The following is a 57,671-nucleotide window of genomic DNA, read 5'->3' as shown; positions in this document are numbered from 1 at the left end:
GCTTCGCCAGTATGCCAACAACACCCAAGTGGTGGATGTGTTAGGCGAGAAGAAAACCAAGCTGACTGCCGAGCAGTTAGTGGGTCTGCTGCGTAAGCTGACACCGCGTTTGTATTCTATCGCATCAAGCCAAGAAGACGTGGGTGAAGAAGTTCACTTGACGGTGGGTTTGGTGGAATTCCAAAACGGCGACAACACGCGCTTTGGCGGTGCATCTAGCTTCCTTGCGCACCGTGCGGAAGATGCAGAGTCGGTGAAGGTGTTCATTGAACACAACAACAACTTCAAGTTGCCAGCCGATGACAATGCGCCGCTTATCATGATTGGCCCAGGTACTGGTATCGCACCTTTCCGTGCCTTCATGCAAGAGCGTGATGCGCGTGGTGCAGAAGGTAAGAACTGGTTGTTCTTTGGTGACCGTACCTTCACGCAAGACTTCCTCTACCAAGTAGAGTGGCAGAAATTCCTAAAAGACGGTTTGTTGACCAACATCGACCTTGCCTTTAGCCGAGATCAAGCTGAGAAAGAGTACGTTCAGCATAAAATCCTTGAGCAATCAGCAGCGGTTTGGCAGTGGCTACAAGACGGTGCATACCTCTACATCTGTGGCGACGCGACCCACATGGCGAAGGATGTCCATGAAGCATTGATTAATGTTGTTGAGCAGCAAGGCGGAAAAAGCCGAGAAGACGCAGAAAGCTACTTGAATGAACTGCGTAAGGCGAAGCGCTATCAAAAGGATGTGTATTAATGAGTGACAAGCAAGTTAAGTTGGGCACAGAGCTAGGCCCACTCGCGGATAACGAGCGCCTGAAAAGAGAAAGTAATTTCCTGCGCGGAACGATTGAGCAAGATTTGAAAGACCGTGTAACGGGTGGATTCACAGCAGATAACTTCCAGCTGATCCGTTTCCACGGCATGTACCAGCAAGATGACCGTGATATTCGCGCAGAGCGTCAAAAGCAAAAGCTTGAGCCGCTGCAAAACGTCATGCTGCGCGCACGTATGCCCGGTGGCATTATCTCGCCAGAGCAATGGTTGGCGATTGATAAGTTCGCAACAGACCACACTATGTACGGCAGTATTCGCCTGACAACGCGCCAAACATTCCAGTTCCATGGCGTGTTGAAGCCGAACATCAAGCTGATGCACCAAACGCTGAACAAGATTGGTATTGATTCCATCGCAACAGCAGGTGACGTGAACCGTAACGTGCTTTGTACCACCAACCCTGTTGAGTCAGAGCTTCACCAAGAGGCGTATGAGTGGGCGAAGAAAATCAGTGAACACTTGCTACCAAAAACACGCGCTTACGCGGAGATTTGGCTAGACGGTGAGAAGGTAGAAGGTCATCAGGACGAAGAGCCGATTTTGGGTTCGAACTACCTGCCTCGTAAATTTAAAACCACCGTGGTTATCCCGCCGCAAAACGACGTGGATGTTCACGCGAACGATCTGAACTTCGTGGCGATTGCCGACAACGGCAAGCTGGTGGGCTTTAACGTATTGGTCGGCGGTGGCCTTGCCATGACGCACGGCGATACAGCGACCTACCCACGTAAAGCAGACGATCTCGGTTTTGTCGCACTGGATAAAACCTTGGACGTTGCCGCAGCGGTTGTGACGACACAGCGTGATTGGGGTAACCGTTCAAACCGTAAAAATGCAAAGACCAAATACACGCTGGATCGCGTTGGGACTGATGTCTTCAAAGCGGAAGTGGAAAAACGCGCAGGCATTACATTTGAAGCGGTTCGTCCATACGAATTCACTGATCGCGGCGATCGCATCGGTTGGGTTGAAGGCATTGACGGCAAGCACCACTTGGCGTTGTTCATCGAAAACGGCCGTCTGTTGGACTACCCAGGTAAGCCTCTGAAAAGCGGTGTGGCTGAAATTGCGAAGATCCACAAAGGTGATTTCCGCATGACAGCAAACCAGAACCTGATCGTGGCGGGTGTGTCGAAATCCAACAAAGCGAAGATCGAAAAGATCGCCCGTGAGTATGGATTGATCGATGATGGTGTCAGCGAGCAGCGTAAAAACTCCATGGCGTGTGTGGCGTTCCCAACATGTCCTCTGGCCATGGCGGAAGCAGAGCGTTTCTTGCCACAGTTTGTGACTGACGTTGAAGACATTTTGGACAAACACGGCTTGGAAGATGATCACATCATCTTGCGTGTCACAGGGTGTCCGAATGGTTGTGGTCGCGCCATGCTGGCGGAAATTGGTTTGGTGGGTAAAGCCCCTGGACGCTATAACTTACACTTAGGTGGCAACCGTGAAGGAACGCGCGTGCCTAAGATGTATAAAGAGAACATCACCGATGCGCAAATCCTCGAAGAGATCGACACATTAGTCGGTCGTTGGGCGACAGAGCGTAACGACGGTGAGGGCTTCGGTGATTTCGTCATTCGTGTTGGCGTGATTGCAGAAGTTAAAGTCTCCAAGAGGGATTTCTATGCCTAAATTTCAATTGTCCGATTTGCTTGGCCTGAACAAGGCGCAGCAAATCCTAGAGCTAGCACCCATTAACGCTGAGTTGGAAAGCCTGTCAGCACAGGAGCGAGTTCAGTGGGCATTGGAGAATTTGGAGGGCGAATTCGCCCTCTCATCTAGCTTTGGTATTCAGGCGGCAGTGATGCTGCATTTGGTGACTCAAGCGAAACCCGACACACCGATTATTTTGACGGACACGGGTTACTTGTTTCCTGAAACCTATCAATTTATCGATGATTTAACGAAGCAATTGTCATTGGATTTACGTGTTTACCGTGCAGAGCAAAGCTCAGCATGGCAAGAAGCACAATATGGCAAATTGTGGGAACAAGGTGTTGAAGGCATTCAACAATACAATCGCCTAAACAAAGTTGAGCCAATGCGTCGCGCATTGGATGAACTGAACGTCAGCACGTGGTTTTCTGGCCTTCGCCGAGACCAAGCAAGCTCTCGCCAAACCTTACCGATCCTTGGTATTCAAAATGGCGTGTTCAAGTTCTTGCCAGTGATTGATTGGACCAACAAAGACGTGCATTACTACTTGAAAGAGCATGGTTTGCCATACCACCCATTGTGGGATCAAGGTTACGTGTCGGTGGGCGATGTCCACACCACGCGTAAACTTGAAGAAGGCATGACAGAAGAAGAAACGCGTTTCTTTGGCCTTAAGCGTGAATGTGGTTTGCACGAAGATGTGAGTGACGGCGGCGGTATCTAACGCCTCCTGATTTCTATACTGTGCGGCTGCGTGTGATACGCACAACACCTCAGAAAAATGACGCCTAATGGCGTCATTTTTTATGCCTGCTCGTCACGTTTATCAGTAGTTTTCAAACGTGCGTTCAACGTCTTTGTAGCATTGATCTCTGTCGGTATTGTTTCGGATCTTGCTGCAATCGCTTTCCGCCATACCGCGGCCAATGTCGGTGCTGCATCCTGCGAAGGTAAAGAGAATGAGCAATGAAAGGAGCAGTGTGTGATGTGTTCGTTTCATGTGGAAGTCCGAGGGTCATGCCAGTAATGAAATCGTAGTGTTTACCTTATCAATTAATCACCGAGAGATCTGCTCGTTAATCTTAGCGGCCAGTTTTCCCATTCGTTGATTGGAGAGGGGGCGCATTTTGAGGGAGATCGAAATGATCCCCAACGCTGTGGTTTGAAGAAAGGAGAGGAGGCTTGAAAAGGGCGTCGCTGGCAAAACCGATGGGGATCCAACCCAGCAGCAAGGCAATGAGCAACATGACCAGAAAAGGTTTGATGCCACTTATCGTCTTTTTCACGACAAATGGCATCTCATTGGGTTTATTTCTACGCACGTTTAATCATCATCATCGCCACCGAGAGGGGCTGACGAAGCCTCAACGACGGGCACGCCATAATCACTGAGGATCATCGCAATTTCAGGTGCATTGGCGTCCATCGCCATCTCGACGGTTTTCTTCCAAGGCCGCTCGCCGTATCTCACGCCCATTGAAATGGGAAAGTCAAAAACATTGCTGCCTTCTGACGTCATGGAGATCACCGCAAGATCGGGGTGAGATTTTGCAAAATACCCTGCAATGGGCCCCCAGATCACCAACATGTCGAATTCACCGTCCGCAACGCGGTTCACCATTTTCCCTGGGTAATCTTCCGCATCGCCGTTCATGATACGGAAAAATGAGGTGTTGCCTTTAAAGCCGTTATCTCTGAGCCAAGTGACGGCGGGAGAGGGAGCGAAAGCTGCCACATTCAGTGATTGCTTCACGCTATCAGGCAAGGTGGCAACATCGTGTTGTGTTGCCGCCGCGCCCAGTGGGCCGTCTTTTTTAAAGATGATCGAATAGGACGATCGATAATAGGGCTTGGTCGTGGCTGCGATATCGAACTGCGTTGGTACGCCGATCACCAGATCGCAGGCAAAACGCCCCGTATCATCGGAGTAATTCTTCAATGTATTGCGAATAAACCCCATGCGTTGCGGGAACCAAACATATTCCACATCGAGGTGAAAATACTGCGCAAGTTGCTCTGCAATTTTATTCTCAAACCCTTGTCGGTCTTTATTGGAATAAGGCAGATTGTTCGGATCTGCGCAGACCCTCAGTTTATCGGGAAGGGGAGAAGGAAAGGCGGGTTCATCCGCCCATGATACCGAAGACACCAGCAGCAGAATCGCGGAGAAAAGAGACCATAAACGTATCATGCGAGCCTCCTATTGTGTGCGGGTGATTTGCTGAGAAACAAAGCACTGCTCTGTGGCTTCATCACGCAAGGTGGTGAGCACTTTTCTGGCCGAGCGGCTGTCTTTTGATGAGCGGAAATAGCCCCCGCGTTCGCCGCGCATGTTCCTTAGCCTTGCGAATGCATCGGCATGGACGAAATCATCAAAGCGCATTTCAGCGGCGATTTTATCGAGGACGCAACTGCATCCGTACATGTTGACGTAGGTCGGACCGCCGTTGAGTGACATGCACTCTTGCACAAATTTAACGCGCTCAAGCGTGGGGAAATCATTGGCATTGGCTGCGGGAGTGATGCCCATCAATGCAATGAGAAATACGATGCTGGTGGATGGAAGTATACGTGTCATATGTTGCCTCCTCATGGTCTTGGCGTTATATGACTCCCTGCTTTTGGAGATGCTTTTTGAATTTTTTCAGCAATCCTTTTGCAGGCAGTAGAGACTTATCTTTCTGAATTTCAGCAAGGTAGGCGTCGATCGTGCCTTCGATGTCACTCGGATTACCGACAAGCAATACACCGCCCATTCTCGCGCCCCAATGTGGCGTGCACTTGTAGACGTAAATACCGTCTTCGTTAAACACAAAGCTGACATCAACACCCAGTTCGGTTCTGATTTTCTCTGTGCCTTCAGGCACCATGGCGTCAATGGTTTCAATCATGTGTGCGGGCATGTTGACCCAAGAAACACGGTCGCCCGGTTCAACAACGATGAACATGGGATCGAACTTCACACCCACGGCGCGAACTTCATGTTCTGTCGCGTGGCTGAGGGAGGTGGCTCCCCAAAACAAACAGATCACCCAAAAAAGTCGTTTAGCCATTTGGAATCCTTTTGGTTATGTCTTACTCGCGGGTTGTTGATGCTTTTCGCATCTCGCATCTCGCATCTCGCATCTCGCATCACGTAACGAAAAGCGAAAAGGGGAGTCTTCACTCCCCTTCGTTGCTGATTAGCTTTCCGGTAAGGCAAAGACCGTCAACACACCGCCCAATTGGGTGTAATCAGACAGTTTGCGATACGCGCCCACCGCACCGAGCCCGTCAGTGTCGCCTTCAAGCCCAGCCGCCATACCGATACCAGCCCAGCCACCGACACCTGACAACACGGCAATATATTGTTTACCGTTGTGCATGTAGGTATTTACGTTACCGATGATGCCTGACGGGGTTTTGAAGCGGTAAAGCTCTTTCCCTGTCTTCTCATCCACTGCTTTCAAGTAGCCTTCCAGCGTGCCGTAAAACACGATGCCGCCACCGGTCGCCAATGCGCCACTCCACACGGAAAATGGCTCAGGAATAGACCATACGATTTCACCTTTTTCAGCGTCCCATGCGATGAAGTTTCCCAAACCGCCGTGGCTGTCTGGGGCGGGGAACATAGAAAGGGTGGCACCGACATAGGGTTGACCTGCGGTGTAGGAAACTTCGAACGGTTCGTAGTTCATGCAGACATGATTGGTCGGCACATAGAACAAGCCAGTGCGCTCACTGTAGGTGGCAGGTTGTTGGTCTTTTGAGCCCAATGCTGCTGGGCAAACGCCCGTTGTATCGACATCTTCACCGTTTTGGTCGGTTGAATATTTTGCGACCACTTGAGGACGTCCGGTTTCCATGTCCACATGGGTTGCCCAATTCACAGCAGGGTCAAATTTTTCAGCGACAAGCAGTTCACCCGTGACTCTGTCGAGGGTGTAACCAAAGCCATTTCGGTCAAAGTGCACAAGTAGTTTTCTGTCTTTGCCGTTGAATGTCTTATCGACCAATATCATTTCGTTGACGCCGTCATAATCCCATTCGTCATGAGGCGTCATTTGGTATAGCCATTTCGCCATGCCCGTGTCGGCATCACGCGCCATGATGGTCATGGAGTACTTGTTATCGCCTGGACGTTGCGATGGGTTCCATGTGCTTGGATTACCTGTGCCGTAGTAAATCAGGTTCAACTCTGGGTCATAGGTAAACCAACCCCATGTTGTACCGCCACCAATTTTCCATTGGTCGCCTTCCCACGTTTTTAGGCTGGCGTCTTTGCCGATCGGCTTAAGCATCTCGGTGGTTTTTTCAGGGTCGACCAGCATTTCATCGTCTGGCCCTGTGCTGTAGGCGCGCCAGGCAACGCTGCCGTCTTTGACGTTATATGCGGTGAGGTAGCCGCGAACACCGAACTCGCCCCCACTGATCCCTGTGATGATTTTGTCTTTCACGACCAGCGGCGCATTGGTGTTGGTTGCCCCGACTTTCGGGTCACCATTGACCACTTTCCACACGACTTCACCTGTGTTTTCATCCAACGCGACTAAGGTGGTGTCTGCTTGTTGCAGGAAAATTTTTCCGTCGGAATAGGCGAGGCCACGGTTTACGGTGTCACAACACATGACGGCGATAACCGAGGAATCTTGTTTTGGCTCATAAGACCAACGAAGCGCTTGCTTATCCATGTTGATCGCGAACACTTTGTTCGGAAACGGGGTGTGGATATACATGGTGTTGCCAATCACAAGAGGGCCGCCTTCATGTCCGCGGAGAACCCCTGTTGAGAAGGTCCAAGCAACTTGCAGGTCTTTGGCATTCTTTGCGTTGATTTGATCGAGTGAGCTGTAACGTGTACCTGAATAATTCGCGCCCCACATCACCCATTGGTTGGGATCATCTTGAAGCTTGAGTAGCTCATCGTTCGCCTGCGATGTTGCTGAAAACAGCATGGGCAGGGAAAGCGCCGTTATCGCTAACCCGCGACTAAACGACCGTTGTGCACCTTTCATAGTAACTTCCTCCGCGACAGCGTGTGAGTTCAACGCACCCAACTAGGGATGGTTTTTCACTTGTCGGCCTTGTTTTTGAATGTAGGGACATCGCAATCCGCGGGTTGTGGGGCGCTCTTTTTTGGCTTACCGCGTCTTCCGGTTGCTTCAAAGGAAAAGCGTTGAAATAAACGTTAGGCGGTCTACAACGATGCGGGTTCGCGTTTCAGCATTGCACCTTAATGCCATTCGGTTCCGACCAAACGGGCAGGCGAGTTCTAAAACGCCCTGACTCTTTGCGTCGGTGATTAGAGTTTATGGCAGCATTTGAGGGATTGTGAGGGGGAAAGAAGCACAACACTTTTGTTCTCGAGCAACAATGTCCACATGACGAGAAAGGGAATTCAACCATCAGATAAATAGCGGTATTTTTCTTTGTCACTGAGTGTTGCTCATTGAGAGGGTGTGCAACTTTCAAGACCCAAAGACCACCTTTGCGGACGATCTTTGGGTGATGAAAAATACGCGAATAGTGCGGATGCCTGTGACGAGACTAAATATCCCACTCGCTCGAAAATGATCGCCCTGTGGAATCTTTGACGTCGGCTTTCAGTTTGCCACTTTTTCCTTTGTCGACATGGAAGGTAAAGGTAGGGTTTTCGCTAATAGAGATGCCGCCGTTGAAGCGCAATACGGGTTCACCCTCTAACGTAATGTTCACGTCGCTGACATAGTCCGATGGGATCCAGTGCCGCGTAAGTTGATCCATTTGCAGCCCGCTGTAATTCGGGTGACTGATCAGCAATTGCAGTGCGCGTGAGTCACCCTGCCCTAACTCTTTCAGTTTCATTTTTCCCATGCGTTGGCGGGCCAACATGTCGTCGGCACCTGCAGGCGCGGAACAACCTCCTGACGCTTTCACGAAGTTTGCTGCCATGTGCAGCGAGCCATCAGCGGTTCGCGCAATCACCCTGACTGGGCTGTAAGCATTGACGCGAACCCGCGTCGACAAGTTGGCAATGCCGTTGTTGGGGGTCATGTCGAAGGTGCCCACAATCGGCGACGGGTTGTTATCCACGACGAGAAAGATCGTCTCTATCGGGTTGGGATCATCTTGTAGAACATTCACTTTGACACTTAGGGGGACGATGGCGGCATCTTGCGCGCGAGAAGGGGTTTCGAGCGTGATCAGGGTATCTTCAGAAATTGGCGTGTCAGGGAACAAACTGTCGCGAATGGTGAGCCAGTTCGGGCTATCTTCCACACTTTTGGCCGTCGCGTTAACCGTGAATGGCTGCAGTGCCAACAAGCCCACTATCACCGCGTATTTGAACGTAAGGCGTTCTTTCGATGGGTTAGATAGGCGTTTGATGATTGATTTCATGGTATGGCTCTCCTGTTACTCCCATTCCAACTCCTTGTAGGCTTGGATGACGTTCCTTGGATGGAAAGATCCAAATAAAGCCCATTGCTCCGCATGATCTGTCATTAAGGTGTTGCTGGCAGTATTGATATCAATGTGTTGATGAATGGCATCTCGAACCGACACGGTGAGAGATTCAAGGTAGTGACGTTGAAGAGCAAAGGCACTTTGCTCTGACGAGGTCTTTCTTCGTTGCACTGCGCCGTGGCCGGGAACGACGCGTTGATAGGGCAGTTGATCGAGTTCATCGATCACGTTAAGCCACCCGAGCAAACTGCCGTCTAACGTTGGAATGTGTTCGACAAACAAGAGATCGCCGGCGATCAGCGTGTGTGTTTGTTCGTCGAACACGGAGAGATCGTGGCGTGTATGGGCGCGATCGTGTGGCGTGAGTGTGATGCGTCGATTACCAAGATCGAACTGCGTGCTTGTGTCGATCAACAAGGTCGCCGCAACGGGCGTTGTGCCTTCAAACCACGGTGTGTTAAGGCGTTGAAGGTAATACCCTGCTTTTGCTGCGAAATCGCCGGGGTAACGGAAATGAGCGACAAATTCGGGTTTCTCAGCCAGAAAAGCCTGATTACCGAAATTATGATCAGGATGAACATGGGTGTTGATGACATAACGAATAGGCAGCGCTGTCACGGCTCGGATCGCCGTATATATCATCTCCCCTGCGCGCTGGCTTCCGCCTGAATCAATCAGGGCGACGGACGTTTCTCCCACAATAAAGGTGACGTTGGCGACAGGGCCAAATGGCGTCGTGAAAAGATCGTCGATTCTTCCCAGATGCACATGCACGCCCGGTGCGATTTCGTCAAAAACCAGTGTTGTCGGCGCATTGGCCAGTACGCAAAAAGGAAAGCTCAGCAGGGCGAGCAGAGCGGTGATGCGCGTGAGCGTGTTCATTCGTGATGTGTTCATGGACGACGCATTGACGGACGAATGGGTTCAGTGGTTTCTAGCGGGTAGCCTGCATCTTTCCAACCTTTGACGCCTGCGCGATACCAATAGACATGGGCAGCACCTAGCTCTAGTGCACGTTTACTGGCATTCCAGGAATGCCAACAGCTAGGCTCGCAGAAAATCACGATGGGCGTGTCGTCGTTTGGTAAATGGGCTTTCAGCAGTGCCATCAAATCATCCGGCACAATGCCGTGACCGACATTCGCCAGCCAATAGGTGTTAGGCAGGGTATCGCGGGTGGGTTCAATCCACAGGGTATTTTTCACCAATCCTTCGGGCTTATTCGGCGCGGGATACACATCAATCAGGCGCGGCGTTTCTTGTTCAATGAAGGTATGAAGTTCGCTGGGGGAATCAATGACCGATGCGCCGAGCAAGGTGGTCGGCACGGGGGCGCGATAGTGTTCGGTGCGGTAATCATTGGGTTCTATGACGGGCGATGAGTTTGTCTCTGCACTGATGTTCGTGGCACATAAACAAAGCAATATCGCGCAGTTGGAGCAAAATGCTCGACGCTTTCCAAGAGGCTTCATACTACTTTCATCCAATAAGTCTCCTACCTTAGTAGGAACGTGGCAGAGAGCTATCCAATTTGGATTAACATTAGGATAACAATCAGACCGTCACTGGGCGGACTTTATTGTTGCAGCCACAAGTAAACTTTTTTTCAGTGGGGCAAAGATGAACCGTTGGAGCGGTGTTGAAGAATTTGTTGAGGTCGTCAACAGTGGGAGTTTTACAGCCGCAGCGCGCAAGTTGGGTGTGTCTACGTCGCATGTCAGTCGCCGAATTGATGCGCTGGAAAGCCGACTAAGCACGCGGTTGCTCTATCGCACCACCCGTCAAATCACCTTAACCGAGGTAGGCAAAGTCTACTTCGAGCATTGTAATTCCCTGATCGAAGAGTTTTGCGATGCAGAAGCCTTGGTGACGCAAATGCAAACCGAACCTCTGGGTTTGCTTAAAATCACTGCCCCGTCCATTTTCGGCGAGAAATACATTGCGCCGTTGGCCAATGAGTTTATCCAAGCGCACCCCAAGCTCAGTGTTGATCTTCATTTTTCCAATGATGTCGTCGACATGGTGCATGACGGTTATGACCTCGCGATCCGAACGGGCATGCTCAAAGACAGCACCCTAATGGCAAGGCGATTAGCGCCGCGCCAGTTGTATGTGTGCGCGTCACCGGATTACATCAAAGAGTTTGGTGAACCCAAGGTGTTGGCGGATTTGGCCAATCACAATTGCTTGGTTGGATCAGCGGAAGCGTGGAGTTTTCAGGACAAGGGTGAAGCCACTCAAGTAAAGGTGAAAGGGCGCTGGCATGGTAACAGTGGCAGTGCGGTCTTGGATGCGGCTTTACGTGGTATGGGGTTAGCACAATTGCCCGATTATTATGTGCGACCGAAAATCCAACTGGGCGAGTTGGTAGAAGTGCTGGCGGATTACAAAGGCCCTGATTCCGCCGTGTGGGCGGTATATCCGTTTAACCGAAACTTGTCAGCCAAGGTGAGATTGTTCGTGGATTTCTTGTCCGATCATTTTTCTGATCATTTGCCGTGGGACGATGAAATCATGCTGGAAGAGTTGAATCACAGGCAGGCATCGAACGATCTCTAGTGTTCGGGCTACCTAAACGAAAAAAGCCAGCGAGAGCGCTGGCTTTTTGTCTTCTATACATCTGTGAATTACAGGATGTCTAGTAGCTCTACTTCGAATACTAGAGCAGCAAACGGAGGGATAGCAGCACCTGCGCCGCGCTCGCCGTATGCTAGGTCTTGTGGGATAGACAGTTTCCACTTAGAACCAACAGGCATCATTTGAAGTGCTTCAACCCAACCTTGGATTACGCCAGTGACTGGGAACTCAGCAGGTTGACCGCGCTCTACAGAGCTGTCGAACACAGTGCCGTCAGTCAGCATGCCGTGGTAGTGAACACGCACTTGCTTGTCGCTGGTAGGGATTTCGCCAGTACCTTCAACCAGTACTTCGAACTGAAGACCTGATTCAGTCACCGTCACTTCGTCACGCTTTGCGTTTTCCGCTAGGAACGCTTCGCCGTCTGCCGCCGCCGCTTTTGCAGCTTCTTGACGAACAGCTTCTGCTTGAGTGTGCAGTTCACGCAGTGCGTTGTTGATGTCGTCGATTTCGATTTCTGGCATGTCACCCGCTAGAGCGGTTGCGATACCTTTCGCGATTGCGTCAACGTTTAGACCTTCAAGGCCGCTACCTGCTAGTTGTTGACCCATTTGTAGGCCGATGCCGTAGCTTGCTTTTTGCTCTACGGTCTCCAATTTTACATCAGACATGTCATTTCTCTTTCGTTTGTGGGTTTATACCCAAACTACATCTGGATGTAGTTTGGGTATAAAGTGTTTGAAGGATACAGGAGCAGGTTGGATCGGACAAATCTAGCTTTAGGTTGATTCCTCATTAAAGATGCTGGAAAGTACAAATGTTAGCCAATCGACACGGATGATGCGCGAAGCCTTTAGTGGCTGACATTACGCTGACATACCCACGCTAGTTTATGCGACGCGGGTAAGACGCATTCATAATGAATCATTGATAGATAAACAGATTCCTTCATTACCCGATGGGAAGATTGGGAGAGGTTATGACCCTGAAAGGAAAACGCGAAAAGGGACAAGCAGCAACGCCGCCTATGGGTGATGCTGTGAAGGCTGCCATTGAAAAAGCAATGGCAACAATTAAACCTTATTTTGCCCGTGTAACGCCCTATTGGGAGGCGTTGCCAAAACCACACCGCATTGGCGTGTCTGCGCTCGCAGGGCTACTTGTGGTGCTCTTACTGTGGCCATCAAGTGACGATACTGCAGTGCCAGAAACCACCGCGAGTGGCGAACGTGTTTCGTTGCCGCTGACGTTTGAAAACCAAGATCCTGCTGAAGATGACGGCTTTAACCAAAATGGTTCAGAGGTGGTTTCAACCCAAACGGTGTCGCAGCAAAGTGCGAATACACCGCAAAACGTGAATACGGATTGGGTGAATTACGAAGTGGCGCGGGGTGATACCTTGTCGAACATTTTTAGGCAACAAAACCTGCCTTTGCCTGACCTCTACGCAATCTCTTCGATTGAAGGGGATGACAAGCCCTTGAGCCGCATTCAGCCTGGTCAGTTACTGCGTTTTAAGCGTGATACTCAAGGTGAGTTGGACATGATCCAGATTGAGGTATCGAAAGACACCTCGGTGATCTTCTTCCGATTGTCTGATGGTAGCTTTGCACGCCGTAAATAGCGCGCCAGTCACCAAAGACGACATACCATCAGGGCTGAAGATTTTCATGCCCTGATGGTTTGTACTGCTTGTTCGCGTTGCTTGCGTTCAACCGCTGACGCTATGCTGGGGAAGTGATGCCCACTCTGCGCATGTCAATGTGCGGGATACCGTCTTCCAAATACTCTTCCGAAATTTCTTCAAAGCCGTGTTGACGGTAGAACTTGCGTAAATGGTATTGCGCCCCGATGGTGATCGGCGCATCCGGCCACACCTCTTGTGCTTGTCGTAGTGCGTGTTTTACCAGTTCGCTGCCACAGCCATTCCCGCGCTCTGTACGCGCCGTTACGATGCGTCCTATGCTCATTTCAGGGTATGTGAGGCCTGCTGGTAAGATGCGGGCATAGGCGGTCATCTTGTCATCACGATAACCGAGCACATGTCGGGTCTCAGGGTGTAGGTCATGGCCGTCGAGTTCTGGGTATGGGCAGTTCTGCTCAACAACAAACACATCGGTACGTAATCGAAGTAAATCGTACAGTTGCCGCGTAGACAACTGACGGAAGGTCAAGGTTATCCATTGCATGGTTTTATTATCCTAATAAGTATTAAAAAGCTTGGGCGTAAACGCGCTTACTTTTCTTGTCTATGGAGTGTCATGGTTGTCTAGGCACTGCCTTTGGTCGGATAAAAAAGAAAAGTAAACACGCCTTTATCCTTATTAGTCCATTTCACCCAAAACTGCTTGATACGATAATAAAAAACCGCGGCTTAGGCCGCGGTTTTTTTATGCTAAATTTAACTATTTTCACTAATGAAACATTAAGTTAACACTCTGTTCATTATTTCTTTAGATCAATTCGGTATTGCGCAAAACCGACATCATCATTGCCGACTTTTTCCATCGGATAGCGCCCTTTGGCGTTGATGAATTGTGCCGCTTTCTCGCTTGGCGACGTTTCAAAAACCACATCTAGTTTGGTGTCAGTTTCAATGGGTGCGAACGTCCAGTTGTTGTCGGCGGTTGGCGTCACTTCACCTTTCTCTTTGGTCACGCTGCTGATGTAGTTAGCGACCACTGTGCGGTTTTCATCTGGCGAGGCAAAGGCAATGAAATCGTTGCCTGTTCCTGGGAATTTACCCAAGTATGCGCGGTAGTTGTTCGCCGCCACCAAGAAAGGTTGGCTCTGTTGCACCGGCTTGCCGTTAAAGGTCAATGCCTTAATGCGCTCTGCATCTGGGTTCACCAGATTACAATCGCTGTCGTAGCGCGCGGGTTGGGTCACATCGATTTGGTAGTTAACGCCGTCGATAACATCAAAGTTATACGTGCGGAAACCGTCCCAGTTGATCAGCGATTGCTGCGCCGTTGAGCTTGGATCGATTTGGTTAAATTGCCCTGCGCTGCACTCTAGCCATTCTTTCACTTCTTTACCGGTCACTTTGAGTGTGACCAAGGTGTTTGGGTAAAGGTAAAGATCTGCTGCGTTACGGAACGTCAGTTCGCCGGCTTCCACTTCGGTGTAGTTACCCGGATCGTTTTTACGGCCACCGGCTTTAAACGGTGCAGCGGCAGAAAGAACAGGAATGCCTTCAAGATCAGGATCGCCTTGAATGAAGCGCTCAACGTAATCTTTCTGTGCGAGGTTGACGATCTGAACCGTTGGATCGTCTTGAACCAGCGACAAGAAGCTGTACATCACGTCATTGGCTTTACCAATCGGTTGATTGACGAAAGCGCGGGTTGCTTTGTGATCATGCTCTAGCGCTTTGCGCATCGCAGGATCTGCCTTTGCGATCGATTCGCCATCGAAGATTGGGCGAGATTCAGTTTGCACTGGCGTGACGACCCAATCATCGCCTTGCTTATCTAATTGAAGATCCATGATGCCGACATGGCTACCCCAGCGGCCCGGCATGACGGACGCAACACCCTTGATCGTGCCTTTTTGGTTGTCGACGCCTTGGATGTTATCAAAACCTTTGCCCGGGAACACGGCGTGAGAGTGACCGAAGGCAATGGCATCAATGCCGTCAACGTCGGCGAGGTAGTACACCGAGTTTTCTGCCATGGCTTTATATTCGTCTTGCGACAACCCTGAGTGCGGAATGGCGACAATCACGTCTGCGCCTTTGGCTTTCATCTCTGGCACTAACTTGTCTGCGGTGGCTTTGATGTCTTTCGCAATCACTTTGCCATCGAGGTTTTTCTTATCCCACACCATGATTTGCGGTGGCACAAAACCGATATAGCCGACTTTCACCAGATGCGCTTTACCATCCGTGTCTGTCATGGTGTGTTCTTTGATGATGTATGGCGTGAAGTACGATTTGCCCGTGTGGGCGTCAAAGACGTTTGCCGACACGTAAGGGAAATTTGCGCCTTCTAAGGTACGGTCGAGGAAGTCGAGGCCGTAGTTGAACTCGTGGTTACCAATGTTGCCCACGTCATAGTTCAGTTGGTTCATGGCTTTGTATACGGGGTGGATTTCACCTTCTTCAATGCCTTTAGCCGCCATGTAATCGCCCATTGGGCTGCCTTGAATCAGGTCGCCATTGTCCACAAGCACACTGTTCTTCACTTCGTCTTGGGCTTTTTTCACCAAGGTGGCGGTACGGACTAATCCGATTTTCTCGCTCGGCTTGTCTTTGTAGTAATCGTAATCCATCACATTGGTATGAATGTCTGTGGTTTCGATGATACGCAGCTTAATGGTCTCTGCCATCGCTGGGCTTGCCATAACAAGCAGGCCGGATAAAACAGCAATCGAGAGTGGTCGAGGTGAAAGTGTCATGTGTGTCTCCTGAGGATCTACGACAAAGGGGCATTACCTACTTTTTTATGCAAAAAGTGGATGTGGTCATATTGTGCATAGTAGACACAGCTAAAGGTTACATTTCATCGATTAGTGTGATCTCGATAATTAATTAACCTCAATGTTGCTCACGCTTTGCGCGCCATTAATGTTGAAATTTGTGATCTCATCACATGCCGTGTTTTACCCTTGAGAAAGGTGTTAAATAACCAAAATGTTATAAAAAATGAAATTTTAGAATTTCAAGTAATATCAGCAACTCTTTATAGTGACAGTCAAAGGATTGAAAGGACGCTCACTATGGATTACTTGCCGATTTTTGCGAAGCTGGAAGGCCGACCGTGTTTAGTGGTTGGTGGCGGCGAAGTCGCTTGGCGCAAAACACGCATGCTGATGAAAACTGGCGCAGCGGTCACCGTTGTATCGCCGGATGCTGATCATGAAGTGGCCGAAGCAGCAGCGCGCGGTGAGTTGACCTGGGTGCAAGAAGGCTTTTCACCTGAACATTTGAAATCCATGTTTTTGGTGATTGCTGCCACGGATAATCCATTGGTGAATGAGCTGGTGTCGCAAGCGGCGAATGCACGAAATATTCTGGCCAATGTGGTCGATGACACGCCGAAATGCAGCTTCATTGTTCCTTCTATTGTTGATCGCAGCCCGATTGTGATTGCGATTTCTTCTGCGGGTAAATCCCCTGTCTTAGCGCGTTTGCTCCGCGAAAAACTCGAAACCTTGATCCCTTCTCACGTGGGTCGCATGGCAAAGCTGGCTGGCGAGTTTCGTGACACTTTGAAAAAGAAAGTCACCACCCTAAACGGGCGTAGAAAGTTCTGGGAAATGGCGTTTGATGGTCGCTTTAGCTCGCTGGTGGCGGCAGGCGATGAAGACGGCGCGAAAGCGGAGCTGGAAAAACTGACCACGGGTGTGTCACTGCAAGGTGAAGTGGCCTTGATTGGCGCAGGCCCCGGCGATCCGGGGTTGCTGACGCTTCGTGCGTTGCAATTGATGCAGCAAGCAGATGTGGTGCTTTATGACTATCTGGTTTCTGACGAAATCATGGAGCTTTGTCGTCGCGATGCCGAGCTGATTTGTGTCGGCAAGCGCGCGAGCTATCACAGCGTATCTCAGGAAGAAACCAACGCCATGTTGGTGAAGTATGCGCAGAAAGGTCACCGCGTGGTGCGTTTGAAAGGTGGCGACCCGTTTATGTTTGGCCGTGGCGGTGAAGAACTTCAAGTGCTTCAAGAAGCGGGCGTGCCATTCCAAGTTGTCCCAGGTATTACTGCCGCTGCAGGGGCAACAGCCTATGCAGGTATTCCTCTGACCCATCGCGATCATGCGCAAACGGCGATGTTCATTACCGGTCACCTGAAAAAAGAAGACGACAGCTTCCGTTGGTCAACGTTGGCTCGTGGTCGTCAAACCTTGGTGATTTACATGGGCTTAATGAAAAGCGCCCATATTCAAGAGCAATTAATTCAACATGGGCGTGACCCTCAGACGCCCGTTGCAATCATAGAGAACGGCACACGTACTAATCAAAAAATCTATACAGGCACATTGGGCGAGTTGTCGACATTGGCCGAGGGTGTGGGATCTCCTGCACTGATTGTTGTCGGTGAAGTTGTACAGCTCGCTGATCAGTTGAACTGGTTTGGAAAGCAATCCTTCAATACGGCGGGTGATATTCACGCTCCAGCCGTGGTTAATTTAGGCTAAGGAAATATCAAAGAATGGAAGCCAAGACCCTTACCCACCTCAAGCAACTTGAGGCAGAAAGTATCCATATCATTCGTGAAGTGGCGGCGGAATTTGATAATCCCGTGATGATGTATTCCATCGGGAAAGACAGCTCCGTGATGCTTCACCTTGCGCGCAAGGCGTTTTATCCGGGCAAAATTCCGTTTCCATTGCTTCACGTCGACACGGATTGGAAATTCAAAGAGATGATTGAGTTTCGCGATCGTGCGGCTAAGGAACATGGTTTTGAACTGCTGGTTCACCAAAACCCTGAAGGCCTTGCAATGGGTTGTAGCCCATTCGTGCATGGTTCTTCAAAGCACACTGACATCATGAAAACCCAAGGCTTGAAACAAGCACTCGACAAATACGGGTTTGATGCAGCGTTCGGCGGTGCACGTCGTGACGAAGAGAAAAGCCGTGCAAAAGAGCGCGTTTATAGCTTCCGTGACAAGAATCACCGTTGGGACCCGAAAAACCAACGTCCTGAACTTTGGCACACTTACAACGGCCAAGTGAACAAGGGCGAAAGCATTCGTGTTTTCCCTCTGTCGAACTGGACGGAGCTTGATATCTGGCAATACATCTACCTAGAAGGCATCGATATCGTGCCGTTGTACTTGTCAGAAATTCGCCCTGTGGTTGAGCGTGACGGCATGCTGATCATGGTCGATGACGACCGCATGGAATTGCGCGAAGGCGAGAAAGTTGAATACAAGAGTGTGCGTTTTAGAACACTCGGCTGTTATCCACTGACGGGGGCGGTCGAATCCACGGCAGATACCTTGCCGGGCATAATTGAAGAAATGCTGGTGGCGACCTCAAGTGAGCGCCAAGGCCGTGCGATTGACCACGACCAGTCTGGTTCAATGGAATTGAAAAAACGTCAGGGATATTTCTAAGGGATTAAGCATGAACAGCGTAATTGAACAACAAGTTGCCGAGCTAGGCATTGAAGCGTATCTGGATCAGCATCAGCATAAATCCCTGTTGCGTTTCCTAACCTGTGGTTCGGTGGATGACGGCAAGAGTACCCTTATCGGGCGCTTACTCCACGATTCACACCAGATTTATGAAGATCAACTTGCGGCGATCCACTCTGACAGCCAAAAAGTGGGTACGACAGGCGAGAAGCCTGATCTGGCCTTGTTGGTTGATGGCCTGCAAGCAGAGCGTGAGCAAGGGATCACGATCGACGTTGCGTACCGTTACTTCTCAACGCGTCCACGTAAATTCATCATTGCTGATACCCCAGGGCATGAGCAGTACACCCGAAACATGGCCACCGGTGCATCGACCTGTGATCTGGCGGTGATCTTGATTGATGCGCGTAAAGGCGTGTTGGATCAAACCCGTCGTCACTCGTACATCGCAAGCCAGTTGGGCATTCGCCACTTCATCGTGGCCGTGAACAAAATGGACTTGGTGGGCTTTGAAGAATCTCGCTTTGAAGAAATCAAAGCGGAGTACTTGGAGTTTGCTAAGAAGCTTAACCGTAACATCAATATTCAGCTTGTGCCTTTGTCAGCCCTTGAGGGCGACAACGTGGTTGAGCGCAGCGCGCAATCGCCATGGTACGAGGGCGATACGCTGCTGACCATGCTGGAAACCGTGGACGTAAGCAGCGACAAAGACAAAGGCCCGTTCCGCTTGCCTGTGCAGTATGTGAACCGTCCTAACCTCGATTTCCGCGGCTTCTCTGGCACCATTGCCGGTGGTTCAATCCGTCCTGGTGATGAAGTGAAAGTGCTGCCATCAGGCAAAACGTCAACGGTTGATCGCATTGTCACTTTCGATGGTGATCTTGAGTTTGCCCATGCAGGCCAAGCAGTGACGATCACGTTGAAAGATGAGATCGACTGCAGCCGTGGTGACTTGATTGTTCCTGCCACTGAAACGCAAAAGGCCACCAGTAAGCTGGCGGCAAGCATTGTGTGGATGGATGAAGCGCCGCTAGAGATTGGTCGTCAATACGACATCAAAGTGGCGGGCAAGAAAACCGTAGGCTCGGTGAGTAAAATTCGTCACCAAGTCGACATCAACTCGCTGGAGACTTTTGATACTGACAGCCTTGCTCTTAATGGCATTGCAGAGTGTGAAGTGGAACTGACTGAGTCAGTGTCACTCGATCTGTATCAAGACTGTGCCGACACCGGTGGTTTCATTGTGATTGATCGTCTGACCAACGTGACCGTGGGTGCGGGCATGATCAGCGAACTGCTTGAAGACCAAGCATCGGCTGTTCAAGGTACTGATATCTCGGCGTTTGAAGTTGAGTTCAATGCGCTGGTTCGTAAGCATTTCCCACATTGGAATGCGCGCGATATCAGTAAGTTGTTGGGGTAATTCCCATGAGCTGGGATCAGTCTCTGGTATCAGGTCTGTTGCTGGCTATTGTGGCAGGGTTGGTGTTTACCAAAATCAAGCCTGCCATTTTATTCGCTGGTGCAGCGTTCATTGCATTTCAATCTGGACTGGTGAATATCGAGGCATTGGCGGGGAACTTTACCAACAGTTCCTTGCTCACCTTGGTTCTGCTGATTCTTTCTTCCGCGGCGCTTGAAAAAACGCGCCTCGTGAGTTGGGTGAGCGGACAACTTGCTAGTGGTCGACTGGGTACCGTGGTGGCAAAGCTTGGGCTTTCTACCGCCGTACTGAGTTCATTTACCAACAACACGGCAGTTGTCGTGTCTTTGATTGGCGCCGTAAAACGAAATCGTCGCCATGCGCCGTCGCGTCTTCTTATCCCCCTGTCGTATGCGGCGATTCTTGGCGGCACCCTCACGCTGATTGGTACGTCTACCAACCTCATCATCAATAGCTTTGTGGAAAGCACAGGTTTACCCAGCCTTGGCTTCTTTGCACCGTCAGCCATTGGCCTTGCCGTGCTCGCGGGTGGTTTACTCGTGCTCATCCCATTTTGTTATTTGCTGCCTGACTATGACGACCAAAGCGAAGATGACTTGCCGTATGTGTTGGAAGCTGCAATCGAGCTTGGCTCGCCACTTGCAGGCCGCACCGTGTCAGACAATGGTCTTCGTGCACTGCGTCGTTTGTATTTGGCGGAAGTGATTCGCGATGGTGAATTGATTGCCCCAGTTTGCCCAGACATGGTGTTAAAAGAAGGCGATAAGCTGCAATTTTGTGGTGACGTAGAGAGTGTTGCTACTTTACAAGAAATTGAAGGACTGGCGCTTTTTGGTCAGCATCACATCAACGGACAGAATTTGCTGGAAGTGGTGGTCAGCCACAGTGCTTCGATTTTAGGAAAAACCCTGAAAGAAGCGAAATTCCGTGAAAACTTTGATGCTGTGGTGGTCGCAATTCGCCGTGGACATGAGAAGCTTGAAGGCGGGCTAGGCAACATTACATTGCTTGCGGGTGACACCTTGGTGATTGTGCCAGGTAAAGGCTTTGTGAGTCAGAAAAAACAGCTCGAACGTGAATTCGTGTTGGTGAATGGCCTTGATTCAAGCGCGCGCCTAGATGGTGCCATGAGTGCTTGGGTGTTAGCCGGGTTTGCCACAGTGATCGGTTCTGCGCTGTTAGATTGGGTGCCTTTACTCAACGGACTCGCTGCGTACTTGACGGTGTTGTTACTGACGGGTGTGGTCAATTTGGGTGAGTTGCAACGCCGCTTCCCTGTTGAAATTGTCGTGATAGTTGGCAGCGCCTTGAGCTTGGCACAGTTGATGATTGAAACGGGTATGTCTGCTCGTATGGGCGATCTGTTTATTTATTTGTTTAATGGGTGGGGCGTATATGGCGCATTGATTGCGACGTATCTCCTCACCTTGGTGCTGACGGAACTTGTTACCAATAACGCCGCCGCAGCACTGGCATTCCCGATCGGTTATAGCTTGGCATTGGGCTATGGCGTGGATCCGATGCCATTTATCATGGCGGTATTATTTGGTGCGAGCGCGAGCTTTATTTCGCCATATGGTTACCAAACGAACCTTCTGGTCTACAGTGTGGGTAATTATCAACTGACTGATTACCTTCGCATTGGCTTGCCGTTGTCGTTGGTGTATTCCGCGTTGGTGCTGGGATTAATCCCCGTCTTTTTTCCATTTTGATTTACAAGGATTGAGTTATGAGTGCAGCGGATACGCCGCATCCGGATGAGAACGTGGTTTGGCACAAACATGCCGTTGATAAGCAGTTCCGTTCTGAACAAAAAAAGCAAAAGCCAGCGTTGTTGTGGTTCACGGGGTTGTCAGGTTCAGGCAAGTCAACCGTGGCGGGCGCGCTAGAGAACAAACTGGCAGCGCTTGGTCATCACACTTATTTGCTTGATGGTGACAATGTTCGCCACGGCCTTTGTCGCGATCTGGGTTTTTCTGACCAAGACCGCCGCGAAAACATTCGTCGTGTAGGCGAAGTGGCAAAGCTGATGAGCGATGCAGGATTGATTGTTCTGTCGGCTTTCATCTCTCCATTTCGTGAAGAGCGCCAATTGGTGCGTGAGCTTTTGCCTGACGGTGAGTTCTTCGAAGTGTATGTGGATACGCCGCTTGAGGTGTGTGAATCTCGCGATCCGAAAGGGCTGTATAAGAAAGCCCGCGCAGGAGAGATTAAGGCGTTTACTGGGATTAGCTCTGCGTATGAAGCGCCAGAACAACCAGAGATCCACCTACACACCGACCAGCACAGCGTTGATGCGCTGGTTGATCAGTGTGTTGAGCAATTACGCAACGCGGGCGTGATCGGCTGATCACGCCTTGGTGTTAACGGTCGATCCTACGTCGCTGTTAACGTCGAATGCGTGTGAAAGCAGTGCCATTAGGGCATCAAGGTATTCAGGGTGGGTCTTTTGACCCACCAATTTCGCCAACTCATTGCCCGTTGGGCTGAAACGGTAGTAATAAATTCGCGTCCCCTTCCTAAACGGCGTCAACATGAAGGTTTTTCCCTGACCGGATAACGCCAGATCGGCCGATGGATCCATCGCACCAGACTCTAATTCCGTTCTTAAAATCAGCCCCAGATCCATCAACAGCATCAGATCCGTAAACGGCAGTTTGTAATTGCCGAGCGCGAGGCGTTCAGCCAAGTCAGGCTTAAACCAACGTTTCATCCCTTGCTCGGGCTGCCTAAAGCCTGTGATGAGCTTGTTTGCACCATCGCTGCCGAATGTGCAGGCGAGGGTACAAGCGCGTTGTAGTGCCTGTGCTTCGCGTTGTGTCATCGTCTCGAGCAACGACAGTGCTTTTAACGAGGTGCTACCCGGCTTGATGATTTCCTGTTTTAAAATGCGTGCCCACAAGTTCTGCATGGCTTCGCCATAGATGGTTTTGGCCATTTCAAAGAATCGGTATAGCCAATCAGGATCGGGTGAGTTTGACGCTTCGTCGCGGCAAAGATCATGGGTTAACTTGATGATCTTTTCGAGGTTAGCTTGTTGTTGCTGCTTCAGTTGTAACTGCCGATATGCCGCGCGTGTTGTTAGGCTGTCATGTTCAACCTCGTGCAACATTGCATCAATATGGTGAAAACCTGCAATTGCCTCAAGCCGATGTTGACTCGATTTGATGTGGTTTTCTTGGCGGTGATGGCCATTTTCAGCTTCTTTTTTGGTGTCAGAAGCCGCTTTTTCATTGACGTCAATCAGTACGGGTTTGCGCTGTTCAGCCATGCTCTCATCCATTTCACAACGTTAAGGTAATGTTTTCGCGACGATTTAGAAAAGGTTGTCTTTAATCTGCTATGTTAAAATTAAATTAAATTTGTTAACATTTGGCATCGGTTAATTTTGACAGGGAGGCACACAGTGATGAAGAAATTCAAAGTAAACACAGTGAATATCTTGCTTGTCGTCTTCTATGTCGCCACCTTGCTCTACCTTTCTCAGTTTATCGGCTGATCGAGACAAAACATTAAAAAACCCGCCAATTGGCGGGTTTTTGTTTTGAGGAGTGAGAAAGATCACTGAATAAGTTTATTCACCAGATCAATCACTTGCTTGACTTCCATCTCGCTGAGCGCGCCTTCTTTAACAAAGCGAACAACGCCCTCTTGGTCAACGACAACGATGGCTGAGTTTTCCTCTTTCAGGTTCCATGCACCTGCAACCGCACCGCTTTCATCTAGCACAATGGATGACCAGCTAAATTCGCGTTTGCTGTCTTCCGCTGACGATTTAACAAAGCCGCCAGTGCCCCAAATCGCATCATCTTGGTTGATGATGGTGGTGGTTTGGTAAGTGTCGTTAGAGAAATCTGCCGCTTTAATTGCCTCCACAAGCGGTGCATTCATCTCTTTTGAGCTGCTGCGGCCTGCGATGGCTTGAATGATGCGAACTTTACCGGTGAGTTCTGCGCTGCTCCACGTTTTGAAGCCGACATCATCGCCGCTAAGGGTGAGTTCACCGTATTTTTCAACCGACACTGATGGCAGTGCTTGGCCGTTATTGATGTTGTGTGCCTGAGCAAAAGGAGAGATGAGAGCGGTTGCTAAGGCAAGCATTTTAAGTTGACGCATAGAGGTTTATTCCCCATTTATTAGTGTGTTGTAAGAATATAGCCGAAACCGAAAGCCTGACCGTATCAATAACAGACCCAACCACTCAAAAACGACATTCGATTTACCGCTTGTTGAATCTTATTTGAGACTTCGTGTCGTATATTTACCACGTGTTATTTTTTGACTACGCTTTGAGGGCTGTTATAGAAAAATGTGGGAACGATATTTCGGCACGGTGTCCAAATACTCAGTACCAACACAATATGAAGTGAGCCCCAGTAGTTGGCATTTAGATTGCATCAAACAAATGTCTGCCATAAATGAAACCTATGGCGTGTGATGCAGGTCTTTTATCTTAAGACATGGAGGAGTTCATCAATGTTACGAATTTTTCATCAATACCGTCCCCGTCAGGTTGCGCGTTACGTGAAAGGCTTCTTCCGCGGTCGCGTGTATATCGAAGGCGTCGGCGCTTTTGAGTTTGATTGCGGAAAGTTGTTGCCGCCGTCGAACCGCGATAAACGGGCGTTAGCTGTCATGAATGAAGTGAACAGCGAAATTCGCGCCATGGCGATAGCCGCGTAGTGTAACGCGCATATCGATAACCCTATTTAAAAGAAAACGCCCAGCATTGCTGGGCGTTTTTGATCCATGCGCAAAACATTAATGCATCATAGGCTTGGGTTTTTCATCGGGTTTGACGTTCTATTTGTCCCGTTCCCAAGGAGGAAGACAAACCCCTGTGCCACCTATGCCGCAGTAACCGCGAGGGTTCTTCTCTAGGTATTGCTGATGGTAGGTCTCTGCGAAGTAGTAAGGGCCTGCTTCGGCGATTTCAGTGGTGATCTCTGACGATTTACCCGCTTCAACCAGCGCGGCTTGGTAAGCCGCTTTGCTTGCTAATGCTGCGTCTTTTTGCGCGTCATTATAGTAATAAATCGCAGAACGATACTGCGTACCTACGTCATTTCCTTGGCGCATCCCTTGCGTGGGATCATGGCTCTGCCAAAAAGTAGTCAGTATGGTTTCTAGCTGAATTTTCGCCGGATCGTATACCACTTGCACGACTTCTGTATGACCTGTCTGCGCTGTACACACATCGCGGTAACTTGGATTTACAGTGAAGCCGCCACTGTAGCCGACCGACGTTGAGGTCACGCCATCGAGTTGCCAAAATAGGCGTTCAGCGCCCCAGAAACAGCCCATTCCCACAAGAATTTGTTCCTGATTCTCTGGAGCGTCGGCGCGCAGCACCGATCCATTGACGGCATGAGGCTCAGTCGGAATGATTTGTTCCATTCTATCTGGAAGCGCCTCTTGAGCGGTTATAGTATGTTGTTTACTTGTTATCATACTTCGACTCCTTGTCGTCTGGTTTCTCTCGACCCTGTATACTCTCAGCCATTCTAAGAGGCGAACTCTTAGCGCTAAACGGATTTTAGGTAGGGTTGAGCTTTTTTATCGTGCTTTGATGCACTTTTGCAACAGAACAGCCCCACCGTTAAGCGGTCATACTGTTGAGTATTTGGTTTTCATTGTGACTCTCAAGGTGAGAGAAAGACGTACGGTTAATGATTGATAAACGATTAATACCTTGGCTTGTTAGTGGAATGATGTTGATGCCTGGGTTGGCCTTTGCGGACATTGACTTCGATATCGACGGGCTTAAGAAGCCTTTAGAAGAAAATGTCAGGGTTTATCTCGATGCGATTCCTGAGAATGAACGACGTTTAAATTTCCGTTTTCAATCTCGTGTAACAGATGAAGTGAGCAGAGCACTTCAAGCCCTTGGGTACTATGATCCGACAGTGACATTTACTGTTGAGGATAAAGCGTCCAGTGAAGATGCCACTGTGGTGCTCAATATAGACCCGGGTCCACCGATTTTAATTGCAGACATGGATATAAAACTTGAAGGCGAAGCGGAAAATGACCCTGCTTTCAAGGCCTTGATTGACGCTGCCCCTAAAGTAGGTGATGTCTTAAACCAAGGGCAATACGACTCACTCAAATCATCCATCCAAAGTTTGGGTATACGACGCGGTTATTTTGACGGTGAGTACACGCTCTCTCGACTAGAAATCGCGCCTGGTCTTCAAAAAGCGTATTTCCGATTGCACTACAAAAGCGGTATTCGTTATCACTTTGGTCAGATCGTATTTCACGATAGCCAAATCAACGAAGAGCGTCTTGAGAGTATGCTGACCTTTAAAGAAGGCGATCCGTATTTAGTGACCGATCTCGGTGCGTATAACCAAGCCTTGTCGAACACGGGATGGTTTTCTTCGGTGTTGGTGGAAGCGGGGCTTGATGACATGCGCGACGATCGTGTGCCGATTTCCGTGTCCCTCGAGCCAGCACCACGAAATCAATTTGAAACGGGTGTGGGTTACTCAACGGACACCGGGCCGCGCGTAAAAATTGGTTGGAAAAAGCCGTGGTTTAACAGCCGTGGGCACAGCTTGAATACCGACCTTTACGTTTCCTCTCCCAAGCAGACGCTTGAATCAACCTACAAGATCCCACTTGAAGACGTTCAGCGTGAGTACTATCAAGTGCAAGTCGGTGTTGAGAACCTCGACAACAACGACACCAAAAGTTTGGAGCTGACCTCTTCTGTGTCACGCCATTGGAAATTTGATACCGGCTGGCAGCGCTCTGTGTTCTTGCGTTGGCTCTATTCGGATTACACCCAAGGATCGGATTCTGATATCTCAAACCTTATCTTACCGGGGATCAATTTCTCTCGAGTGCGAAGCCGGGGTGGCGCGATGCCTTATTGGGGAGATAAGCAATCCATTACCTTTGAAATGGCTGACCCGCTTTGGGGGGCAGATATCAATCTCTATCGCGTGGTAGGCCAAACAGCGTGGATTCGTAGCTTGAATGAAAACAACCGCGGCATTCTTCGTGTTAACGGCGGCGGCGTGTTCACGGATGAATTTGAGCGTGTGCCACCGTCGCTGCGTTTCTTTGCGGGTGGTGACAACAGCATCCGTGGTTATAGCTATGAATCGATTTCTCCACGAGACGATAAAGGCAACCTCCTCGGTGGTAGCTACATGGCGACGGGCAGTTTGGAGTACAACTACCGAGTTTCTGGTAACTGGTGGGGGGCGTTGTTTGTGGACGCCGGTGATGCATGGACGACAAGCAGCCCGTCATGGAAAACCTCGGCCGGCATTGGCGTGCGTTGGGAATCGCCGGTTGGCCCAGTACGCTTTGATATCGCACACGGCTTTGAAAATGAAAGCGATGAATTTCAGCTCCACTTCAGTTTGGGGCCAGAACTATGATGCGCTGGATTAAGCGACTACTCGTCGCCATTTTCTTTTTGATCGTGTTTGTATTCGTCGCCGTGGGGGCGTTTCTCATTACCCCAGGTGGCGTGAAATTTGCGGTGTGGGGGGCGCAGGAAGCGTTGCCCGAATTGAGCATTGAGGATCAGGAAGGCGCGGTACTGAATGGTTTCACTTTGAAAGGGGTGTCTTACCAATCTCCCGCGTTTTCACTGACCAGCAAATCCTTGTATTTGGACATCAATGCGAAGTGCTTACTGACACCTGTTTTGTGTATTGATGGGTTAACCGCTGATGGCCTAGTCGTGACGGTGGGAGAGACAGAGCCCTCGCCAGAAGATGACACACCTTCTGAGCCCGTCACCAATGTATCGACGCCTGTTCCGCTCTTTTTAAGCGGCGTTGCACTGAGTGATATCACCTTGGACATTCTCGGCACAAAAGTGCATTGGGATTCCTTGACCACGGCTGCGCAAATGCAGCGCAGCACGCTGACATTAAAGCCAACAACGTGGCAGGGCATCTCTGTCACGCTGCCGCCTGCGAGCAATGACGCGTCCGATAACACCGCAACACCTGCGACACAAGCCAAAGGGAAGAAGCAAGCACTTACCTTGCCAGAAGTGAACATTCCGCTGAATGTCGTCATTGAGCGCTTCGAGCTGAAAGATGCCGATTTACGCTTACCTGAAAAACAGACGATTCATCAATTCCTGCTCGAAGGTACTGCAGGTGGAAATGATATAGCGATCAAGCAATTGGTCTTGGATGCCGAACAAGGGAAAGTGTCGCTCAATGGTGATGTCTCACTGAAAGGTGAGTACCCACTGACGCTCGATGCGCTGGCGAAGGTGCGCATGGCACCGCTTGGTGGCCATTCGCTGAAACTGGATGCGAAAGGTGACCTTAAGGCGTTAGAGCTGGATGCGACGTTGAAAGGCGTGCTGGCGGCTACCTTGTCAGGCAAGCTGAATGTGATCGATCCAGACATTCCCTTCTCTTTGCTGCTGACAAGCCGAAACCTGCAATGGCCCATTGATAAGCCAGCGGAATACCGTTTGTCATCAACCGCATTACGCGCCAGCGGCAGCTTGGCAGATTATCGTGCCACATTAAAAACCAGTGCCACGGGGGATGCCATTCCTGATATGACGCTCAGCACGAATCTGGCGGGCAGTTTATCGAAGGTAGCGTTGAACAACTTCAAGCTCGATACCTTGGGCGGCAACATTGCAGGTTCTGCAAGCGCGAATTGGGCGAAGTTGGTGAGTTGGCAGACAGCGCTAAGTTTCAATGACATTCAACCGGGGCTGAAATGGCCTGAAGCGGAAGGGCAACTGTCGGGCACATTCACCAATAAAGGGCGTTTAACGTCGCAAGGCGGCTGGCAAGTTGAAGTCCCTGAGCTTGATATTCAGGGCACTATCCGTGAACAAGCACTCACCTTGGTTGGGCAAGTCGATGCGTCCGATGTGAAAGGCAAAGGCGATATCTTGGTGGAAACGCAAGGGTTGTCATTGCGTCATGGGCCGAACCGCGTTGATGTCTCAGGGAAAATAGACAAAGCACTCAATCTCGATGTCTTGTTGGATTTACCGTCCCTTTCCGCGTCTGTGCCGCAGGCCAAAGGCAGTGTGAAAGGAGACGTCGCGTTATCTGGCACCTTGGATGCGCCAACCGCGTCTGTGAACCTCAATGCCTCTACGTTGGCCTGGGAACAGCTAGTGTCGGTACAGAGCGTCAACATTCGAGGCTCTGTGTCTCCGTTGCCCACGGTGAGTGGTGGTCTTGTGGTTGATGTTGCAGGCGTAAAAGCCGAGGGCGTGGATGTTTCGACGCTGTCGCTCCGTGCTTCTGGCGATGAAAGCGATCAAACGGTGTCGCTTAATGTTGACGGCAAACCCGTGGGCGCAGAATTGGCGCTGCGCGGCCAGCTAGATCGTGAAACTGGCTGGAAAGGTAAGCTATACGCATCCAAATTAACCACACCTGTTGGCCCTTGGACATTGGAAAACGATGTGCCATTGGCGGTGGACTTTAAAACATCGTCAGTCGATGTCGGCGCGTTTTGTTGGACGCAGCACCAAAGCCGCATTTGCTTAGACAAGCCAGCCAAGGTTGCAGATAGCGGTGAGGCAAGTGTGTCTATCGTCGATTTCAACTTGGACATTTTGCAGAGCTATTTGCCAGTGACCACCATGATCCAAGGTGAGCTTGATGCGAAGGCTGATGTGGGTTGGACACCGAATGCCTTGCCGACAGTGAATGCGTCTGTGTCTCTGTCGAAAGGGCAGGTCGTCGAGCAAATGGATCTGCCTCTCACCTTCGGTTGGGACAAGCTGGATCTGAATGCCGTATTGGCGAACGAAAAATTGAATGCCGATTTTGATCTGGATTTAACCGACAACGGCTCGGTGACACTGAATGCTGAAATGACCAAGCTGTCGAGTGAGAATCGCGCCTTGAAAAGTGCGTTTTTGCTTAAGGGCGTGAACCTAGATTTCCTTTCTGCCGCGTTGGGTGAAGATTCTACTTTGAAGGGGGAACTCAACGGTAATGTTGTGCTCAATGGTGCGCTTGATGCGCCCAGCGCCACCGGTAATATTGATCTCACAGGGTTGAAGCTACAAAGCTTGGCGGCACCTGTTGAAATTACGCAGGGCCAAATTGGCATCGACTTAAAAGGCTATAAAGGCCAGCTAGACGGTGGCATTAAAACCCCGGATGGTGATTTGAAACTGTCTGGTACTGCCGATTGGACCAAACTGGATGCGTGGCTTGCCTCATTGAATGTGACGGGTGAACGACTGAAAGTGGTGGTACCGCCGATGGTGGCGCTGGAAGTCAGCCCTGACATGACGTTGAAAGCGAATCCGAAGCAAATTGATGTGACGGGCAAGGTCTCTGTGCCTTGGGGACGCATTATCGTTGAAACCTTGCCGGAATCCGCGGTGCAAGTTTCAAGCGATGTGGTGCTTCTTAATGATGAGCTTCAACCCATTAGCAAGGAAGAAGTATCCCCGATCACGATCAACGCAGCGATCAACGTCAATATTGGTGACGATGTGCGCTTAGAAGCCTTTGGTTTGAAGACCTTGCTGGTGGGCGATTTGAACGTGGCGAGTAATCGCAAAGGGCCGTCGGTATCAGGCGATATCAACTTAGAAGAGGGAACATACCGCTCCTTTGGGCAGGACTTGACCATCAAAAAAGGGCAGATCTTGTTTAATGGTCCGCCTGAACAGCCTTACTTGCAGATTGAAGCGATCCGAAATCCAAACGCGATTGAAGACAATGTCGAGGCGGGTATTCGTGTGACAGGCCCGGCTGATGCGCCAGAGGTAACGGTATTTTCTGATCCAGCAATGCCGCAGGCGAATGCCTTGTCTTATCTGGTACGTGGTCGAAACCTCGATAGCGAATCGGATGGCAATGGCATGACCTCCATGTTGATTGGCCTCGGTTTATCGCAAAGCGGTAAGTTGGTCGGGCAGCTTGGCGAGGCCTTCGGGGTGCAAGATTTGTCGGTGGACACATCAGGCAGCGGCAATGACGAAAAGGTTGAAGTCTCTGGCTACATTTTACCGGGCTTACAGGTGAAATATGGTGTGGGGATCTTCACGAGTTTGCCGGAGTTTACGGTGCGCTATCGTTTGCTGAAAGATCTGTATTTAGAAGCGGTTTCGGGTGCGGATAATGCTGTGGATTTGTTGTATCAGTTCAGCATTAAGTAGCGACTCATTCGCGCGTTATCGCCAGTTTGGTTGATAAGTAAAAGCCCGCGGCTGCGGGCTTTTTTGTGTCTTATTCTTGGTCAGGGTTGTCCCTTAAAAACGCTTCGACTTTGTCTACCATGTGCGTTGAACCGACGAAGTAAGGCACGCGCTGATGGAGTTCGGTCGGTTTGATATCCAGGATGCGCTGTTTGCCGTCAGAGGCTTTGCCTCCGGCTTGCTCCATGATGAAGGACATCGGATTGCACTCATACAGTAAGCGAAGCTTGCCACTCGGATAGGCTGCTGTGCTTGGGTAGAGGTAGATGCCGCCCTTCAACATATTTCGGTGGAAATCCGAGACCAAAGAACCGATGTAGCGCGATGTGTATGGGCGGTTATCTTCTGGTTCGTTCTCTTGGCAGAACTTCAGGTACTTTTTCACACCTTGTGGGAACTTGATGTAGTTACCTTCATTGATCGAGTAGATCGTGCCTTCTTCTGGAATGCGCATGTTTTCATGCGACAAACAGAACACCCCGATAGACGGATCGTAAGTGAAGCCGTGAACGCCATTGCCGGTTGTATAAACCAACATGGTGGAAGAACCATAAATGATATAGCCCGCAGCCACTTGCTTATTGCCAGGTTGAAGGAAGTCATCAAGATTGGCGGGTTGGCCGAGAGGAGATATACGGCGGTAGATGGAGAAAATCGTACCAACAGACACGTTCACATCAATGTTTGATGAACCATCGAGAGGATCCATCAAAATGACGTACTTGGCATTAAGGCCATGGGCTTCGTCAAAGATGACAACATCGTCTTCTTCTTCACTGCCGACGCCACAGACTTGATCTCGAGCTGCCATGGCGGCTTTGAATTTTTCATTGGCATAGACGTCGAGTTTTTGTTGTTGTTCGCCTTGCACATTTTCACCGCCGAACGCACCGGTAATATCAACCAAGCCTGCTTTGTTGATTTCACGGTGAACGATTTTTGCGGCTAAACGGATGGAGGACAGTAACGAGCTCAATTCGCCACTGGCTGTTGGGTATTCATGCTGCTTTTCAACGATGAACTCGCCAAGTGTTCGCATATCGGACATTTCAGATCCTTTTGATGTCTGTAATCGGATTCTTGGGTAAGATGATTGAAAACAAGAAGGTGCGTGTTGCAAGCGATAAACAAAAATCGCACCTGTGTTCTCCCGTTGATTTATTCTTTTCAATGTAGACATAAGACGGGGACGAAATGGAAAAACCCCAAGAATTGCGCAACATCTGAACAATAAATCAACTTGTTACCGAGTTTAAAGTGTAGAACTTTTTAATAGTAACGAAGTAATTTGAACGAGCTTGGAACTGTGATCGCAGCGCGGTGCACACCAAGATAAAGTGACTTTCAAGGCTGACGAAACGTTATGCATATACATATTTTAGGCATCTGTGGCACCTTCATGGGTGGTGCAGCCATCTTAGCCCGACAATTGGGCCATAAAGTCACAGGCTGTGACGCCAATGTTTACCCTCCAATGAGCACATTGCTTGAATCTCAAGGGATCGAGATCATCCAAGGTTACGATCCGTCTCAGCTTGATCCTGCGCCGGATCTGGTTGTTGTCGGCAATGCGATGAGCCGCGGTAATCCATGCGTCGAATATGTCCTCGATAAGAACCTGAATTACACTTCTGGCCCGCAGTGGTTACTCGAATTTTTGCTTAAAGATCGCTGGGTGCTTGCGGTGGCGGGAACGCACGGCAAAACCACCACTGCCAGCATGTTGGCGTGGGTGCTGGAAGATTGCGGTTATCAGCCGGGCTTTTTGATTGGTGGTGTACCGGGTAACTTCGGTGTGTCAGCGCGCTTGGGTGAAAGCATGTTCTTCGTGGTGGAAGCGGATGAATATGACAGTGCCTTCTTTGATAAGCGGTCGAAGTTCGTTCATTACCACCCACGCACCCTAGTTTTGAATAACCTAGAGTTTGATCATGCTGACATCTTTGATGATCTTGCCGCGATAAAACGTCAATTCCACCATTTGGTGCGCACGGTTCCAAGCCTCGGTCGCATCATTGCCCCTGCTGAGGATGTGAATGTCAAAGACACCTTGGACATGGGATGTTGGAGCGAGCTTGAATTTGCAGGTGAAGATGGCCTGTGGAAAGCCGAAAAACGTGTTGCCGATGGCAGTGAATTTGATGTGTGGTTTGACGGCGAGCGGGTTGGTGCGGTCAAGTGGGACTTGATTGGCGATCACAACGTGAGCAACGCACTGATGACCATCGCGGCGGCTCGCCATGTGGGTGTTACGCCTGATTTGGCTTGCGAGTCATTGGGAACCTTCATCAATACAAAACGTCGCCTAGAGCACAAAGGCGATTTCGCTGGTGTGACCGTGTATGACGATTTCGCCCATCACCCCACGGCGATCAAAACCACGCTGGAAGGTTTGCGTGCGAAAGTGGGTGAGCGACGCATTCATGCGATCCTCGAACCAAGATCCAACACCATGAAGCTTGGCGTACATAAAGACGATATCGCACCTTCTTTAGACAGTGCTGACACGGTCACATTGTTCCAGCCGGATCATATCAAATGGTCGGTAAAAGACGTTGCTGACACGTGTAAAGCGCCGTCCGAGTGCTTTGATGACATTGATGCGCTGGTTGCGCACATGGCGGCAAACGTGGATAGCGACGACGTGGTATTGGTGATGAGTAATGGCGGTTTCGGTGGTATTCATGACAAGCTGAAAGCGGCGTTAGAAAACAGAACGTCACACCGTGACACCTTGGAGGCGCATGGTTAATTCGGCGAAAAACGACAAACGTATTACGCTCGCATGGAGTGGTGCTTCTGGTGCGCCTTATGGCATTCGCTTGTTGGAATGCTTATTGGCGGCAGACTATGAAGTCTATCTACTGATTTCCTCTGCAGCGCGTGTGGTGCTAGCAACTGAACACGGCCTAAAGCTGCCCTCAGGCCCAGATGCCGCAAAAGAGATGCTCACAAAGCACCTTACTGTGTCGACAGATAAATTGGTGGTGTGTGGTAAAGAAGATTGGTTCTCTCCGGTCGCTTCTGGCTCTGCTGCACCAAAACAAATGGTGGTGTGCCCGTGTTCGGCAGGGTCGCTCGCGGCGATTGCTCATGGTATGTCAGATAACTTGGCTGAACGCGCTGCGGATGTGGTGCTAAAAGAGCGAGGCCAATTGTTGTTGGTGGTGCGTGAAACGCCATTTTCGACGCTGCATCTAGAGAACATGCTCAAGCTTTCTAACATGGGTGTGACCATCATGCCGGCTGCGCCAGGGTTCTATCACCAACCTCAAACGATCGACGATCTGGTTGATTTCATGGTTGCGCGTATTTTGGATCATCTTGGTGTTGAGCAAGGCTTGGTGCCGCGTTGGGGATATGATCAACGGTCATGAGAGTGATTGATCGCTTTCCAAATAAAAAGGGACGGTATCTACCGTCCCTTTTTTCATGTTAGTGATACCAAAGTCATCAGTTTTGCTGAGGTTTTAAAATCAATACGTTGACTTTAGATTGCTCTAGCACTTTGGTCGCAACAGAGCCGATAAGCAGCTTGTTGGCACGCGATCGCTTGTGGCTTGGCATGACAATCAAATCACAGCCAAGACGCTCTGCAGATTTGACGATGACCTTGTAAGGCTTGCCCTCTGATACAGAGTAATCGTAGGCGATGCCGTCAGGGATCATTCGTTTGGCAAAGGCTTTTAAGCTGTCTTGAACGTCTTGCTTCATTTTGAGCGCAGCATCTTCAGGAAAGTATGACGCGACCATGGAGTTATGAATACCTGGCAGTGCGGTAAGCAAATGCAAGGTTGCCCCAGTTTGTCCTGCTAACCAAACGGCATGCTCAACGGCTTTGTCACCGAAGTGCTCATCATTCAAATCAACCGGGACCAGAATGTGTTTATACATGGATTACACTCTCTTCGTTAAAGTAATCCGGCGGGGCGCGAGGCCCCGACCGTTGTTATGCCGCTTGCTTTAGGCGACGGCGTTGGTTCCATGCCAAGCCCGCCAGTAGCAACAAGGTTGGTACAAATACCCATTCTTTCATTGGTCGTTCAGCCGGGGTGCTGACTTGAACCACTTCCCAATCAAAATCGATGCCTGCTTTTTCTGCTGGGCTACCGAATTGAATCATGTCGATATACTTGCCACCGTCTTCGTCACGCAATTCTAGGCCTGTCGACAAGACACGCGCCAAGCCTTCTGCTTGTGCGGTATCAACGGGAAGGTGAACATGTTTAGTGACGATGTTGCCGTCGATGTTCTCACCCTTCACTTGAATGTTGAGGGTTTGACCATCAGGCAATGTTTCTGCCACTTTGATGATTTCTGTGCCCGCGTAATCGTTGGTTGGCGCGTACAGTTCATCCCAGAAGAAACCAGGACGGAACAATGCGAACGTGATCAACAGCATCAACACCGTTTCGTACCATTTGTTCTTGGTCAGCCACCAACCTTGTGTGGCAGCAGAGAAGACCAACATGGCGACGACAGCAGAGAATATGGTGAGGAACAAGTGCAATGGTCCATCAATGTCCATTAACAACAATTGCGTGTTGAAGATGAACATGAACGGTAAGATCGCGGTTCGAATATCGTAGGTGAAGCCTTGGATACCCGTCTTGATAGGATCAGATTTCGCGATCGCTGCGGCTGCGAATGCGGCCAAACCAACAGGTGGCGTGTCATCCGCGAGGATACCGAAGTAGAACACAAACAAGTGGACAGCAATCAATGGAATGATCAGGCCTTCTTGTGCGCCTAGCGTTACGATAACCGGTGCCATCAAGGTTGATACAACGATGTAGTTTGCTGTGGTTGGCAGACCCATGCCCAGAATCAGACTGATAACGGCAGTGAACAGCAGCATCAGAATGATGTTACCGCCAGAGATGAACTCAACGAAGTCGGTCATGACCAAGCCGATACCCGTTAGCGTTACAACGCCAACAACGATACCTGCAGCAGCGGTGGCTACACCGATACCGATCATGTTGCGAGCACCTGCGACAAACCCTTCCGCTAAGTCGACAAAACCATCTTTTAACGCGGCGGTGAATTCCCCTTCTTTACGGAAGAAAGCCATCAATGGGCGCTGCGTAACAACGATGAACATCATGAACAAGGTTGCCCAGAATGCAGAAAGACCTGGCGAGAAGCGTTCAACCATCAAACACCATACCAGCACGACAATCGGTAGCAGGTAGTAAAGGCCTGAACGAACCGTCGGGCCTGGATCCGGCACTTCTGACAAATCAGCAGCAGCAGGATCTTCAACCGCTTCTTTTTTGTATTGAGAGGAGTAGCGAACCAACGCGACGTAGGCAATGAAAATGGCGATAGCAACGATCGGGCTAGCAGCTGCGCCGAATACGTCTTTCGTCCAACCGATACCGTAATAAACCGCGAAGCTCAATGCGCAGATACCAATAACGATAACCACGATGTTCTGCAGGGTTTGCAAGAAGGTTGAAGTATGGCGACGTGGTAAGCCCGTCATGCCAGCCTTACATGCTTCAAGGTGAACGATATAAATCAGTGCGATGTAAGAAATAATTGCCGGCAAGATGGCGGCCTTGATCACTTCAATGTAAGGAATACCGACGTATTCCACCATCAAGAACGCCGCTGCACCCATGATAGGCGGTGTGAGCTGACCGTTCGTTGACGCTGCAACTTCCACGGCACCTGCTTTGGTGCCAGGGAAGCCCACACGCTTCATCAATGGAATGGTGAAAGTACCTGTCGTTACAACGTTCGCAATGGAAGAGCCTGAGATGAGGCCTGATAGACCCGAAGCAACAACGGCTGCTTTTGCTGGGCCACCGCGCATGTGTCCGAGTAAGGAGAACGCAACTTTGATGAAGTAACCGCCCGCACCAGCACGATCAAGCAATGCACCAAACAATACAAAGAGGAATACAAACGAGGTTGATACACCGAGGGCAACACCAAAGACACCTTCGGTGGTGAGCCACATGTGTGACATGGTCTTGTTGAGGCTTGCACCTTTGTGCGCGATCACATCTGGCATGTGTGGACCAGCGAAGGTGTAAATCAAAAAGACGGCAGCAACCACCATCAATGGTGGACCAAGTGCTCTTCGTGTTGCTTCTAGGAGCAGCACCATACCCGTGACGGCAACAACAATGTCAGTAGACGTTGGTGCGCCTGCGCGGGTAGCGAGATCGGAATAGAAGAGGAAAAGGTATGCGGCTGAAAAACTGCCAGCGAGCGCAAAGACCCAATCTTGCAGTGGGATGCGATCACGTGGTGAGCTTCTTAGTGCGGGGTAAGCGGTAAATGCCAGAAAAATAGCAAACGCAAGGTGGATAGAACGCGCTTCTGTGTCGTTGAGCGCAACAGTAAAGGGTGATGCGTACCAGAGCTGGAATATTGACCAGCACAATGGAACGAACCACAGGATACGTCCTGGGATCCCTGAAGGTGATCGGGCACCAGTGTCCGCTTGCGCGACGATGTCCTGTGCGTCGAGCGGTGTCTCGGTCGTCTTCGTCATGCCATTGTCCCTTATCGGCAAATGAAAGTGTAAAATTTACTGACACAAGGCAAAGGTAAGCGCCTAATCCACGGTACCTACCATCAGCTTGTTTCACACAAATTTGTTGTGGTTTACCCCGTCACACCTGCATGCGACGTTTCCCGCTAAGACTCAGTTTATTTTGTGCTATTTGAGTTTCATTAATGGGAATGATAACAAACCTGTATCCAAAATTTAAAACTGGGGAAATATTTTGTCATGGCCTTTCACATTGAATTGTGGGTTAGGGGGAGATAAATGCATAAAAAGCTCAATAATGAGACAGGAAAGGAGAGGAGAGGAGGATGTTTGGATAAAGAATTAGGCAGAATGTGTGGAAATGCGCTTCTGCCTAATAGCTGTGTTTAAAATGTAGCAGGGGACGTTAACGGGAGTAATCGAACAGATCGCTGACCGCTTCAAACAATGCTGCCGTTGTGGTGGCACGCGTTGGTGTGATGAAGATGGTGTCATCACCCGCAACAACACCCAAAATGCCTTCCGCTTTGCCCAATGAGTCGAGTAAGCGCGCGATCAATTGTGCAGCACCTGGTCCCGTATGAATCACAACAAGTGCATCGTTGTAATCAATGTCCATCACCAATTCTTTGAGTGGGCTGCTGGTGGTTGGTACGCCAAGTTCTACTGGCAGGCAGTAAACCATTTCCATTTTTGCATTGCGCGTACGGACGGCACCAAACTTGGTGAGCATGCGAGACACTTTCGATTGGTTGATGTTCTCAAAGCCTTGCGCTTTTAACGCATCAACAATTTCGCCCTGGGAGCTGAATTTTTCCTCTTTTAGGATCGCTTTAAACGCTTTCACTAACAGGTCTTGTTTATCTGAATTACGCATTTTTCTTCTTTCCCAGTGTCAGAATGGCGCATTTTTGCATAGTGATTCAGTCATGGGCAATAAAATCCGCAGTAAAGTGACGCACTAATCACCTTTCAACAGGCTAAGGTTATCGCTTTTCGCCCTTAAAAAAGAAAATTGAGAAGCGGGGCTTATCCTCACAGTCGCAGGCTTGTCGCTGGAGGCAATAGGCACGTATGATGCTTGTGAATTATTTTTTCGTGTCATTTCCTGTGAGTATCGTGCCGCTGTCGGCATCGCAATGGAATGCCACTAAAGGTCTGAAATATAAAAATCGTAAATAAGGAGAACGAGATGAAAGTTGCTGTGATTGGCGCCGCTGGCGGCATTGGTCAGGCGTTAGCCCTGCTTCTGAAAAACAACCTGCCTGCGGGTTCAGATCTGGCACTGTATGACATTGCCCCTGTAACACCAGGTGTTGCGGTTGACCTCAGCCACATCCCTACACCCGTTTCAATTAAAGGTTTCAGCGGTGAAGATCCAACACCAGCGCTTGAAGGTGCAGACGTTGTTTTGATTTCTGCAGGTGTTGCTCGTAAACCTGGTATGGATCGTTCTGACCTTTTCAACGTGAACGCTGGCATTGTGCGTTCTCTAAGCGAAAAAATTGCTGATGTGTGTCCAAAAGCACTGGTTGGTATCATCACTAACCCTGTAAATACCACGGTTGCGATTGCAGCAGAAGTGCTTAAAGCGAAAGGTGTTTACGATAAGAAGCGCCTATTCGGTATCACTACGCTGGATATCATCCGTTCAGAAACGTTTGTTGCTGAACTGAAAGGTAAAAACCCAACAGAAGTGAGTGTGCCGGTTATCGGTGGTCACTCTGGTGTGACGATCCTTCCTTTGCTTTCACAAGTTGAAGGCGTTGAGTTCACTGAAGAAGAAGTGGCAGCTCTGACACCTCGTATCCAAAACGCGGGTACTGAAGTAGTGGAAGCAAAAGCGGGTGGCGGTTCTGCAACGCTTTCTATGGGCCAAGCAGCTTGCCGTTTCGGTCTAGCATTGGTTCGCGCTGCACAAGGCGAGAAAGACGTGGTTGAGTGTGCATATGTTGAAGGTGACGGCAAGTACGCACGTTTCTTCGCACAACCTGTACGTTTGGGTAAAGATGGCGTTGAAGAAATTCTTGACCACGGCCCACTGAGTGCATTTGAGCAAAACGCGCTTGATAGCATGCTAGAAACGCTACGTGGCGACATCACAATGGGCGAAGAGTTTGTAAAATAAACTTCGCCATGAACAACGAAAAAAGCGGCTGATTCGCCGCTTTTTTTATGCCTGTTATATTCGGAAATGTTTGGCGTCTATCTTGTATTCAAGGTGACAGACAAATGAAAAAGCCCACAAACTAGCGCGTCTGATCAAACTGACCGACCAAGGTTTGACCTAAACGATCCACCCACCAGTTAATGGCATCTTTTGCGTCATCCAGAGAATCGATCATCGTTGATAGATCTTTGTTTCCCGCCTCGCGATCAATGGCTGCAAAGAGAGGCTTGTCAGTGTTTGCATCACTGGCAAGCAATTCGATGGTCGCACTGCCAACATTGGTGTGCTCACCTGTGGTGATCTTAGAGATGGTTGAAATTCCTAAGCCTACGGGCAGTAGGCTGCTTGTTACTGCGAGGATAGGGTTTGGCGTCTCTACATTACTGATGGCGATGCTAAGACGCAGGCTGTTCGTCACTCAGTGCGTTGTCTTCATTTGTGAGTACATAGATTCGATCAATCACCACAGCGTCGTATTGCGCAATCTTCCGCTTTAGTCGTTCAGCATCTCGTAACCCTATTCGTGTCCAGACGAGATCCACGCCTCCTTCAGGCCCCGCTTGAAAATCTTCATAGCTTGTAAAGCTGGTGGCAGCAGGACGGTAACTTGATGTACAGCCAAACAGAAAAAGGCTCAGTGTCAGAAATAAGGTGGTTCTCGCAATGAGGGACGTCAAAACAGGCTCCTTGTTATGAAGATCGATTTAGGTGGGGATATGAATGAATAAGATAAGGCAGAAATAAAAACGCACTTCTATGAAGTGCGTTTTTGGTATTACTTTTTGCGGTTCACTGCAAGGTGGGCAAGTGCTTTGAGTGCTTCCTTATAGGAAGACTCTGGAATCGGCGACAGTGCCTGGATGGCTTTCTCCGCTTCTTCTTCTGCGCGCTGTTGGGTGTATTCCAACGAACCATGTTGTTTCATGCAAGCAAGGATCTGTTCGAGCTTATTAAGGCCATTGGCTTTCTCGATCGCTTCGCGGATCATTGCTACTTGATCGTGATCCCCGTGCGCCATGGCATGAAGCAATGGCAGAGTCGGTTTACCTTCTGCAAGATCATCGCCAGTGTTTTTACCCATCTCGTCGCCTTGAGAGGTGTAGTCCATGACATCGTCGATCAATTGGAATGCAGTACCCAAGTAGCGTCCGTAATCTTGCATCGCTTTTTCAATGTCTTCTGGCGCTTCAGCCAAAATGGCACCAATCTGGGTGGCCGCTTCAAACAAACGTGCTGTTTTCGAGTAGATAACCTGCATGTAGCTTTCTTCGGTGGTGTCAGGATCGTTGCAGTTCATTAACTGCAAGACTTCACCTTCAGCAATCACATTGGTGGCATGGCTCATTAGGTCGAGGATCTTCAAGGATCGAAGTTCCGTCATCATTTGGAAAGAGCGCGTATAAATGTAATCACCAACCAACACGCTAGCGGCATTTCCAAACATGGCGTTGGCTGTGGCTTTGCCTCGGCGAAGGTCTGATTCATCGACAACATCATCGTGAAGCAAAGTGGCGGTGTGAATGAACTCAATGAAAGCGGCTGCCGTGCAGTGACCCTCTCCTTGATAGTCCAGCGCGCGGGCAGAAAGAACAGCCAGCATTGGGCGCAAGCGTTTCCCGCCACCACTGACGATATAAAAACCAAGTTGGTTAATCAGTGCGACATCAGAATTCAGTTGCGCGAGTATTTTTTTATCCACTTTTGCCATGTCATCGGCAGTAAGTGCTTGGATGGTGTTAAAATCCATTGATGCGTCCGGTCCAAGGTAGAATGCAGTACGCTGCTGTCATTTTTGCGATGATATTACACTAAATTTAGCCCCTCGACACAGGGTCTGTTGTGATAAAGAACAAAGGAATAATCACTGAGCAGGTTTTCGCCAATTTTCTTTCATTCCCCCCTTGCCAGTTGGCGAATCTTGCCGTAGAATTCGCGCCCTATTGATGAATTAAATGCACCCCTCGCTGCACAATTTTTAAACGCAGTAGGCTGTGCGGAAATGCGGAGAAAACCATGTACGCAGTTTTCCAAAGTGGTGGTAAACAACACCGTGTAAGTGAAGGTCAAACTCTTCGCTTGGAAAAGCTAGACATCGAGACTGGCTCAACTGTTGAATTTGACACTGTTCTGCTGGTAGCTAATGGCGAAGAAATCGCTGTTGGTGCACCATTCGTAGCAGGCGGTAAAGTAACTGCTGAAGTAGTTACTCACGGTCGTGGCGACAAAGTTAAAATCGTTAAGTTCCGTCGTCGTAAGCATTCTCGTAAGCAAATGGGCCACCGTCAGTGGTTCACTGAAGTCAAAATCACTGGCATCAGCGCTTAATTTAGGAGAAGAGATAAATGGCACATAAGAAAGCTGGCGGTTCTACTCGTAACGGCCGTGACTCAGAAAGTAAACGCCTTGGTGTTAAGCGCTTTGGTGGCGAATCTGTACTAGCAGGTAACATCATCGTTCGTCAACGTGGTACTAAGTTCCACGCTGGCACTAACGTTGGTTGCGGTAAAGACCACACTCTTTTTGCTCTGTCTGATGGCAAAGTAAAATTTGAAGTTAAAGGTCCTAAGAACCGTAAATTCGTTAGCATCGAAGCTGAATAATAGCACTCGATTCTAATTTAGAAGCCCTGCCTTTAGGCGGGGCTTTTTGTTGTGTACCCAAGTGACTTTAACCCGCTGAATTTTCAGCTTAAAGTCACTTGGGTATATAGCCCTTAAGGGCGATACCGCAGCTGTTTTCGTGAAAACGTGAACATATTTACGTGAGGATTAACCGTCACGTATGCGTCAGGAGTGCCACGACTGTTTAAGTCTGTGAACAATGAATGACGTAAAAGATCGCTTAACGGTTTTTGATCCTAAGATCATAAGGATCATTGACCCAAAGTGCTCCATCAGGGTTGCTGCTATATCGCCAACGTGAACCCATGAGGCGTGTTTGACCTGAGCATGTTCGGGTGACGTAGGGTATGGAGAATTTAAGATGAAATTTGTAGATGAAGCGGTGATCCGCGTTGAGGCGGGAGACGGTGGTAACGGTACCATCAGTTTCCGTCGCGAAAAGTACGTGCCTAAAGGCGGTCCTGACGGTGGCGATGGTGGTGATGGCGGCGATGTATACTTGTTGGCTGATGAAAACCTTAACACTCTGATTGACTACCGCTTTGAGCGTTTTCATGCTGCGGTACGTGGCGAAAACGGCCGTGGCGGTAACTGTACGGGCAAACGTGGCGACGACTTGGTACTAAACGTACCTGTTGGTACACGTGCTGTCGACGAAGACACCGGTGAAGTGATTGCTGACCTGACCCAACATGGTATGAAGATCATGGTGGCAAAAGGTGGTTGGCACGGATTGGGTAACACCCGATTCAAATCTTCCGTAAACCGTGCACCTCGTCAGAAGTCTATGGGCACAAAAGGCGAATTGCGCCACCTGCGCCTCGAGCTTTTGCTTCTTGCTGATGTAGGTATGCTTGGTTTGCCGAATGCCGGTAAATCGACCTTCATTCGTGCAGTGTCTGCAGCGAAACCAAAAGTGGCGGATTACCCGTTTACTACCTTGGTGCCAAGCCTAGGTGTGGTGCGTGTTGCTGATAACAAGAGCTTTGTTGTCGCTGACATTCCTGGCCTTATCGAAGGTGCTGCGGAAGGTGCCGGTCTCGGTATTCGCTTCCTGAAACACCTTGAGCGTTGTCGTGTGCTTTTACACATGATCGACCTGATGCCAGTTGACGAATCAGATCCTGTCGACAATGCATTTACCATCATTGAAGAGCTTCAGCGTTACAGCGAAAAGCTGGCAGACAAACCACGTTGGATCGTATTCAACAAAATGGATTTGATGTCAGACGAAGAAGCGGAAGAACGTGTTGAACGTGTTCTGGAAGCGTTAGGTTGGGATGAACCTTACTACACGATTTCAGCGATCAATCGTAACAATACGCAGCAACTTACTTATGATTTGATGGAACTTATCGAATCAATGCCATCACAGCTTGTTGAAGAAACAGCAGAAGAAGGCAAAGTTGAATTCAAGTGGGACGATTACCACGAAGAGCAACTTAAGAAGCAAAATGCTGAGTCAAGCGACGACGATGATGACGATTGGGATGATTGGAACGAAGATGACTACGATGTAGAAATCATCTACCGTCCATAACTATCTCCCAATAAGAAACCGCCTTAATAGGCGGTTTTTTTTCGCCCAAATCAAAGTAAACCGAACAGAATTGACGTAAAACCGAAGTTCATCATATTGCGGTCAAACTATACGAGGGAATGAGCATGGCGCAGGGAGTCAGTGGAATGGATGAAGAGGCGCAGCGGAACCTTTCCCGCTTAGTGAGCCAAGCGGGGCAAATGTTACTTCAACACGGTGCGGAAAGCCGTTTGGTGAGCGATATTTGTTGTCGATTGGGTGAGGCACTTGGCTTAGACAGTGTGGAAATATCGTTGTCAGCCAGTTCGATGGTGATCACCACGATACACAATGATCACTGTATTACGACGGCGCGTCGCTGCCCGGATCGTGGGATCAACATGCGGGTGATCACCGAGATCCAGCGCATCTTGATCATGACGGAGAAACATCTCCTTGATAAAGATGGCGTAAAAACACGCCTGAATCGTATTTCCCCTCAGCGCTATAACCGTTGGCTTGTTGCTATTGTTATCGGTCTTTCATGTGCGAGTTTCAGCCGCCTGTCCGGTGGTGACGAGTCAGTGTTTGCCTTAACATTTGTCGCGTCTTTCATCGGTATGGTTGTGCGTCAGGAAATCGGCCATCGTCAATTCAACCCTTTGCTGAACTTTGGTGTTACGGCGTTTGTGACAACACTCGTGTCGAGCATCGGCGCAATGATGAACATCGGCAACCAGCCTTATCTTGCTATGGCATCGTCAGTACTGATGTTGGTGCCAGGCTTCCCGCTGATCAACGCGGTGTCTGACATGGTGAAAGGTTACGTCAATATGGGCATTGCCCGTTGGGTGATGGCGAGTTTGCTGACCCTTGCTACCAGTCTTGGCATTGTAGGCGCGATGAATGTGACGGGCATTTGGGGGTGGTTATGACTCTGCTACTTGGCCTTCTTCATGACATGTTGTTTGCAGCGGTTCCTGCTGTTGGGTTTGCTTTAGTATTTAATGTCCCCGTGAAAGCACTTAAATACTGTGCCATCGGCGGCGCGATTGGGCATGGAAGTCGATACCTTTTGATGCACTATGGCGTGCCGATTGAGTGGGCCACACTGTGTGCTGCAACCTTGGTCGGCATGGTCGGTGTGTACTGGTCTCAACGTTTTATGGCGCACCCTAAGGTGTTTACCGTTGCTGCGATCATCCCTATGGTGCCGGGCGTATTTGCGTTCAAGGCCATGATTGCATTAGTGGAAATTAACAGTTTGGGATTCAACGACGAACTGTGGGCAACCATGATGAACAATGGCATTAAAGCGCTGTTTATGATCGCTGCATTAGCGATCGGTTTGGCAATGCCAGGACTCTTGTTTTACCGCAGAAAGTCCGTGGTGTAGCATAGCGATCTTTGGATAAAATACGACGCTCAATGACAAAGGAAATCTGTTCACGATGAAAATCAGCATGATCGCAGCGATGGCAAAAAATCGAATCATCGGTAAAGACAACACGATGCCATGGCATTTGCCTGCCGATTTTGGTTGGTTCAAACACAACACAGTGGGAAAGCCTGTGATCATGGGGCGCAAAACCTATGAGTCTATTGGTAGGCCACTACCAGGACGTCGAAATATCATCGTTAGCCGTAACAGTGAATGGATGGCGGAAGGCGTTGAAAGCGTGACCAGCATCGATCAAGCACTGACCTTGGTTGACGGTGTGGAAGAGGCAGTGATCATTGGTGGCGGAACGATTTATGAAGCATCGCTTCCTATGGCTGATCGTCTGTATCTAACCTTTATCGATGCAGATATTGAGGGCGACACCTGTTTCCCTGCTTGGGGAGAAGGGTGGAAAACCAGCCACTCTGAGCACTACGTTGCGGATGAGAAGAACAAGTACAACATGGAGTTTGTTGTACTCGATAGATAAGTTGATCTTCGCTTTAAACGTTAGTCAGCATGTATCGGGCAAGGAAGTGAAAATCTTTGCCCATCTTCCCAACGTACCATGGTCAGCGCACCGCCCCAGACACACCCCGTATCTAGCCCCAAGATATTCTCTTGAAACACGCCATTCAGTGCAGCCCAGTGACCAAATACCATTGTCTCTTTCATGGGTTTATGACGCTGAACATCAAACCAAGGCACGAGTGAGTTGTCATGTATCTTGTTAGGTGGGAGCTTGCAGGCCATGTCTAAACCACCAACGGCGGTGAGAAAGCGCATGCGGGTAAATGCATTAATGATGTAGCGAAGTCGTTCAATACCTTCCAAAGACTTTGACCATACAGACGGTTCGTTCGCATACATGTTTTGCAAAAGCCATAGATAGCGATCGCTGCGTAACACGGCCTCCACGTCTTGGGCGTGTTTTTGTGCTTTAGCGAGATCCCAAACGGGTGGTATGCCAGCGTGTGTCATGACAAAGCCCGGCGATGTACCGTTATCCAATGCTTTATGAATAAGTAGAGGTTGGTGTCGCAGCCAGGTCAGTAACACCTTGCTATCAGGCGCGTCGAGTATAGGGAGGGTTTTGTCTTTTGCCTTAACCTTCATGATCCCTTCCGCAACCGCAAGAAGGTGAAGATCGTGGTTCCCTAGAACGGCATGTCCGTGTTCGCCAAGATCGCGCACAAAGCGAAGTACGGCTAGTGAATCAGGGCCTCGCGCGACAAGATCGCCTGCGATGTAAAGATGATCGATGTTGGGATCAAATTTGGCGATATCAAGCAAGTTGCGAAGATCGGAATAGCAACCTTGAATATCGCCAACAAGATAGGTAGCCAAGAAAACTCCTAGTGAAGGATATTTGGCAGAGCAAGACGGAAAGGAGCAATGTCGATGGTAAACGGCGTTTCGTCGTCATCGTACTGCATGGCGTAATGGCCTTGCATCACACCGACGGGGGTTTCTATCACCGTACCGCTGGTATAAGTGTATTGATCGCCCGCTTGGATCACCGGCTGCTCGCCGACAACACCTTCCCCTTCAATCACTAACTTCTTCTCGTTTGCGTCAGTAACCAGCCATTTACGACGTAAAAGCTGCGCATCACGGTCACCATTGTTTTCAATCGTGACCGTGTATGAGAACACATAACGTTTATTATCCGGTTCAGATTGTTCTTCAACATAATGCGTAAGCACGCGAACCGTAAAATTGTTGTTTACCATCCCTGTAATGTGTCCTTTTATTATTGTTGTTGGTTTGCATCCAACCAGTTAGCCATGGCAACAAACTGTGCCAGAGTGAGGTTCTCAGGGCGTGTTGTTGGATCAATGCCTAGTGCCACTAACGTGTCTGCATCAAGCAAGGCCTTGAAACAGTTACGTACAGTTTTACGACGCTGATTAAAACCTTCGCGGCAAACACGTTCCAACCACTTAAGGCTCGTTGCCGGGTGCGGTAGTTCTTTATGCGGGATCAATCTGACGACCGCTGAATCGACTTTAGGTGCAGGTGTAAACGCTTCTGGTGGCACTTCAAGTACTGGAACAACTTTGCAGTAATATTGTGCCATCACGGTCAAACGACCATATGCTTTACTACCAGGGCCCGCAGCCAGACGGTTAACCACTTCTTTTTGCAACATAAAGTGCATGTCTTTCACAGCGCCTGCGAAAGTGAAAAGGTGGAACATCAATGGCGTTGATACGTTGTACGGCAGGTTACCGAAAATACGTAGCGGGTTTTCTGGTGAAGACAGCGCCGTGAAATCAAACTTCATGGCATCGCCTTCATAAATCGTCAACTTCTTCGACAATACTGGGTGGTGGCGTAGACGCTCAGCCAAATCGCGGTCCAGTTCAACCACGCTCAGTTTATCGACTTCGTTTGCCACAGGCTCAGTCAGTGCACCAAGGCCAGGACCGATTTCTACCAGGTTTTCACCTGGCTGTGGGTTGATGGCCGACACAATGCCGTCAATGATGTACGGATCGTTCAGGAAGTTCTGGCCGAAGCGCTTACGGGCGCGGTGACCTAAGTGGACGTTATCGCTCATGCTTTCTTATCTACTAATTCAAGGGCGTGGGAGAGCGCTGTCCGCAGGCTTCCAGTATCCGCCGTTCCGGTACCAGCTAAATCCAATGCGGTACCATGATCTACAGAAGTTCGGATAAAAGGCAGTCCAAGCGTAATGTTGACTGACTTACCAAATCCTTTAAATTTTAACACAGGCAGGCCCTGATCGTGATACATCGCTAACACGGCATCTGCTTCTTTAAGGTACTTGTCTTGGAAAAGGGTATCTGCGGGCAATGGACCCACCAGATTCATCCCTTGTTCACGCAACTTTTCAAGAGCAGGTTCAATCACTTCGATCTCTTCTCTGCCCAAGCAGCCGTCTTCACCTGCATGCGGATTTAAACCACACACATAGATTTTAGGCTCTGCAATCCCGAACTTAGATTTCAAATCATCATGCAAAATGTGGATGACTTGAAAAAGCCGTTCTTCGGTAATGGCTTTTGACACATAAGCGAGAGGGATATGCGTTGTCACCAGTGCAACGCGCAAGCCTTCAGTGGCAAGCATCATCACGACTTGTTGCACATTGGCTTGGTGTTGGAAAAACTCTGTGTGCCCGCTAAACGAAACGCCAGAGCGATTAATCACGCCTTTGTGGACCGGGCCTGTTACCACGGCGGCAAACTCGCCTTGCATGTTACCTTCAGCCGCGCGGCTCAATGTGTTTAGCACATATTTGCCATTCGCTTCATTGAGCTGGCCTGCAACAACCTCGGCATCCAATGGCTCATCGCACACAACGAGCGTACCCGGTGTGTGCGCTTTCGGTGTAGCGTCTGGGTTATAGTCCACCAAGGTGACGTCGAGACCCAATAGCTTGGCACGCTGAGCCAGCATTTCTTTATTTCCGCAAATGACTAACTCATGCGCCCATTTGTCATGTGCAAGCGCCAACACCAAATCTGGACCTATGCCAGCGGGCTCTCCCGGCGTAATGGCAATGCGTTGCGGATTAGCTGTTGTCATTTTCATCACCCACTTGTTCAACATACGCACCTGCACGAAGCTCCTGCAGCCATGCTTGTGCTTCTTCATTGAACTTACGGTTTAGGAGCATGCGGTATGCGCGGTTTTGCATGGCAGCGTCCGTCCGATCAGCTTGGCGACGATCAAGGACTTCTACAATGTGCCAACCATGAACGGTTTTAAACGGTTCACTGATAACGCCTTCTGATAGCGTATCGACTTTGTCTTTAAACTCAGGGACGTAAATCTCCGTAGTTTGCCAACCTAAGTCACCACCTTTTACGGCTGAGCCAGAATCGGCGCTGTATTGTTCCGCCAGTTCTTCAAAGGTTTTGTCACCGTCATTGATTTGTTGAGTAATCAACTTCAATTGGCGCTGCGCACCTTCATCACTCAAGACAATCGACGGTTTAATGAGAATGTGACGCGCTTTAACTTCGGTAACTGCCACGGACTCAAGGCCCTTAACATCCGTAATTTTAAGGATGTGATAACCCACACCGCTTCGGAAAGGACCGATGATGGCACCTTTACCATTATTACCGATATGATCAGCGAAAATCGTCGGCATCTCTTCGAGTCGCATCCATCCCCAATCACCCCCCTCTAAGGCTTTAGGTCCTTTTGAATTGGCAAGGGCAAGGGCGGCAAAGTCACGGCCTGTTTTTAGCTCTGTCACTATCTCATCAGCGTTGTCAGAGACGCTATCGCGTTCTGCTTTATCTGCATCTTCGTCGAGACGAAGTTGGATATGACTGAGGCGGTACTCGACTTTCTCAAGATTTTTTGCATTAAGCTGCGTTGCTAACGATTCCACTTCTTGCGGCAAGATACTGATGCGTCGGCGAACCTGCGCATTTCGCGCTTCGCTGATGGTCATCTCACGACGAATTTGGTCGCGATACTGAGCCCAAGAAATGCCGTTGGCTTTTAATTCGCTACGCAGCTGTTTTACTGAGGTATTTTTGTCTTTTGCAATGCCATCAATGGCTTGCTCTAAACGCGAATCATCAATTCGAATACCAAGGCGTTTCGCTTCTTGAAGCTGTAATTCTTCAAGTATCAATTGGTCGAGGATCTGCTGTTCGAGCACATCTTCTGGCGGTAAATTTTCCGCCTTAGCGTTCAGTGATACCGTTTTCTTTAGTGCATCAATATCGCTAGAAAGAATTACGCCCTCGTTGACCACGGTAATGACGCGATCAAGTTCTGCCGGAGCGGCCGACACTGATAACGAACTGGCAGAGATAGCAACGGCCAGTAAAGCTTTCGTCCATTTTTTCATTTGCTTTTCCAAAGATGTCGTCATTAATTTTTTAATCCGAATGGGCTGCGATACCCCAATGCATTGCCGCTTGCTGAGTCGTATCCAAATCCAGCGCCATCGCCCAAACCAAGTAAGCTAAATGACAAGGAAACACTGTTGTCATATCGTGCATCGTTGTTGATGTTACTGCGCGACAGTAGATACTCGTTGTAGCTCAGGCCGATAACCCAACAATCGGAGCGGTACGTGAAACCAAATTGGTTTTCCAGCATGATATTTTGCGTCAGGTCTTGGAAGTACTGGCCTCTGAAGCTCACGCCTTTCCCTATTGGGAAACCAGTCACGATACCCGCTTGAGAAATACCGTCTTCTGTAATCAAATCTAAGTTTTCAGAGCCGATGGTGCTGGAAATGTAATCTTTTGAAACGTAACGGTAACTGGTTTGCGCAAAGAAGCCGCCATCGCGGTATTCCACGGTCGCATTACCAAACTGCAAGCTCTCGATATTGCTGTCGTATTCCACCGAGCCACGGACAAACCACTGATCATTCACGTTAAGCTCCGTCTCAACGGCCCAGGCTGAATAGTTGATGGCATTGTCGGTTTGGCTTTTTTGTCTATCGAGATAGTAAATTTGACCAAAGGCGATGTTGAAGCGCTCTTTGTACCCGTCATCAAAGAAGCGAGAGGCGGCACCAATGGTAAATTGGTTCGCTGGGTTGATGTAGTCCACGCTGCTAAACTGGTTCGCACGAAACAGACCGTAGTAGTCCGTTTGCAATCTGGCCGTGTCATAGCCACCGCCTGAGTAATTTACTGGGTTATAGATACCACTTTGGTCAACGTCTTTGATGTAAAGGTATTGAACCTGTGGCTCTAAGGTTTGGGTGTAGTCACTTCCCCAGATTGAGGTATCACGTTCTAGTGTGATCACGCTGTGCAGTCTTGCCATCGGCACCACGCGAGACACCGTAGACTCTAACGTTTCGCCATTTATGCCTTGTACGCCTTCAATGTTGGTTTGATCGTAATAGGTATAAAACACTTTACCTTCGGCGGTCGCAGTCAGCCATGGCAAGGTGTAAGGCAGTGTCAGTGTTGGTTCCACATTGATGCGTGTTGAATCTGGTTTGCTGTTATCGTCGGTAGCAAATTTGCTGATTTGGCTTGGCATAGAAAAGTCTAAACCATAGCCCATCTCAGGACGGTAGTAGTTAAAGGCAAGCTGGGGCAATAGACGATAGACCGACGCATTGTCACTCAATGCTTGAAAGTTTCGGACGTTTAAGGTGCTGTTCCAATTCTCATCACGGTAAGACACGCTGCCAGTTTGTAGCAAGGTGTTGTCTTCACGGTTACCAACGCGAGAGTCGGTGTGACGCGTAAAATAGTTGATGTCGCTGACTTTGCTGTAATCAACGTCATACTTCCAATGATCTTGAATACCCGCATGTTGCCAGTTAAAGCCCCAGCTTTTCGAATAATCGGTATAGAGATCATCTTGGCCCATGTACTCAATGACCATGGAGCCGCTGCCTGCTTTTGTCAGGTAACGAGGTTCAACCGTTAAGAAGGTGCCGCGGTTGGACATGTACTTCGGTGTGATCAGCATGTCCGTTTGCGGGTGGATGTTCCAATAAAATGGCGTCGAAAGTTCGACCCCGTCATTATCATTCCAACTGATCGACGGGTAGAGGAAGCCCGTTAGTCGGCCATCTTCAACCGGTACGCGAAGGTACGGGAGATAAAAAACCGGCGTGTCGAGTACTTCGAAGCGCGCATGGTAGAGGTCGGCAAAGATGTCACCGTCTTCTTTTTCGATTTTACCCGCACTGAAACGCCAACTGTCATCGTTGTCAGGACAAGTCGTGTAGGTGCCGTCTTCGAGTTCGTAGAACGTGGTGCCATTTTTAAAGACGCGTTTCGCTTGCCCGCGCCCCGGCTCACACATCATTTGGTATTCAGCATCGAGCAGCGTGGTGTCTTCGGTATCTAAGTTACTTTGCAGTGACTTGCCAGATACAGCCATTTCGCCATCATGAAAATACACATTGCCTTCAGCCGTCACGATATTTTCAGGCTGGCGCAAGGTTGCTGTGTCAGACTTCATGGTGCGATGACCTTGAGTAACGACGACATCCCCGCTATAAATCGCCTTGTCATTTGCTTTCGCTTCTGCGCGATCTGCAACGATAGTGACAGGTGCGTTGTTAACGTCTTCGACTTGCTCTTTTTTGTTAAGGCAGCGGTATTCTGGCGCGAGGCAGGTATCCGTTGGGATTACCATTGGTGCTTGGCCGTCCTGTGCGGCAGGATTCTCTTCCGCCATGGCTTGTCCATAGAGGGCAAAGCAAATCATGGTGGACAAAAAACTTCTTGCTGTCAGTGACATTAAAAACTCAATCCTGTTGTTGGCGTACAGCACTGGTATACTCTTGCGCTGCGTCCTAGCAATTTTTGCTGAAAAATGTGGGTTATGATAATGCAAATTGCGTCTAACAGCACCTGCTAGGTTCCAGATGTCTGGCGCAAATAAGATAAATCAACCAATAGAGAAAGATTGATGATGGTTTGGGGGAAAGTGCTGGGGGCATTCTTTGGCTTCCTGCTGGGGAACATTCCGGGCTTATTGTTAGGCCTCTTTTTAGGTCATAAGTTCGATAAAGCGAAACAAAATGTCGCCTTTGGTGGTGGATTTCGTGGGGCGAACCAACAGCAGCGCCAGCAAGCGTATTTTCATGGTGCCTTTGCAGTGATGGGGCACGTGGCCAAAGCCAAAGGGCAGGTAACTGAAAATGAAATCCGTTTAGCGTCGGAAATCATGGATCGCATGGGGTTGCAGGGTGAATCTCGTAGACAAGCACAAGATGCCTTTCGTGAAGGGAAAGAAAGCGGCTTCCCGTTGGATGACGTGCTGGATGATGTTCGCCGCAACTGTGGCGGACGTTTTGATCTCCTCCAATTTTTCCTCGAGTTGCAAATTCAGGCAGCTTACGCCGATGGTTCGATGCACCCGAGCGAGCGTCAGATTTTGTTTACTGTTGCATCGGCATTTGGCTTTTCTCGACAGCAGCTTGAACAGCGCCTTGCTATGCAAGAAGCGTCATTTAAGTTCTATCGCCAAGGTGGGGGAAGCCAGCAACATTGGCAACCAGAGCATTCTGCCAACCGTGTGCAAGACGCCTATAAAATTCTGGGTGTGGATGAAAATTCAACCGGACAAGAGATCAAACGTGCTCACCGCAAGCTGATGAATGAACATCACCCTGACAAGCTGGTGGCAAAGGGATTACCCCCTGAAATGATGGAAATGGCGAAACAAAAAGCCCAAGAAATCCAAGCCGCTTACGATCTCATCAAAAAAGAAAAGGGCTTCAAATAAGCCCTTCTTCACCATTCAAAATGACGCTCAGAAGGTAATTGCTCTGAGCGTTTTTTATCGATGTTTCTCATTAAACGCTTCACGTCAAACGAGGTTTTGAGGCGTTCCTGCGACAAACGCATCGAGATTCTCAATCAAAATATTGGCCAGAGTTTGAATACTGGAATCTGAACCCCAAGCCACATGGGGCGTCAATATCAGGTTCGGCATACCGGCATGGGCAAGCAATGGATTGGAAATTGACGCGGGCTCTTGCGTGAATACATCCACCCCAGCACCAGCAATGTCCCCCTTTTTCAGCGCTTCAACAAGGGCAAATTCATCGACCAACCCGCCGCGTCCGGTATTGATTAAAATGGAAGAAGGCTTCATGCGTTCGAGTTCCTCTCGACCAATGAGGTTGGATGTCGATGCATCGAGCGGGCAATGCAAAGTAACGATGTCTGCGCTCTCTAGCATGGTATTAAACGAGACATAGCCTTCACGGACAGTGGTGGCACCTTTACGTTCTGTTTTCAGGACCGTCATGCCAACGGCTTTTGCTAACGCTTCAACCCCTTGCCCTAAACTGCCCGATCCCACAATGCCGATCGTTGATCCTGCAATGTCACCGATAGGGTGCGTGAAAAAGCAAAACTGGTTTTTCTGTTGCCAGACGCCGTCTTCAATGTCGCGATGATAGGCAGTGAGGTTGCGGCGAAGGGCAAAGCTTAACGCCATGACATGCTCAGGTACTGAGCGCGTGGCGTAGCCGCGTATATTGCAAACAGGCAGGTTGTGCGCATGACACCAGGTCAGATCGACATTGTTGTAACCCGTTGCGGAGACAGCAATGAGCTTAAGATGAGGGAGTTGACTCAGTGTATTCGCGTCTAAAACGACTTTGTTGGCGATCACCATGGTGGCATCAGCAAGACGTTCAAGAACCTGATGGGGGGCGGTGTCTTCGTAGCTTACCCATTGATGGTCAAACGACGGTGTCGGAATGTGGATATGAGCAGGGATAGTGGCACTGTCGAGAAAAACGATCTTTTCCATGGCGGGCTTCCTTTTTCCGCCACTGTAAAAGTTAGTGAGCGTTATTTCAACAAGCTCGGGTCAGCTTCGATACCGCGTGTGACTAAAGTATCGCTCGGGGCCTGTTGATAAAACTCGCACGGCGCTGACAAGTGCATCGGCTCACCTGAACCTGGGTGTAAAAATGCCAGCTCTGCAGCATGAAGTTGCAGCCTTGGTGAGTACTTTAGCGCTTGTGGATGTGCATAAAAATCATCGCCTACGATGGGATGATCGAGTGAAAGCATGTGCACGCGAAGTTGATGCGATCGGCCAGTGATGGGCAGTAAACGCAACAAAGTGGTTTTTTTCTCACGCTTGATCACTTCGTAGTCGGTCACTGACGGTTTGCCGTGCTCGAAACAGACTTTTTGTAATGGACGGTTTGGCCAATCACAAATCAATGGGAGGTCGATACGATCCGCATCTTGCTCAACCACGCCCCAAACACGCGCGTAGTAAAGCTTATGGGTTACACGTTCGCGGAATTGGGCCTTGAGGTGACGCTCGGCATCTTTGTGTTTGCCAAATACGATCAGTCCTGACGTCGACATATCGAGGCGATGCACCAGTTCAGCTTCTGGGTATTCCGCTTTCACGCGAGACCAAGCGCTGTCGTAGTGTGCGGGATCACGGCCGGGGTTCGTCAGCAAACCGCTTTGTTTGTTGATGGCAATGATGTCGTCATCCTGATAAATAACATCTAGCCAAGGCTCCGTTGGCGGATTGTAGATAAAATCGCTCATGTTTTCGCTCGATATTTGGACGGCCGGAAGTGTAGCACGACAGGCTTGAAAGAGAAGAGGGTGAGCAGCGTACAGATAAAAAAGAAGGCACAGCTGACGCTGTGCCTTCGAGTTTACACGTGAAGCGTTAGCGCAGATTACTGATGACTCACCACAATCACACGCAGCGCATCGAGGCGAACCTGTGCTTGGTTGATGTAACCACGTAAATCGCCCATTTGTGATTCCAAGCTTTCTAGCTCATCGTCACGAATGTTTGGGTTCACCGCTTTTAGGGCTTGAAGGCGATCAAGCTCTGCGCGCAGTTTCTGTGTCATCTCTGCTTCCGCATTTTCTTTCACGGTCACGAGTTGCTTTTGTGCCATTGGGTCTGCCAGTTCGATCAAACCATGGATTTGGGTTTGAACGGACGACACCAGTTTGCTTGCCAAATGACGGTTCACCGGACTTAGCTGACGATGGAAGCCTTCAAACTCCACTTTCTCTGCCAAGTTGTTGCCGTTTGCATCCAGCAGAACGCGAATCGGCGTTGCAGGTAAGAACTGATGGATACCCGAGCTCTTCGGCGCTTGTGCGTCTGCAACAAACAGCATTTCCAAGAACAGCGTACCCACCGGCAATGCTTTGTTTTTCAGCAATGACACGGCTGTCGTTCCCACATCTTCGGACAGTATCAAATCGATACCTCCTTGGATCATTGGGTGCTCCCAGCTCATGAAGCGCATGTCTTCACGAGACAGGGCGGTTTCACGATCGAAGGTAATGGTGCAGCCTTCGTCTGACAGTCCAGGGTAGCTAGAAACCAGCATGTGCTCTGATGGGGTCACCACAATGGCGTTTTCGCCTTTGTCGTCTTGGTTCAAACCCACGGTATCGAAAAGGCCCAACGCGAACGTCACCAAGTTCGTATCGCCATCAAAAGAGGCAATCTTTTCAGCCAAGGCTTTCGCTTCATCACCGCCGTTGGAGTGCATTTCCAACAAGCGGTCGCGGCCCTTCTCAAGCGCCGCTTTTAGGCGGTGGTGCATGTCGGCACTGGTTTCAATTAACGCGTCCAATGAGTCATCAATGCTGCCTTTGGCAAGTAGCGTCAAAAGATCACTTTGAACGTGTTCAAACACGGCGCGACCTGTTGGGCAGGTTTCTTCAAACGCATTTAAGCCTTCGTTGTACCAACGCGCGAGCAGGGCTTGCGATGTGCCTTCCATGAATGGCACATGGATTTCGATGTCACGCTGTTGACCAATACGGTCAAGACGACCAATACGTTGTTCCAGCAAGTCAGGGTTCATTGGAAGATCGAACATCACCAGTTGGTTCGCGAACTGGAAGTTACGGCCTTCTGAGCCGATTTCAGAACAGATCAGCACTTGCGCACCGCTCTCTTCTTGCGCGAAGTAGGCCGCAGCTTTATCACGCTCAAGGATTGACATGCCTTCGTGGAAGACGGTACCACGAATACCTTCACGTTCACGCAATGCCTGCTCAAGAGACAGCGCCGTTTGCGCACGGGAACAGATCACCAAAATCTTTTCGTTGCGGTTGGATTTAAGCAAATCAAGCAACCAATCGATACGTGGATCGAAGCCCCACCAGCTGGCGTTTTCGCCTTCGAATTGCTGGTAGATATCTTCTGGGTACAACCATTGCACGGCTTTCTGCTCAATGCTTTGGCTGCCGCCCATCATGCCTGCTACGCGCATCGCAGTCTGGTATTGGCTTGGCAATGCCAATGGATACACGTTCAAATGGCGTTCAGGGAAACCTTGGATCGCCGCACGGGTGTTACGGAATAAAACGCGTCCGGTACCGTGGCGGTCCATGAGGTTGTCGATCAATTCGTTACGGGCATCGCGACGTTGTTGGTCTTCGACATCACCCGCTTCAATGATGCGCAGTAAGGGCTCAACATCTTGCTCAGACAGCAATTCAGTGATGCTGTTTTTCGCGTCATTACTCAAGGCATCAGTAGACAACAATTGGCTTACCGCATCCGCAACAGGCGCATATTGGCGCTCTTCGTCAACGAAGGCTTGGTAATCGTAAAAGCGATCTGGGTCGAGAAGACGAAGACGTGCAAAGTGGCTCTCATGGCCCAATTGCTCAGGGGTTGCTGTAAGCAGCAATACGCCAGGTGTGTTTTCAGCAATGCCTTCGATCACTTGGTATTCGCGGCTTGGTTTTGCTTCGCTCCACTCAAGGTGGTGCGCTTC

At 49.6% G+C, this 57,671-nt stretch carries 51 protein-coding genes and 1 pseudogene (2 of these 52 cut by a window edge); 23 read left to right on the top strand and 29 right to left on the bottom strand.

Annotated elements, in window-relative coordinates; all coding sequences use genetic code 11:
• The 3 genes in view from EQP46_RS16150 to EQP46_RS16140 are tightly spaced (each overlapping or abutting the next) and all read left to right on the top strand, a layout consistent with a single transcriptional unit that may run on beyond the window.
• Nucleotides 1-751, top strand: the end of a protein-coding gene (locus tag EQP46_RS16150) for an assimilatory sulfite reductase (NADPH) flavoprotein subunit (RefSeq protein ID WP_129494627.1). It extends 1,073 nt beyond the left edge of the window; the window shows 751 of its 1,824 coding nt (coding positions 1,074-1,824); the start codon falls outside the window, past its left edge; its stop codon occupies nucleotides 749-751.
• Entirely contained in the window at nucleotides 751-2,469 is a 1,719-nt protein-coding gene (gene cysI, locus EQP46_RS16145) for an assimilatory sulfite reductase (NADPH) hemoprotein subunit (protein WP_129494626.1), read from the top strand. The genes EQP46_RS16150 and cysI overlap by 1 nt, the downstream gene beginning before the upstream one ends.
• Nucleotides 2,462-3,217, top strand: coding sequence for a phosphoadenylyl-sulfate reductase (locus EQP46_RS16140; RefSeq protein WP_017011222.1), 756 nt, complete (start codon nucleotides 2,462-2,464; stop codon nucleotides 3,215-3,217). The genes cysI and EQP46_RS16140 overlap by 8 nt, the downstream gene beginning before the upstream one ends.
• Nucleotides 3,218-3,319: 102 nt before the next feature.
• On the opposite strand, the gene EQP46_RS24255 is transcribed toward EQP46_RS16140, so the two are convergent.
• The 8 genes from EQP46_RS24255 to EQP46_RS16100 form a co-directional block, all read right to left on the bottom strand.
• Nucleotides 3,320-3,493: a hypothetical protein gene (locus EQP46_RS24255; RefSeq protein ID WP_167482775.1), complete on the bottom strand. Its 174-nt coding sequence runs from the start codon at nucleotides 3,491-3,493 to the stop codon at nucleotides 3,320-3,322.
• Between the two features lie 324 nt (nucleotides 3,494-3,817).
• Nucleotides 3,818-4,684: a quinoprotein dehydrogenase-associated putative ABC transporter substrate-binding protein gene (locus EQP46_RS16130; protein WP_129494625.1), complete on the bottom strand. Its 867-nt coding sequence runs from the start codon at nucleotides 4,682-4,684 to the stop codon at nucleotides 3,818-3,820.
• A gap of 9 nt (nucleotides 4,685-4,693) precedes the next feature.
• A complete protein-coding gene (locus tag EQP46_RS16125) occupies nucleotides 4,694-5,071 on the bottom strand; it encodes a hypothetical protein (protein WP_129494624.1) in 378 nt (125 codons plus the stop codon).
• Nucleotides 5,072-5,096: 25 nt separating this feature from the next.
• On the bottom strand, nucleotides 5,097-5,546 hold the full coding sequence (locus tag EQP46_RS16120) for a plastocyanin/azurin family copper-binding protein (protein WP_129494623.1): 450 nt from the start codon (nucleotides 5,544-5,546) through the stop codon (nucleotides 5,097-5,099).
• Nucleotides 5,547-5,675: 129 nt separating this feature from the next.
• Nucleotides 5,676-7,487, bottom strand: coding sequence for a methanol/ethanol family PQQ-dependent dehydrogenase (locus tag EQP46_RS16115; RefSeq protein WP_129494622.1), 1,812 nt, complete (start codon nucleotides 7,485-7,487; stop codon nucleotides 5,676-5,678).
• A gap of 532 nt (nucleotides 7,488-8,019) precedes the next feature.
• Nucleotides 8,020-8,850 carry a quinoprotein dehydrogenase-associated SoxYZ-like carrier gene (locus EQP46_RS16110; protein WP_129494621.1) on the bottom strand — a complete coding sequence of 277 codons (831 nt, stop codon included), beginning with the start codon at nucleotides 8,848-8,850 and terminating at the stop codon, nucleotides 8,020-8,022.
• Between the two features lie 15 nt (nucleotides 8,851-8,865).
• A complete protein-coding gene (locus EQP46_RS16105; protein ID WP_129494698.1) occupies nucleotides 8,866-9,798 on the bottom strand; it encodes a quinoprotein relay system zinc metallohydrolase 2 in 933 nt (310 codons plus the stop codon).
• Between the two features lie 11 nt (nucleotides 9,799-9,809).
• Nucleotides 9,810-10,388 carry a rhodanese-like domain-containing protein gene (locus EQP46_RS16100; RefSeq protein ID WP_192545520.1) on the bottom strand — a complete coding sequence of 193 codons (579 nt, stop codon included), beginning with the start codon at nucleotides 10,386-10,388 and terminating at the stop codon, nucleotides 9,810-9,812.
• Nucleotides 10,389-10,536: 148 nt separating this feature from the next.
• Here EQP46_RS16100 and EQP46_RS16095 point away from each other — a divergent pair, with 148 nt between their 5' ends.
• Entirely contained in the window at nucleotides 10,537-11,475 is a 939-nt protein-coding gene (locus EQP46_RS16095) for a LysR family transcriptional regulator (RefSeq protein WP_129494620.1), read from the top strand.
• A gap of 68 nt (nucleotides 11,476-11,543) precedes the next feature.
• Here EQP46_RS16095 and EQP46_RS16090 read toward each other — a convergent pair whose 3' ends face one another.
• Complete coding sequence (locus EQP46_RS16090; RefSeq protein WP_129494619.1) at nucleotides 11,544-12,164, bottom strand: BamJ family beta-barrel-assembly machinery protein; 621 nt, start codon at nucleotides 12,162-12,164, stop codon at nucleotides 11,544-11,546.
• Between the two features lie 308 nt (nucleotides 12,165-12,472).
• Here EQP46_RS16090 and EQP46_RS16085 point away from each other — a divergent pair, with 308 nt between their 5' ends.
• Nucleotides 12,473-13,117: a LysM-like peptidoglycan-binding domain-containing protein gene (locus EQP46_RS16085; RefSeq protein WP_129494618.1), complete on the top strand. Its 645-nt coding sequence runs from the start codon at nucleotides 12,473-12,475 to the stop codon at nucleotides 13,115-13,117.
• A gap of 100 nt (nucleotides 13,118-13,217) precedes the next feature.
• Here the strand turns inward: EQP46_RS16085 and EQP46_RS16080 are convergent, their stop codons facing one another.
• Together EQP46_RS16080 and cpdB are read right to left on the bottom strand one after the other, a co-directional pair.
• A complete protein-coding gene (locus EQP46_RS16080) occupies nucleotides 13,218-13,682 on the bottom strand; it encodes a GNAT family N-acetyltransferase (protein ID WP_129494617.1) in 465 nt (154 codons plus the stop codon).
• Nucleotides 13,683-13,938: 256 nt separating this feature from the next.
• Nucleotides 13,939-15,891 carry a 2',3'-cyclic-nucleotide 2'-phosphodiesterase gene (gene cpdB / locus EQP46_RS16075; protein WP_129494616.1) on the bottom strand — a complete coding sequence of 651 codons (1,953 nt, stop codon included), beginning with the start codon at nucleotides 15,889-15,891 and terminating at the stop codon, nucleotides 13,939-13,941.
• Between the two features lie 321 nt (nucleotides 15,892-16,212).
• Here cpdB and cysG point away from each other — a divergent pair, with 321 nt between their 5' ends.
• From cysG to cysC, 5 genes are read left to right on the top strand one after another with little or no spacing between them, the layout of a single operon-like run.
• Entirely contained in the window at nucleotides 16,213-17,634 is a 1,422-nt protein-coding gene (gene cysG, locus EQP46_RS16070) for a siroheme synthase CysG (protein ID WP_129494615.1), read from the top strand.
• 14 nt (nucleotides 17,635-17,648) lie between these two features.
• Entirely contained in the window at nucleotides 17,649-18,557 is a 909-nt protein-coding gene (gene cysD, locus EQP46_RS16065; RefSeq protein ID WP_129494614.1) for a sulfate adenylyltransferase subunit CysD, read from the top strand.
• Between the two features lie 10 nt (nucleotides 18,558-18,567).
• On the top strand, nucleotides 18,568-20,001 hold the full coding sequence (gene cysN / locus EQP46_RS16060; protein WP_129494613.1) for a sulfate adenylyltransferase subunit CysN: 1,434 nt from the start codon (nucleotides 18,568-18,570) through the stop codon (nucleotides 19,999-20,001).
• Between the two features lie 5 nt (nucleotides 20,002-20,006).
• The gene (locus tag EQP46_RS16055; RefSeq protein ID WP_129494612.1) at nucleotides 20,007-21,734 is read left to right on the top strand and encodes an SLC13 family permease; all 1,728 of its coding nucleotides are present in this window, start codon (nucleotides 20,007-20,009) and stop codon (nucleotides 21,732-21,734) included.
• Nucleotides 21,735-21,751: 17 nt separating this feature from the next.
• A complete protein-coding gene (gene cysC / locus EQP46_RS16050) occupies nucleotides 21,752-22,372 on the top strand; it encodes an adenylyl-sulfate kinase (RefSeq protein WP_129494611.1) in 621 nt (206 codons plus the stop codon).
• On the opposite strand, the gene EQP46_RS16045 is transcribed toward cysC, so the two are convergent.
• A complete protein-coding gene (locus EQP46_RS16045; RefSeq protein ID WP_129494610.1) occupies nucleotides 22,373-23,293 on the bottom strand; it encodes a TIGR03899 family protein in 921 nt (306 codons plus the stop codon). It lies immediately after the preceding gene.
• A 290-nt stretch (nucleotides 23,294-23,583) separates the two neighbouring features.
• Nucleotides 23,584-24,138, bottom strand: a complete 555-nt coding sequence (locus tag EQP46_RS16040; RefSeq protein WP_129494609.1) for a YtfJ family protein — start codon at nucleotides 24,136-24,138, stop codon at nucleotides 23,584-23,586.
• Between the two features lie 360 nt (nucleotides 24,139-24,498).
• Here EQP46_RS16040 and EQP46_RS16035 point away from each other — a divergent pair, with 360 nt between their 5' ends.
• The gene (locus EQP46_RS16035) at nucleotides 24,499-24,705 is read left to right on the top strand and encodes a DUF1107 domain-containing protein (protein ID WP_129494608.1); all 207 of its coding nucleotides are present in this window, start codon (nucleotides 24,499-24,501) and stop codon (nucleotides 24,703-24,705) included.
• Between the two features lie 120 nt (nucleotides 24,706-24,825).
• On the opposite strand, the gene msrA is transcribed toward EQP46_RS16035, so the two are convergent.
• Nucleotides 24,826-25,470 carry a peptide-methionine (S)-S-oxide reductase MsrA gene (gene msrA / locus EQP46_RS16030; RefSeq protein ID WP_420841381.1) on the bottom strand — a complete coding sequence of 215 codons (645 nt, stop codon included), beginning with the start codon at nucleotides 25,468-25,470 and terminating at the stop codon, nucleotides 24,826-24,828.
• 224 nt (nucleotides 25,471-25,694) lie between these two features.
• Here msrA and tamA point away from each other — a divergent pair, with 224 nt between their 5' ends.
• Nucleotides 25,695-27,416, top strand: coding sequence for an autotransporter assembly complex protein TamA (gene tamA, locus EQP46_RS16025; protein WP_420841380.1), 1,722 nt, complete (start codon nucleotides 25,695-25,697; stop codon nucleotides 27,414-27,416).
• Nucleotides 27,413-31,153 carry an autotransporter assembly complex protein TamB gene (gene tamB / locus EQP46_RS16020; protein ID WP_129494605.1) on the top strand — a complete coding sequence of 1,247 codons (3,741 nt, stop codon included), beginning with the start codon at nucleotides 27,413-27,415 and terminating at the stop codon, nucleotides 31,151-31,153. Before tamA ends, tamB begins: the two co-directional genes overlap by 4 nt.
• A 70-nt stretch (nucleotides 31,154-31,223) precedes the next feature.
• Here tamB and fbp read toward each other — a convergent pair whose 3' ends face one another.
• Complete coding sequence (gene fbp / locus EQP46_RS16015) at nucleotides 31,224-32,240, bottom strand: class 1 fructose-bisphosphatase (protein ID WP_129494604.1); 1,017 nt, start codon at nucleotides 32,238-32,240, stop codon at nucleotides 31,224-31,226.
• A gap of 315 nt (nucleotides 32,241-32,555) precedes the next feature.
• On the opposite strand from fbp, the gene mpl reads away from it, so the two are divergent.
• A complete protein-coding gene (gene mpl, locus EQP46_RS16010) occupies nucleotides 32,556-33,944 on the top strand; it encodes a UDP-N-acetylmuramate:L-alanyl-gamma-D-glutamyl-meso-diaminopimelate ligase (RefSeq protein WP_129494603.1) in 1,389 nt (462 codons plus the stop codon).
• Nucleotides 33,937-34,569 (top strand): flavin prenyltransferase UbiX, encoded by a 633-nt coding sequence (locus tag EQP46_RS16005; RefSeq protein WP_129494602.1) that lies wholly within the window; start codon nucleotides 33,937-33,939, stop codon nucleotides 34,567-34,569. The genes mpl and EQP46_RS16005 overlap by 8 nt, the downstream gene beginning before the upstream one ends.
• 76 nt (nucleotides 34,570-34,645) lie before the next feature.
• Here EQP46_RS16005 and EQP46_RS16000 read toward each other — a convergent pair whose 3' ends face one another.
• The 3 genes from EQP46_RS16000 to argR form a co-directional block, all read right to left on the bottom strand.
• Nucleotides 34,646-35,086 carry a universal stress protein gene (locus EQP46_RS16000; RefSeq protein ID WP_129494601.1) on the bottom strand — a complete coding sequence of 147 codons (441 nt, stop codon included), beginning with the start codon at nucleotides 35,084-35,086 and terminating at the stop codon, nucleotides 34,646-34,648.
• 55 nt (nucleotides 35,087-35,141) lie between these two features.
• Entirely contained in the window at nucleotides 35,142-37,700 is a 2,559-nt protein-coding gene (locus EQP46_RS15995) for a TRAP transporter permease (RefSeq protein WP_129494600.1), read from the bottom strand.
• Nucleotides 37,701-38,106: 406 nt separating this feature from the next.
• Nucleotides 38,107-38,577 carry a transcriptional regulator ArgR gene (argR, locus tag EQP46_RS15990; protein WP_129494599.1) on the bottom strand — a complete coding sequence of 157 codons (471 nt, stop codon included), beginning with the start codon at nucleotides 38,575-38,577 and terminating at the stop codon, nucleotides 38,107-38,109.
• Nucleotides 38,578-38,892: 315 nt separating this feature from the next.
• Between argR and mdh the strand changes: the two genes are divergently transcribed.
• Nucleotides 38,893-39,828 (top strand): malate dehydrogenase, encoded by a 936-nt coding sequence (mdh, locus tag EQP46_RS15985; RefSeq protein ID WP_129494598.1) that lies wholly within the window; start codon nucleotides 38,893-38,895, stop codon nucleotides 39,826-39,828.
• 121 nt (nucleotides 39,829-39,949) lie between these two features.
• Here the strand turns inward: mdh and EQP46_RS15980 are convergent.
• Both EQP46_RS15980 and ispB read right to left on the bottom strand, forming a co-directional pair.
• A pseudogene (locus tag EQP46_RS15980) lies at nucleotides 39,950-40,547 on the bottom strand (DUF3313 domain-containing protein).
• A gap of 98 nt (nucleotides 40,548-40,645) precedes the next feature.
• Nucleotides 40,646-41,617, bottom strand: coding sequence for an octaprenyl diphosphate synthase (gene ispB, locus EQP46_RS15975; RefSeq protein WP_129494597.1), 972 nt, complete (start codon nucleotides 41,615-41,617; stop codon nucleotides 40,646-40,648).
• Between the two features lie 266 nt (nucleotides 41,618-41,883).
• On the opposite strand from ispB, the gene rplU reads away from it, so the two are divergent.
• From rplU to folA, 6 genes are all read left to right on the top strand, one after another.
• Nucleotides 41,884-42,195: a 50S ribosomal protein L21 gene (gene rplU / locus EQP46_RS15970; protein WP_017012163.1), complete on the top strand. Its 312-nt coding sequence runs from the start codon at nucleotides 41,884-41,886 to the stop codon at nucleotides 42,193-42,195.
• A 17-nt stretch (nucleotides 42,196-42,212) separates the two neighbouring features.
• On the top strand, nucleotides 42,213-42,470 hold the full coding sequence (gene rpmA / locus EQP46_RS15965; RefSeq protein WP_002536479.1) for a 50S ribosomal protein L27: 258 nt from the start codon (nucleotides 42,213-42,215) through the stop codon (nucleotides 42,468-42,470).
• Nucleotides 42,471-42,852: 382 nt separating this feature from the next.
• Nucleotides 42,853-44,031: an Obg family GTPase CgtA gene (cgtA, locus tag EQP46_RS15960; protein WP_129494596.1), complete on the top strand. Its 1,179-nt coding sequence runs from the start codon at nucleotides 42,853-42,855 to the stop codon at nucleotides 44,029-44,031.
• Nucleotides 44,032-44,177: 146 nt separating this feature from the next.
• Nucleotides 44,178-44,945 carry a threonine/serine exporter family protein gene (locus tag EQP46_RS15955; protein WP_129494696.1) on the top strand — a complete coding sequence of 256 codons (768 nt, stop codon included), beginning with the start codon at nucleotides 44,178-44,180 and terminating at the stop codon, nucleotides 44,943-44,945.
• Nucleotides 44,942-45,406, top strand: coding sequence for a threonine/serine exporter family protein (locus EQP46_RS15950; protein WP_129494595.1), 465 nt, complete (start codon nucleotides 44,942-44,944; stop codon nucleotides 45,404-45,406). The genes EQP46_RS15955 and EQP46_RS15950 overlap by 4 nt, the downstream gene beginning before the upstream one ends.
• A 55-nt stretch (nucleotides 45,407-45,461) precedes the next feature.
• Nucleotides 45,462-45,941 (top strand): type 3 dihydrofolate reductase, encoded by a 480-nt coding sequence (gene folA, locus EQP46_RS15945; RefSeq protein ID WP_129494594.1) that lies wholly within the window; start codon nucleotides 45,462-45,464, stop codon nucleotides 45,939-45,941.
• 20 nt (nucleotides 45,942-45,961) lie between these two features.
• Here folA and EQP46_RS15940 read toward each other — a convergent pair whose 3' ends face one another.
• From EQP46_RS15940 to lptD, 6 genes are read right to left on the bottom strand one after another with little or no spacing between them, the layout of a single operon-like run.
• Entirely contained in the window at nucleotides 45,962-46,798 is an 837-nt protein-coding gene (locus EQP46_RS15940; protein ID WP_129494593.1) for a symmetrical bis(5'-nucleosyl)-tetraphosphatase, read from the bottom strand.
• Nucleotides 46,799-46,806: 8 nt separating this feature from the next.
• Entirely contained in the window at nucleotides 46,807-47,184 is a 378-nt protein-coding gene (gene apaG, locus EQP46_RS15935; protein ID WP_129494592.1) for a Co2+/Mg2+ efflux protein ApaG, read from the bottom strand.
• Nucleotides 47,185-47,204: 20 nt separating this feature from the next.
• Nucleotides 47,205-48,014, bottom strand: a complete 810-nt coding sequence (rsmA, locus tag EQP46_RS15930) for a 16S rRNA (adenine(1518)-N(6)/adenine(1519)-N(6))-dimethyltransferase RsmA (protein WP_129494591.1) — start codon at nucleotides 48,012-48,014, stop codon at nucleotides 47,205-47,207.
• Nucleotides 48,011-49,012 carry a 4-hydroxythreonine-4-phosphate dehydrogenase PdxA gene (pdxA, locus tag EQP46_RS15925; protein ID WP_129494590.1) on the bottom strand — a complete coding sequence of 334 codons (1,002 nt, stop codon included), beginning with the start codon at nucleotides 49,010-49,012 and terminating at the stop codon, nucleotides 48,011-48,013. Before pdxA ends, rsmA begins: the two co-directional genes overlap by 4 nt.
• On the bottom strand, nucleotides 48,993-50,291 hold the full coding sequence (gene surA / locus EQP46_RS15920; protein WP_240671751.1) for a peptidylprolyl isomerase SurA: 1,299 nt from the start codon (nucleotides 50,289-50,291) through the stop codon (nucleotides 48,993-48,995). Before surA ends, pdxA begins: the two co-directional genes overlap by 20 nt.
• Nucleotides 50,292-50,314: 23 nt before the next feature.
• Complete coding sequence (gene lptD / locus EQP46_RS15915; protein WP_129494588.1) at nucleotides 50,315-52,666, bottom strand: LPS assembly protein LptD; 2,352 nt, start codon at nucleotides 52,664-52,666, stop codon at nucleotides 50,315-50,317.
• A gap of 171 nt (nucleotides 52,667-52,837) precedes the next feature.
• Between lptD and djlA the strand changes: the two genes are divergently transcribed.
• Complete coding sequence (gene djlA, locus EQP46_RS15910) at nucleotides 52,838-53,656, top strand: co-chaperone DjlA (RefSeq protein WP_129494587.1); 819 nt, start codon at nucleotides 52,838-52,840, stop codon at nucleotides 53,654-53,656.
• A gap of 84 nt (nucleotides 53,657-53,740) precedes the next feature.
• Here djlA and EQP46_RS15905 read toward each other — a convergent pair whose 3' ends face one another.
• From EQP46_RS15905 to rapA, 3 genes are all read right to left on the bottom strand, one after another.
• Nucleotides 53,741-54,694: a D-2-hydroxyacid dehydrogenase gene (locus EQP46_RS15905; protein WP_129494586.1), complete on the bottom strand. Its 954-nt coding sequence runs from the start codon at nucleotides 54,692-54,694 to the stop codon at nucleotides 53,741-53,743.
• Nucleotides 54,695-54,735: 41 nt separating this feature from the next.
• Entirely contained in the window at nucleotides 54,736-55,458 is a 723-nt protein-coding gene (gene rluA / locus EQP46_RS15900) for a bifunctional tRNA pseudouridine(32) synthase/23S rRNA pseudouridine(746) synthase RluA (protein ID WP_129494585.1), read from the bottom strand.
• A gap of 137 nt (nucleotides 55,459-55,595) precedes the next feature.
• Nucleotides 55,596-57,671, bottom strand: the 3' portion of a protein-coding gene (rapA, locus tag EQP46_RS15895) for an RNA polymerase-associated protein RapA (RefSeq protein ID WP_129494584.1). Its footprint extends 840 nt past the window's final position; 2,076 of the gene's 2,916 nt are visible here — the last part of the coding sequence; its start codon lies off the right edge, out of view — the gene reads right to left on this strand; its stop codon occupies nucleotides 55,596-55,598.

The organism is Enterovibrio baiacu (genome assembly GCF_004120195.1).
GTDB lineage: Bacteria > Pseudomonadota > Gammaproteobacteria > Enterobacterales > Vibrionaceae > Enterovibrio > Enterovibrio baiacui.
Note: the sequence above shows the minus strand (reverse complement) of the source record. Positions and strands in the feature narration are given on the sequence as shown.

What these genes read in the sequence shown, in the direction of transcription:
- cysI (WP_129494626.1), top strand. Translation starts at nt 751, where the DNA reads ATGAGTGACAAGCAAGTTAAGTTGGGCACAGAGCTAGGCCCACTCGCG.
- EQP46_RS16140 (WP_017011222.1), top strand. Translation starts at nt 2,462, where the DNA reads ATGCCTAAATTTCAATTGTCCGATTTGCTTGGCCTGAACAAGGCGCAG.
- EQP46_RS24255 (WP_167482775.1), bottom strand. Translation starts at nt 3,493, where the DNA reads ATGAAACGAACACATCACACACTGCTCCTTTCATTGCTCATTCTCTTT.
- EQP46_RS16130 (WP_129494625.1), bottom strand. Translation starts at nt 4,684, where the DNA reads ATGATACGTTTATGGTCTCTTTTCTCCGCGATTCTGCTGCTGGTGTCT.
- EQP46_RS16125 (WP_129494624.1), bottom strand. Translation starts at nt 5,071, where the DNA reads ATGACACGTATACTTCCATCCACCAGCATCGTATTTCTCATTGCATTG.
- EQP46_RS16120 (WP_129494623.1), bottom strand. Translation starts at nt 5,546, where the DNA reads ATGGCTAAACGACTTTTTTGGGTGATCTGTTTGTTTTGGGGAGCCACC.
- EQP46_RS16115 (WP_129494622.1), bottom strand. Translation starts at nt 7,487, where the DNA reads ATGAAAGGTGCACAACGGTCGTTTAGTCGCGGGTTAGCGATAACGGCG.
- EQP46_RS16110 (WP_129494621.1), bottom strand. Translation starts at nt 8,850, where the DNA reads ATGAAATCAATCATCAAACGCCTATCTAACCCATCGAAAGAACGCCTT.
- EQP46_RS16105 (WP_129494698.1), bottom strand. Translation starts at nt 9,798, where the DNA reads ATGAACACGCTCACGCGCATCACCGCTCTGCTCGCCCTGCTGAGCTTT.
- EQP46_RS16100 (WP_192545520.1), bottom strand. Translation starts at nt 10,388, where the DNA reads ATGAAGCCTCTTGGAAAGCGTCGAGCATTTTGCTCCAACTGCGCGATA.
- EQP46_RS16095 (WP_129494620.1), top strand. Translation starts at nt 10,537, where the DNA reads ATGAACCGTTGGAGCGGTGTTGAAGAATTTGTTGAGGTCGTCAACAGT.
- EQP46_RS16090 (WP_129494619.1), bottom strand. Translation starts at nt 12,164, where the DNA reads ATGTCTGATGTAAAATTGGAGACCGTAGAGCAAAAAGCAAGCTACGGC.
- EQP46_RS16085 (WP_129494618.1), top strand. Translation starts at nt 12,473, where the DNA reads ATGACCCTGAAAGGAAAACGCGAAAAGGGACAAGCAGCAACGCCGCCT.
- EQP46_RS16080 (WP_129494617.1), bottom strand. Translation starts at nt 13,682, where the DNA reads ATGCAATGGATAACCTTGACCTTCCGTCAGTTGTCTACGCGGCAACTG.
- cpdB (WP_129494616.1), bottom strand. Translation starts at nt 15,891, where the DNA reads ATGACACTTTCACCTCGACCACTCTCGATTGCTGTTTTATCCGGCCTG.
- cysG (WP_129494615.1), top strand. Translation starts at nt 16,213, where the DNA reads ATGGATTACTTGCCGATTTTTGCGAAGCTGGAAGGCCGACCGTGTTTA.
- cysD (WP_129494614.1), top strand. Translation starts at nt 17,649, where the DNA reads ATGGAAGCCAAGACCCTTACCCACCTCAAGCAACTTGAGGCAGAAAGT.
- cysN (WP_129494613.1), top strand. Translation starts at nt 18,568, where the DNA reads ATGAACAGCGTAATTGAACAACAAGTTGCCGAGCTAGGCATTGAAGCG.
- EQP46_RS16055 (WP_129494612.1), top strand. Translation starts at nt 20,007, where the DNA reads ATGAGCTGGGATCAGTCTCTGGTATCAGGTCTGTTGCTGGCTATTGTG.
- cysC (WP_129494611.1), top strand. Translation starts at nt 21,752, where the DNA reads ATGAGTGCAGCGGATACGCCGCATCCGGATGAGAACGTGGTTTGGCAC.
- EQP46_RS16045 (WP_129494610.1), bottom strand. Translation starts at nt 23,293, where the DNA reads ATGGCTGAACAGCGCAAACCCGTACTGATTGACGTCAATGAAAAAGCG.
- EQP46_RS16040 (WP_129494609.1), bottom strand. Translation starts at nt 24,138, where the DNA reads ATGCGTCAACTTAAAATGCTTGCCTTAGCAACCGCTCTCATCTCTCCT.
- EQP46_RS16035 (WP_129494608.1), top strand. Translation starts at nt 24,499, where the DNA reads ATGTTACGAATTTTTCATCAATACCGTCCCCGTCAGGTTGCGCGTTAC.
- tamB (WP_129494605.1), top strand. Translation starts at nt 27,413, where the DNA reads ATGATGCGCTGGATTAAGCGACTACTCGTCGCCATTTTCTTTTTGATC.
- fbp (WP_129494604.1), bottom strand. Translation starts at nt 32,240, where the DNA reads ATGTCCGATATGCGAACACTTGGCGAGTTCATCGTTGAAAAGCAGCAT.
- mpl (WP_129494603.1), top strand. Translation starts at nt 32,556, where the DNA reads ATGCATATACATATTTTAGGCATCTGTGGCACCTTCATGGGTGGTGCA.
- EQP46_RS16005 (WP_129494602.1), top strand. Translation starts at nt 33,937, where the DNA reads ATGGTTAATTCGGCGAAAAACGACAAACGTATTACGCTCGCATGGAGT.
- EQP46_RS16000 (WP_129494601.1), bottom strand. Translation starts at nt 35,086, where the DNA reads ATGTATAAACACATTCTGGTCCCGGTTGATTTGAATGATGAGCACTTC.
- EQP46_RS15995 (WP_129494600.1), bottom strand. Translation starts at nt 37,700, where the DNA reads ATGACGAAGACGACCGAGACACCGCTCGACGCACAGGACATCGTCGCG.
- argR (WP_129494599.1), bottom strand. Translation starts at nt 38,577, where the DNA reads ATGCGTAATTCAGATAAACAAGACCTGTTAGTGAAAGCGTTTAAAGCG.
- mdh (WP_129494598.1), top strand. Translation starts at nt 38,893, where the DNA reads ATGAAAGTTGCTGTGATTGGCGCCGCTGGCGGCATTGGTCAGGCGTTA.
- ispB (WP_129494597.1), bottom strand. Translation starts at nt 41,617, where the DNA reads ATGGATTTTAACACCATCCAAGCACTTACTGCCGATGACATGGCAAAA.
- rplU (WP_017012163.1), top strand. Translation starts at nt 41,884, where the DNA reads ATGTACGCAGTTTTCCAAAGTGGTGGTAAACAACACCGTGTAAGTGAA.
- rpmA (WP_002536479.1), top strand. Translation starts at nt 42,213, where the DNA reads ATGGCACATAAGAAAGCTGGCGGTTCTACTCGTAACGGCCGTGACTCA.
- cgtA (WP_129494596.1), top strand. Translation starts at nt 42,853, where the DNA reads ATGAAATTTGTAGATGAAGCGGTGATCCGCGTTGAGGCGGGAGACGGT.
- EQP46_RS15955 (WP_129494696.1), top strand. Translation starts at nt 44,178, where the DNA reads ATGGATGAAGAGGCGCAGCGGAACCTTTCCCGCTTAGTGAGCCAAGCG.
- EQP46_RS15950 (WP_129494595.1), top strand. Translation starts at nt 44,942, where the DNA reads ATGACTCTGCTACTTGGCCTTCTTCATGACATGTTGTTTGCAGCGGTT.
- folA (WP_129494594.1), top strand. Translation starts at nt 45,462, where the DNA reads ATGAAAATCAGCATGATCGCAGCGATGGCAAAAAATCGAATCATCGGT.
- apaG (WP_129494592.1), bottom strand. Translation starts at nt 47,184, where the DNA reads ATGGTAAACAACAATTTTACGGTTCGCGTGCTTACGCATTATGTTGAA.
- rsmA (WP_129494591.1), bottom strand. Translation starts at nt 48,014, where the DNA reads ATGAGCGATAACGTCCACTTAGGTCACCGCGCCCGTAAGCGCTTCGGC.
- pdxA (WP_129494590.1), bottom strand. Translation starts at nt 49,012, where the DNA reads ATGAAAATGACAACAGCTAATCCGCAACGCATTGCCATTACGCCGGGA.
- surA (WP_240671751.1), bottom strand. Translation starts at nt 50,291, where the DNA reads ATGAAAAAATGGACGAAAGCTTTACTGGCCGTTGCTATCTCTGCCAGT.
- lptD (WP_129494588.1), bottom strand. Translation starts at nt 52,666, where the DNA reads ATGTCACTGACAGCAAGAAGTTTTTTGTCCACCATGATTTGCTTTGCC.
- djlA (WP_129494587.1), top strand. Translation starts at nt 52,838, where the DNA reads ATGATGGTTTGGGGGAAAGTGCTGGGGGCATTCTTTGGCTTCCTGCTG.
- EQP46_RS15905 (WP_129494586.1), bottom strand. Translation starts at nt 54,694, where the DNA reads ATGGAAAAGATCGTTTTTCTCGACAGTGCCACTATCCCTGCTCATATC.
- rluA (WP_129494585.1), bottom strand. Translation starts at nt 55,458, where the DNA reads ATGAGCGATTTTATCTACAATCCGCCAACGGAGCCTTGGCTAGATGTT.